We start from the raw sequence: 57,671 nt of genomic DNA, 5'->3' as shown, positions 1-57,671 counted from the left end.
TGTTATTGGCAGAGTTATTGCAAAGATGGACCAAGCTGGTAACCTAATTGTGACAAAACAAGTCGTTGTTAATGATGGAAATGGTCATAATTACACTGCAAGCGCAGATACTATGATTAAGGTATTCTTTAACAATGATGGTACAGTCACTATGCACGTCCAAGCTATTAAGTCTTATGCTGGTCAATCACCTGATGAAGCAGGTAGAAATCGTGCTGCTAAGCTATTACCTGCGGAAAACATGAAGAACAAGGATGCTGAATATGTATCCAGATATATGCAAGCATATAAGCATGAACTAAATAGAAAAGCACCTTCATATGTATACAGTGTGAAAGGACTATATCTACACAGTTCTGCTCACTTCACCATTAAGAATCGTGTTAAGGGATATGCTAAGAAGCCAAGAAGATTGGCGCATGTCTTTAAAGTTAGAGGTGTTGTGTTAGACCACAATAAGTACCCACGTTTGAAGGTTGATGGTGGTTACATCTACTTTAACAAGCACATTAGGGATGCATATTACCGTACAGATCATTCGTTGTTCCGTGTAATCAGAAAGACAGGCGTATTGGTTCACAATAGTAAGAAGTTTAACTATGGTGGACGCCGTCATATCAGATTACGCCAAGGTGCATTGATTCATGTGAAGAAGGTAGTTAAATACTATGGTATTACCCGCTTATACCTAGGAAATGGTCAATATGTCACATCTAATAAGACGTATGTGAAAGTAACTAAAAAGAAGTCACCAAATTATGTATACTGGACTAATAAGCGTGGGGTATATGTAAATACTCATTTCAATCGTAAAAATGTCGTTAAATACTTCGCTAAGAGACCAAGAAATAAAGCGAATGCTTACAAAGTATTAAGGGTAATTAAGACTAAGAACGGTACTAAGTATCGTATTAGAATTGGTTATATTAATGCTAAGAAGACGATAAGTGCATATTATGTACGTCCTACTAAGCAAGTTCGTGTCATTAGAAATAGTGGTATTTTAGTTCATAAAGCAAAGAAATTTACTAAAAATAACGCTATTAAGTATTTACGTAAAAACACATTGATCAGATTGAAGAGTGTGGCTAAATTCTACGGAATTACAAGATTCTATATTGGAAATGGTGAATATATCACATCTAATAAGACTTGGGTGCGTAGAATAAAATAGATACTAAAAAATATCCGTTAGGAATTTTCCTAACGGATATTTTTTATACTTTTTTCTAATATAGAAAAATTTTTAACTTTTATATTGTTCAAATATTAAGGAAATATTTAAATGTTTAATTTTTTTTAAAATCAATGCTTTCCTTAAGCAATCATTGATTTAAAGGGATATTATATTGATTGTATAAAAAACGAATTAAAAAGATTTTTCAGGGAATTTAATGGGGAGGTGCCGTTCCATTGAAATATAATAAGAGAAAAATAAGAAAACTTAATGATAAGAAAATTTTGAAAAAAGTAAAGAAAAATTGGGTTGTTGTATCCGTATCTTCCTTTGCTCTTTTTGGTGCAGCAAGTTTAACTTTGATGACAAATCAAGTTAATGCGCATGCTGACGATACTACAAACGGACAAGCGGCGACAATTGTTAGTCAAAGTACGAATGTGGACAGTCAATCTAATAGTCCGGCAGTAACAAGTGATACTAATTCATTGAATAATTCACAAAGTAGCTTTATATCAAGTAAATCAAGTGTATCTAACAGTGCAATTAGTTCCTCTGTTCAATCTTCCTCAGATACAGTTATTAACAATAGCCAAAGTAGTAATGCTAATAATTCTTTAACAGGTGTTAGTCTTTCAGATGCTGAAGCAATCATTGATCAAATGGCTTCTTCTGCACAAAGTAGTATTGATAGTAACGCCGCAAATTATCGTGCAGCTTTGGCGCAAGGATTAAGTTATCGTGATAGCTTTAGCGCAAATTCCGTCTCTGTATTTTTTTTGGATGCCAATGGAAACGAACCGCTTGGCGGAGGTGCTAAAGATGCATATGTTGTTAATAATACTAATCCAAATAATTTTCAAATTCTTAGATCTGCAACACCAAATGCAAATGGAGTCAACCAATTAAATAATATCAATAATGTTACTAATCCAGGGTCCAATTACGTTTTAAATGCTAGCATAGCACCTGGGAAGAGTTCTATGGGCACTCCACAAGTTATCGTTGAACTTAAGGGAACTAATCCAACTTTCCTAACCCCAGTCTCTTTTGTTGATGCAAACGGAAACGCCATCACGGGAACAAATGGAAGTCCAGCCATTGGGATGGCGATTCTAAATAGTTCCAACAATGTTTTGCAAAAAGTAACAAACTATTACAATATTAACGGTAATAACTACGTAGCAAACATAGGATCACAATTGACGATGGATTCCAATTATAATTATGTTGTTACCTTAGTTCCAGCAGCTAAACCAAAACCATTGAACTTCTACAACACTAATGGCCAATTAGTGGGGACAGGAACCGTTAATATCAATAATGACGGAACTATTAGCAATACTTATACATTGGGGAACTTGCCTACTAAGTATTACTATGTACCCAATGCCACTAACCCAAGTATTTCAGCAGATGCTAATAATAATGGTCAATATGCAGTTACTGTTAACCAACAAACTGCTACACTAAATTTTGTAACACCTAATAACCAAATCTTAACAGATAGTAATAATAACCCTATTTCGGGGTCCGTTTACTTAAATTCAGATGGAACGACTACTTTAGGGGATACTACTAACTTGAATTCTAGCGGATATCATTTAGCATATAATGCAACCGCTCAACTTAACGCGACTGGCGTATATACCGTTAATGTTTTGAAAAATGCTAGAACTTCCACAGTAACATTTACTAATAAAGGTGTAGCTGTCAAAGACACAAGTGGTAATATTGCGATTGGACAAGTTAACGTCAATGGTAATAATGTCGCTCAACTAGTGGATTATGGAAATTTAAGTAATTCTAACTATCATATTAGTCCTAATGGGCAACTGATTAAAAATAGCAATGATGATAACTTCACCATGGAAGTTGTTTTAAATCGATTAAGTAACTTTGCCAATGCCACTTTTGTTGATAGTAAAGGTGCTAATCACGGTCAAGGAACAATTATCTTTGATGCAAATAATAATCCAAAACTAGTTGATAATGGTAATTTGGATATCAATAATTATTATGTAGTTAATGGACAAGTTAATAATATAAATGGCCAATACCAAGTATTAGTCAATCCATATGTAGTAAATAATCAATATCCACTAACTTTCGTTGATGCCAATGGTAATTCGCATGGTACTGGATTGGTTTCATTTGATTCCAATAACAATCCAAAGATTGCAAGTGTTGGGACTTTTGATAGTAATAATTACTATATGGCTAACGGCAGCGTGATAAATAATAATGGTCAATACCAAGTTGTGGTTAACCCATACTCTATTAGTAAAACGTTGCCAGTTTACTTTGTAGATAATAATAATGTGAGTCACGGTCAAGGATCAATTGTAATCGATGCAAATAATAATCCTAGATTAGTTAATAATGGAACATTTGATAGTAATAATTATTATATGACAACCGGTAAGATTATTAATAATAATGGTCAATATCAAATTAACGTAACGCCAACGGTTAACGTGGTTTATTATCCAATTCAATTTTTAGATTCCATATCAGGTAAAAATGTTAGCGGACAAGGACAGGTTGGTGTTTTTAACGGGGATACTAATAATGCCAAGGTTACTTCTATTTCATCTTTAGATAGTAATTATTATTTAAATAATCAGAATTATACAGGACATGTATTGCCACAGATAGTTAATGGTGTTGCTTATGTTTACGTTTTTGCAAAACCAGAATTCGCTGATTCTTTAGCCTCACAATCTAGTGCTTCCGCAGCAGCATATATTGCAAATTCAAAGGCATCATTAGCACAGTCGATTGCTAATGCTATTTCAAGTGCTTCAAGTCAAGCTAACTCAATTGCCAATAGTATTGCAGCTTCAAATTCAGCAATTGCTAGTTCAAATTATCAAAACTCATTAACCAATATACAAAATCAATCGTTGCAAGCATCTCAACAAGCTCAATTAGCATCTCAACAAGCATATACTAATGCCCAATCATTGATTGCTTCTGCCAATAGTGCATTACAAAGTTTAAACAACTCCGCAGCGATTGATAAATCAAACGCAATTAGTCAAGTGTTAACTTCTGTGCAATCGTCTGCACAAGCAGTTCAAGCATCATTAAACACCCAAAATGCTCAACAACTTTCACAATTACAAAGTCAATACAATAATAGTTTAGCAGCTGCATCTAACCAAGCTGTTATTGATAAAAGTAATGCAGTCCAATCAGCAACTGATTCAATGAATGCAGTTAACCGTCAAAAAACAAATGAGATTAATGCATACATTAATAAATTACTAAATTCTTTTGCTCAAAAATCCATCGCTGATTCACAAGCTGCCCAAATGCTTGCTGATTCATTAAGATCAAGCGCAGTCGCAAGTGTTCAACAATCAGCTGCTGATGTAATGACTCAATTAACTAGTCAAAATCAAAGCTTAACTAACAGCTTGAACACCAGCTACCAAACTGCGCTACAAACGTTGAGTGACTCTGCCAACACTGCAATCAACAGTGCCGCTACATCAGCAGCTAACTCAATTAGCGCATCAGCACAGGATGCTTTGACTAGCACAATTGCTTCACTACAAGCTGAATATGCGCAAAGTAGTTCAGCACAACAAGCGCAATACCAAGCAGCTTCAACTGTTGCTTCACAAGCTGCCCAAACTGCTCTAAACAATGCGATTACAAGTATCACCAGCTCAGCTAACGATACTTTTGCTAAGCAAAGTGCGGACAATTCTTCAGAAATTCAACGCTTACTAAACAAGAGTACTGCCGATTCAAAGGCAGCATCACAACAAGCAGCCCAAAATCTAGCCGATGCATTGTCTGCAGCTAGTGAGACCGCAAAACAAAACGCTGATAGTTTGGTAAAATCAATTACTGATTCTAACAACGCAGCAATTGCTGCACTTCAACAAAAGGGTGAATCTGACTCAAAGACAGCAGCTGACAGTGCAACTGCTGCCATCAATAGTGCCGTTCAATCAGCTATTGACGACGCTAACGCTAAATCCACAGCAACATCAATTGCCAATTCACAAGCAGTGGATCAATTGAAGGCAAAGTATAAATCAGACTCAATTCAAGCATCTAATGATGCCCAATCACAAATGAGTAGCGCAGTTAAATCAGCACAAGATTCAGCCAACTCACTTGCCCAATCGAAAGCTCAACAAAACCAAAGAGCAATCGATAGTCTACAATCAAAGGCGACTCAAGATTCAATTAATGCATCTAACAGTGCTGACGCAGCTATTTCTCAAGCTGCTGATAACGCCAAATCATTAGCTGAAAGCAAAGCAGCAGAAGATTCAAAGGCTGTTTCTTTAGCTAATTCCCAAAAGATTAACGACCTTCAAAGTCAATACAACAGCAGTATGCAATCAGCACAAAGTTCTGCTACCGACGCGATGAACAGTGCGGTTAAATCAGCGCAAGACTCAGCCAACTCACTTGCCCAATCAGTTGCCCAACAAAACCAAAGTGTAATTGATAGTTTGCAATCAAAGGCAATCCAAGATTCAATTAATGCATCTAATAGCGCTCAATCAGCAATTGCTCAAGCTGTTCAAAAAGCCCAAATCGATGCTCAATCAAAGGCTGATGCAGATTCAAAGGCCGTTTCTCTAGCTAATTCACAAGCCATTGTTGATCTACAAAGCAAGGCCCAAGACGATTTAAACAATGCATCACAACAAGCAAATAGCGCAATGAGAAGTGCTATCAAGTCAGCTCAAGACTCCGCAAGTAGTGAAGCCGCACAACTATCTTTAGCTAATGCTAAATCAATTGAAGATTTAACAAATAAATCAATTGCTGATTCAAAGTCTGCAGCTCAGAAGGCTCAAGACGAATTAAATTCAGCGGTAGCCTCAGCTATTTCATCAGTTCAAAATGATGCTGATTCAAAGATAGCTTCATTATCAGCTGAAAATAGTAAGGCAATTGATGCTATCAATGCTCAAAAGAGCTACGAATTGAATCAAGCCCAAAGCAGTGCCAATACTGCGATTAGTGACGCTGTTTCAAAAGCATCAAGTAAAGCATCTAGTCAAGCTTCAACAGAATTCTCTGCTCAAAGTAGTGCCAACTCTGTTGCCATCGATGACTTAAACAAGAAGAAAGAACAAGATCTTTCAAATGCAGCCGACAGTGCTCAATCAGCAATTTCCAGTGCTGTTAAGTCAGCTCAAGACATTGCATCACAACAAGCTTCTGAACAAATTCAATCAATTGCGGATGATAATGCAAGGACGATTAGTTCATTGAACCAAAAGGTCATTGATGATTCAAACGCTGCCGTTTCACTAATGAACTCAACCGTGAACGCTGCCGTTTTACAAGCTAAGAGCCAAGCTCAATCAATTGCAGCAGCCCAATCAACTGCAACTTCAATTGCTAACTCGAAAGCCATTGAAGATTTGATTGCAAAGTCACAATCTGAATCTTCTGCCGCGTCAGTTAATGCTGAAAACGACAAGAACAGTGCGGTGTCTTCAGCACAACAAGTTCTAAACGATTCATACCAAGCTCAAATTACTAGTTTAAACACGGACTACGATAAGATTATCAATGAATTGCGCAATGAAATTAGTAAAGCTAACCAATCACTTGCCGACTTGGAATCAAGCGCAAGTGCGCAAAACAGCTTGAATTCATCAGCAATCACTAGTCTATCTTCAGCTAGTTCAGCTGCATCTAGCCAAGCTACCTATGATAGTTCTGTGGCTGCTAGTTCCTATGGATCAGTTGTAGCTTCATACGAAGAAGTCATTAACAGTCTAGAAGCTGATAAGGACAATGCTTCTAATGAAGTAATTAAGTACCAACAACAACTAAGCAGTATGCAAAATAATTTCAATGCGACAATCTCAGCAGCCCAAAGCGCTGCTCAAGAGGCCGCATTGCAATCATCAGCAGCCATTTCACAAGCAGCTTCTAAAGCTTCATCCATTGCTGCCGAACAATCAAAGAACTCATACGAACAAAGTGTTGCTGTTGAAGCAGCCAGAAGTTCAGCAATTGCCGAAAGACAATCAATTGCCAACTCATACAGTGACTACATTAGTAATCTACAAAATGAATCACAAGCTAGTTCAGCCGCAGCGCAAGCTAAGATTGATAGTGCAACTTCACAAATGAACAGTTACTCAAACAAGATTACTAGTTTGATGGCTGATAGTTTGGCCGCCGCACTTAAAAATAGTTTAGCGATTACTGAAGCCAACCATAAGGCAGATAGCATCGCTAGTTCATATGCTAAAGAAGTAATTAATCTAAATAATAAGTACCAACAAGATTCACAAAATGCTGCCAACAGCATCAGCGCACTTCAAAGTTATGCAAGCAGCTTATCTTCAGCTAACGCTAACTTAATTAGTTCATTGAACAGTTCTTATGCAACTAAGCAAAATCAACTTGCTCAATCATATGAAGCAGCGCAAGCAGATGCAGTTAAGGAGGCTGTCGATGCCGCCAATAGTTTGGCAGCGCAACAATCAACAGCTGCTTCAATTGCTAACTCACAAGCTCTAGATGCTGCCAGAAGAAAGGCATCTGCTGATAGTCAAAATGCTTCATCATCAGCACAAGCAGCTATCCAAAAGGCTGTTGACGATGCAATTGCTCAAGCTCAATCAGTCGCTGCTGCACAATCTAGTACAACATCAACTGCTAACTCACAAGCATTATCTGCAGCAATCTCAAAGGCAAATGCTGATAGTTTACAAGCATCATCACTTGCTAAGTCCATCATGGATTCAGCAATCGCTTCAGCCCAAAAATCTGTGCAAGATTCAGCCAACTCAGTCTTTGCTCAACAATCATCTGCAAACTCTCAATCATTGTCTGATGCACAATCGAAGGCTGTAGAGGATAGTATTTCTGCTTCAAAATATGCAAATTCACTAATGAGTCAAGCCATTGCTTCAGCACAATCCGCTGCCAAATTGGTGACTGATGCGCAAATTAAGCAAATCGAAGATTCATACGCTAAGATGCTAAATGAACAGACTGATCAATACCAAGAAAAGCTAAATGAAGCAAGCAAAGCAGCTGTCTTAGAAAGAGATAGTGCGGTATCATCAGCACAATCAGTTGCTAGAAGTATCGCGGAACAACAATCAATTGCGGTTGCAGCTGCGAACTCGCAAGCATTAGTCGATGCCAAAAGTAAAGCTCAACAAGATAGCTTGATGGCTGATAGTCTATACAACATCAAGATAAGTGCCGCTAGCATTGCTGCTCAACAATCAATTACAGCAGCCTTGGATAGTCAATCAGTTGCCAACTCAATAGCATTGAGTTCTGCTCAACAAAAGGCAATCGATGATAGTTCAGCTGCATCAAGTCGTGCCGAATCCGTTAAGAATTCGGCATTGGATTCAGCAAGACAATCAGCGCAAGATTCAGCCAACTCTTTGATTTCTTCACTAAACAGTGCCAACCAAGCTGCAATTTCAGCCGCTCAACAAAAGGCTCAACAAGATAGCTTAGCTGCATTACAAAGTGCACAAAGTGCAATCGATTCTGTTCGTGAAGCACAAGGAAGTTTAGCTGCTTCACAAATTGCTTCACTACAAGCTAAGTATGAAGATGAATTGAGTTCAGCAAGACAACAATCAACAGCTGACAGTATCGCTGCGAAAAAGAAGGCAGAAAGCGATATTGCAGACGCCATTTCAGCTGCCAAGAGTTTAACTTCATCACAAGCTCAAGCAATGATTGATTCAATCAATGCTGAGAACTCACAAGCTAAAAGTGAAGCAAGAGCTAAGTCAGTTGCGGACAGTATTGCAGCATCTAACAGTGCTCAAGATGCCATTTCAGCTGCTAAATCATTGGCAGAAAGTATTGCTAACTCAAACATTGCTTCATTGAATGCTGCCAACTCACAAGCATTGGTCGATGCCCAACAAAAGGCATACAACGACAGCGTTTATGCTTCAAACAATGCTGACTCAATCCGCAGTTCAGCAGTTTCAGCCGCTAAATCAGCTGCAGAAAGCCTAGCAAGTTCACAATCAACTGCAACTTCAATTGTAAACTCACTAGCATTATCAAGTGCTAACTCAAAGGCTAAAGCTGATAGTGAAGCAGCTTCATCAATTGCTCAATCCATAATGAATTCAGCAATTAACTCAGCTTCAAGTCATGCTGCTAGCGTTGCGAAGTCCATCGCAGATTCATACGCTGACTCATATGCAAAACAAGCTAAAGCATTGAATGATCAAACTTCATCTCAATCATTAGCTGCTAGTCAAGCAATTGAAGATGTGAGAAATGCGATGAACAGTTCAGCTCAGGCTCAATTAGATCGTTTGGCTCAATCAAATGCTTCAGCTCAACGAGCTATCAAGAGCAACTACGATAGCTTAGTTGCAAATGAACGTAGTAAGGCTCAATCAGCAATCGACAGCGCTGCATCAAGTGCAGCCAGTGTTGCTAAGAGTATCGCTGACAATGACATGAATGCTCAAAAGGATTCACTAGAAAGTCAATACTATGCTTCATCAAATGCTGCTAACTCAACATTTGCTAGTGAAATGGCATCATTGAGATCACAAGTTGAAAGCGATAAGCAATTTGCAATCGCTCAAGCCAACTCTCAAGCAGACAGTATGATGGCTAAAAAGATGGCTGAATACTCAAGTGCAGTTGCTTCAGTGAACGCCCAAAGAGATGCCGAATTGAGTTCTCAAGCTAAAGCTAACGAGGAAGCAATTAGAAGTGCACAAAGTGTTGCAGCTAGTCAAGCTAACTCACAAGCTCAAGTAATTAGAGATTCACTTACAAACAAGTATGAAAATGCAATTAACATTATCAAGGCGCGACAAGAAGCAATGTCCATTGCTGCCATGAATAATGAAGAATCGAAGCTAAGTAGCCAAGCTGCTTCATTGAACGCCCAATATCAATCTCAATTGGCAGAAGTAATCAGGTCATTAAACGATAAAAATGCTGGTAAAGAGTCGTTGATTAACCAATACAAAGCACAAATTGATCAACTAAATGCTCAATTGAATGATGTGAAGGCAAACAACAGTAAGTACTACTCAACTAACGAACCAACAAATAACTACATTGTTTCTGCTCATAAGGGTGTATGGGTATATAGCGATGCAAACTTCGCTAAACATGCTCGCAAGCATTTCATGCCTTATGGTTCTGAATTCAAGGTAGAAAATGTGGTTGAATACAATGGAATTACTAGACTATATCTAGGTAATGGTGAGTACATTACATCTAACAAGAATTATGTAGCTCTTAGAAATGACTTTGATAATATTCCTAAGTATGTTTATAACTTAAATGCTGATAGACGACGTACATCAGTTCATAAAGTTACGGGTTACAGATATGCAAATGACCACTTGCAATTGAAAATCCGTGGTAAATATGTGGATAATTCTGATTATACAGATGGTTATTATGCTGTAGAAAAACAAAATAATCGTAAGTATTATCGTATAATCAGGAAAAAGGGTGTTGTTGTTTATAACAGTCGTACTTTTACTAAGAAACATGCTGTGGGTAAGATTAAGTCAGGCAGAAGGGTGAAAGTTCAAAAGGTTGTACAATACAAAGGTATTACAAGACTATACATTGGTCATGGTAAGTACATTACTGCTAATAAGACTTGGATCAATAAAGAATAATAAAAAAACCTCTATCTTTGAGATAGAGGTTTTTTATTTGGTTTAAATGGTTTCAAAGAATTGATTCCATTGTTTCATGACATTGTCAGCGCTGAACTTATCAGCTTTTTTGAGTGCATATTCACTTTGTTGTTTATGTTTATCATCGTTTCCTAAGATATCAATAACTTGGCTAGCGAACTTACCTAAATCACCAGATGGGATTAAGTACCCGTTTTTGCCGTTATCGATAATTTCATTAGGACCATAGTTAATGTCATAAGCAACCTCAGGAATACCATAGGAAAGGCCTTCAATCAATGACATACTTAACCCTTCACCTTTTGATGATTGGACTAGGATACGAGTCTTTTCTAGAATGTTTTCCCTGTCCTTTCCGGTCTTATAGTCAACCATAGATACATTATCGGCGATATTTAGTTGCTTGATAATTTCTTCCAATTCATTCTTGAATTCAGCAGACTCAAAGTATCCCATCATTGTTAAGTGGACATCTGGAATGGTTTGCTTAACGGCAGGGATGATGGAAATTAATTCAGCAACATTCTTGTCTCTAAAGACACGACCCATATAAGTGATTTCATGATTAGTGATATCTGAGGATGGTTTGTGCATTTCTAAAATTGCAGAATCTAAAACTGAGAAAAAATTCATCTTTGGATAGCGTTTTTGTAAATCATGTTTTTGTGTTTCAGTTGGGGTAATGACGCCTTCGTATGTTTTTTGATAATGATCAAATAGTGGGTTCAGATTATCATATAATTTTGCCTTTGGATTACCAGCTTGGGCCGGATCCTCTGTATGTTCGTTATGCATGATTTGATATTTATGCTTGGTAGCATTAACTTCACCCACAGCAACAGTTAATGAAGGACGATCGTTGATGATGACAGTATCTTTATCAGAGATTTCGTTTAGGAAAAATGTGAATAGTTCGTCTTCGGTATTGAAACGCAAAGTTTTTCCTTTATAGTTTAGTAGCTTAAACATTGTTGGCATTAGTTGTTCACCAATGTTCATGTGAGTTATTTCTATTACCGGATTGCCTGACCTGTTCAAGACTAGTTCATGTCCGATGTTGCCATCTGGGTGCATGTAGATAGTTTTGGACTTAAAACTACGGTAGTCAAAAACGTCTCTACTGGATATATTACCGAAATTGTCGTAGTAATCAACATTGCCAATTTCACCAACAGTAAGAGGAAAAATGGAAACCTTGGCAATGCGTTGACCTAATTTTTCGATGTATGACTTGTTGTTGTCGACGCCGTTAATTTTGTATTCATGCTTGTCGACAAGGTTGGAATACCTTAGGTATTCATGGTGTTTTTTAGGACCAATTTCACCTTGGAAGTAGTCGTACATGTTAAGGATGTCGTTATCATCGATACCGTATTTTTGAATTTCTTGATGCAACGAAGGGTTGTAATTTCTGGTAACAATCTTGGCATCAATGTTATTTTGTTTAAACAGTTTGATTCGGTTCATGGCTGAAAATTCAGTTCCCGAATTGAATGTAAAAATGTTTTCATTCACGAATAAAAATTTCTTGCTCATGATTAGGCCTCCTCAGTGTGTTCCATATCACTTAGACCCTTTTTGATGTCAAAGTGGTATGTCTTTAATTTATCTTGCCAAGTCTTCTTAGCAGAATTGATTAGTTGTTTCCAATCTGCCCAAACGCTGTCCTCTGAGAAACGATTTGATAGTTCATAAGCTTGATCTGACATCTTTTGTAGTAATTCATCGTCAGTAAATAGTTTGACCATTCTGTCTGATAGGGCCTTGGTGTCGTCATAGTCCACGACGTAGCCATTTTCATTATCGACGATTAATTCGTTTGGACCATAATTAGTATCAAATGTTATACCAACGTCACCTTGAGCTTGAGCTTCCATTAAGGCAAGGTTGAAACCTTCCATGACAGAGGCTAGGGCGTATAGTTGAGCATTTCTTTGCACACCAGTAACGTCATTGGTGTAGCTGTGTAGGGCAACAGTATCTCTTAAATCATATTCGTCTAATGATGCGTTAATGCGCTTCATTGCGATATCGTCGTTGGAGTGGTCAACATATCCGTAGACATCCATGTTGATGTCAGGAACTTCCTTTTTAGCCATTCCCATGGCGTCGATAATTTTGTTGATTTGTTTTTCAGGAGCAACTCTGGCAGTTACTACGATACTGTGTTTCTTACGATTCTTCATTGGGATGCGTTGACCTTGTAAATCTTCGTTTTTAATTACACCAACAGGGATAGTGAACATATCAACATCTGGATTAAAACGACGTTTAACGTCTTTAGTTTGTTTTTCGGTAGCAGAAACAATCGCGTCATATCTGTTAGCGTCGGTTAGTGAGTATTCGTAGTTGTTGTTCATGATTGAAGTATCGGGTTCTTGAGCGTCACCGGCATGTGAGTTATGTAGATGCAAGACGGTGTAGGTAGGAGAACTCAAGTTTTCCAATATTTCTTCGAAGTAATCAGAACGATCCATTACATAAATATTTGGATGGTCTTGATCCATGAATTCTACGTTAATTTGTTCCAAAAATTCTTTGATTAATCCCACAATGTTGTTGTGAGTACGGACTGTTCCATTTTTATCGATGGTTTTAAAACCGGATTTTTCCATTTTACCTTGGGCATTTAGTCTGAAGTAATCCTCAACAGCAGGGCGACCTTCAGGGGTATACCAAGTTTCAGTCGCTATCTTATTATCAGGAGTATACCACTGAGCCAGGGATAAGAAACCACGATAGTCGTAAAAATCAACACGGTAAAGGTTAGCAAATCCATCGAATAATTCAACAGACTTAACGATTTGATCGTTGGTAATATCTTTATCAAATAGGTTGATACGGGCAACAATTTGATTCTTGCTATAGACAATTACGCGATTTTTATCTTTGTCTTCTTCGTATCTCAGATTAGTGACACCGAAGTTAACATCTTTTGGACGGATTGTCTTTTTTTGTACACTAGTAGCTTCTTGAAAATAATCAAAAATATTAAGAATGTATTTATCATTTATTCCATTGTTGTTCAAGTGAAAATGTAGTAGTGGATTCCACTCACGAAAGACGAGGCGATAGTCTTCGCCAAATTTTTCGAAGAGTTTTGCGCGCTTTAATTGGGCATGTTCAATCCCGGAGTTTTTTGCATTAAAGCTAGAATTTAAGAAAAAATTCATAACAGATACTCCCTTTTATGTATTTATAATCATTATAACGCAGTGAGAGTTAAATTTGAGTAAAGAAAATCTTAAGAAAGATTTTTACATGATTTTTTAACAAAAGTCTAAATTAGTTTTACAATAAATAGTGAAGTATTATTGGGAGGATAACTATGACAGAAAGACAATTAATTCAACAAATTCTAAACACAGTGGATGTGGAATACAATTTCGAAAACGTTGACTCAGACAATTCAGCATACGATATTAAAGTATTTCAACAAAAAGAAGATCGACGTCCACTAAAAAATGTGAATGATGAATTAAAGAAATACTTCAATGAAGCTGGCTTTAATTACACCGAACACATTGGTAATGATTTAGACTTAAAGATTAGCAAATAATACTAATGAAGATCTGAAATGAAAAAGACTCAAGAATAATTCTTGAGTCTTTTTTTTAAAGTGTTGGTCCTTGATGATTAATTTCATCTGGGGTCATGTCAGTTAGTTCACAGTCAATGCGATGCTGTTTTAATACATTTTGAGAATCAATATCAATTGGTTTAAATCCTTTATTAACAAGACGCTTGATATACATAGTATTGTAACCTAATCCCCAAATGACAGCTCCTATAAAATAGGTGATGTTTGCTGCATTACTTGGATCAATATTAAGTATTAATTGTAAGAACATGTGAGTAGCCATGTAAATACAAGCATCAACACCTAAAATGCATGCAGTGTTGTAATAATCAGAACGCAGGATTGATGGAATCCAATGTAACAAGAATGATAGAATGGAAAAGCCAAAACGACCAAACTTGATGCGATTATCGCGCTTAATCATGAAGACGAAGTTTTGCTTAAAATCTGGTGGTTTAGGGAAGTTATTCATTTGAATACCTACTTTCTATCGATTATTTTCTAGTAAATTTAACGACCGCTTCACAACGTGGTGTTTGTGGCATCATATCGATTGGTTGAATGAAGTCCACCTTGTACTTACGAGTTAGTTGGACTAAGTCGGCAGCCATTGTTGAAGGGTTACATGATACATATACGAATTTTTCTGGTGCACTCTTTAAAATAGCGTCAATTAATTTATCGTCTAGTCCAGTGCGTGGTGGATCAACGATAATAGCATCCGGTTTAAAACCTTCTTCTAACCATTCTGGTAATAGGTCTTCGGCCTTACCAACTTCGTAGTATGCGTTTCTAATCTTGTTGATGATGGCATTGTGATTAGCATCTTCAACGGCTTCTGGAATAATATCCATTCCTCGAATTTCTTCAGCGTGTTTGGCTAAAGGTAAACCGATGGTACCAACACCAGAGTACGCATCAACGATTTTTTCGTTTCCGGTAAGTTCTAGTGCGGAGATGGCAACTTCATATAGACGAGGAAGCATGATTGAATTCAATTGTAGGAAAGCACGAGCTGATAGTTCGAAGCTTAGTCCCTTAATCTTTTCAATGATGGTATCCTTACCAGCTAAGTGCACTGTTTTGTCACCCCATATAAGAGGGGAGTCACCAGGATTGATGTTTTGCATAACAGAAGTTACTTCTGGTAATTCCATCATGATCTTCTTTAGCATGAATCCTTTTTTAACAAACTTAGGTGTGTTAGTAACAAAGACTACTTGAACATCATCGGTGTTTAATGCAGCACGGACGATGACGGTTTTTAAGATTCCAGAGTTGTTTGATTCATCAAAAACAGGAATTTCTAGTTCTTGGATGAATTCAACAATCTTTCTCATTACTTTCATGGTAGCAGGGTATTGCACTGAACATTCTGGAAGATCAACTAATTCATGAGTTCCTTCTTTGAATAATCCAGCAATTACCTTTCCGTCCTTCATTCTAACAGGGAATTGAGCCTTATTACGGTATTCGTAAGGGTTTTCCATTCCCATGGTAGAACGAATTTTGAAATTCTTGTAACCCTGTGGTTGAAATTTTTCTAGTGCTTGTTTGATTAAATCACGTTTGAAACGAAGTTGTGCGGGATATGATAGTGATTCAAGTTCGAATCCACCAACAGTGCCGGCATAACTATCTCGAGGTTCAACACGATCTGGTGAAACACGATTAATCTTGACGGCTTTTGCTTTGATGTAATTAGGATAGACCTTAGTTACTTCAGCGACGACTTTTTCATCGGTAAAAGCACCGGTAACAAACACAAGCTTATGTTCGTAAAAACCAATTCCTTCACCGTTAATGCCCATTCTTTTGATGGTAATTTTAAATTGTTGGCCAACTTCGACTTCAACGTCGTTATAGTTGGAACGATTATTGCGATTTTGGTATGCCATTAAAAACGTCCTTTTCATTTATACAATATTAATTAACATTATATCATGTTAAAAATGTTTTTAAATTATCAGCGTATTATTTAACAATTATTTTATTGCAAAACAGCGTTTAAAGGGGTTAAATAGAAACAGTGATTAAATTTGAGAGGGGCGATTTTTGACATGAAAAAGCTAAGAAATCTATTCTTACTTTTGACAATCATTGCTACGTTAATTTCGTTACCTTCAATTGACTTTGGAATTAAGGCATTCGCAGATGCCAATAGTAGTTCTAACATCATCGATGATAAGGATGCTGAAGCTATCGATGGGGATGCAAAAAAGCCAAACGAGGGGACACAAAAGACTGGTGATAAGTTCAACGATAACAAGACCATCAGTGATTCTATCAACACGGATGGAATTCCAACTACCACCAGAGACAATGCTTACGTCGATAACAACACTAAATACCATATTGTCGATAGTAAGCTACCTAAGATAACCCCAACATGGGGGAACTACACGCGTGTTCGTAATATGGATGTGCCAAATAATTACACATCCATTGATTCAATTAATACAGGTTCAACAACTTTTAAGACTAAGTGGTTTTTACCTGAAGGATTTCACGTTAGTCCAGGTGAACACGGAAACTACCAAGGTGGAATCATCGCTAACAACAGTATCTATTTTGTAGAATCTGCTGGAACCAATACTAACAAGGGTGCAATTGTAAAAATTGGATTAGACGCATTAGATAAGAAGGGAATTGATACCAGTACCCAGCAAAACATTTTAGCCCAGGTTTTTAACTTCTTTAATAAAAACTCTGCTTACGGCAGTGATCATAGCAAGAAATTGTCTAATTTTATTGTCAATACTGATGCCTACAGAAAAAACAATATCACTATTCAAACAAAGATTGCCAACATGAAAAAGGTAGTTAAGAATGCCAACTTGAAGGTGAAGACCAATCAAAAGACATTTAATAATGCAATAAAGCAGGCCAAGAAAAAGTTAGCAAAGAACATCAAGACTAACCGAAGATCTGTAAAGAAACTAAATAAGAATTTAAAAAATCAAAAAAAGAAGCACGCAAAAGCCAAGATAATTAATAAGATTAAGAAACAAATTACTAAGCTTAACAAGACATATGGAAAGTTAAATGCAAAAAAGAGGGATATGAGTAAGTTAACACCTAAGGCATTTAAGACCTTCAACCGTGTGAAGAAAGCACAAGCTAAGTTAATCAATAAAGATAATAAACAAATTAGTGCTTGGAATGCCAAGGTTAATCATAACAACCGTGAAATCAATCGTATTGGTAAACGCAATGACTTATTCAGTAAGTACTTTGATTTATCAAAATTATTAACAATCAGTCCCGTTACCAACATTGGACACGGTCAAACATTGTCATACAACCCAAGTAACAACCACGTATACTTGGCTCAAGATGATAAGTTAGGTGTTGTGGGAGATGACTTTTATAACCAAGTAACTGAAATGGATGCGGAAAACATGAAACCAGTTCACGTATACCGTTTCAAACTAAACAACAAGGGACATTACTACGCTATCCATACATTAACATTTGATAACGATGGCAATGCATATTTTGGTGTTGGTGGCGGTCCTAAGAAGATGAGTGGTACCTACACATTATTCCACGGAACAATGAATGAAAGTGGTATTCAATTCACCCCAGTAAAAGGACTAATTAAGTGGCCAGGAAGCTTTAACCAGGGCGTCACTTACAATCGTAATAATAATCGTCTCTACTTACTTTCAAACGATTTGATTATTTCAATTCCGGTGGATGAAGTCAGAAATGACAACATTCAACCACAAGATGTTCACTACACTACTTTTGGAACTAATCGTGAATTTGAAAGTCTATCGTTTGATAGTAGCGGTTATGGTTATCTAGTTGTACTTTGGAGATCTGAAGTATTAAAATCAACAGCACCAATTGATTAGAAAAAAGCAACCACATAGTGTGGCTGCTTTTTTAATATGGATTATTAATAAACATATTAAATGCTTAGAAGATGGCGATGTTAATTTATTTTTGGATTTTTTAATCAACAATAAAATAAAAAAATGTTATGATTTGATTAATTGAAATAAATGGGTTTAGACAATTAATTCACTAAGGAAAGGGGGATGTGTGAATGCATTTAGAACCATTAAGTTGGAATGACATTTTCGAGCTAGCAAGTGCAATTGGAACATTTATTACCGCATACATTGCACTATATTTGAATCGCCGCCAGCCCCCAATGATAATTAGAGTTGATCGTTCATCGGTTAATGGTCATGGAGTTTTTATCTATTTTCTGGATGAAAAGTTAAACACCAGTGGATTCATTAAATTAAACCGCATCTATATGACGTTACATGGTGAGGAATTAGCTCACAGTGTGAACTTAGATTTGTTTAGGGAAGGATTAACGCGGTGGCGACCAATTTCAAATGATTATATTGTCACGATTGCCATTAAACGAAGTAGTGATGATGAACAATTGAACCGTATCATTGCTGAAGCATTTTCGATTGCCAAACACGAACATGATGATGTTTCTCATAATGATATTTCTAAAAAGGATTTTCAGTTGGGTTTTGAGTTTGTTGTTAACGATCCTAGAGTACATTTGAATCCGGTTGAGTTTAACTTGAAAAAGTTAGAAGAGTCCAGCGTAATTGATATGAATAAAATTAAGGAATTTATGCACTAAAAAATGCATGTAGATATAAATTATCTGCATGCATTTTTTTATTTGTTTAAAATCATTTTAATGTGTGGAGTTTGGTGGAACTCGTAAACATCCCCGACTGATTTAAAACCAAATTTGGCATAAAATGCCTCTTTATCATCTTGTGAATCAATTTCAACTCTTGGATGATCAAAGTGTTCATCGATTTCCTTTAGTACGCGTTCAATTAATTGCTTACCCAATCCTTTGCCACGTGCGGCAGGAGTGGTAAGCACTCTGCCAAATGATGTGTGGTCTTTTCCATGAAAAATCCTGGCATAGGCTAATAGTTTCCCATCTTCTTCAGCCCAAATATGTAGTGCTTTTTTGTCGACATCGTCGACTTCTTGGTAAGGACGTTTTTGTTCTACCACAAAGGTTTGAACACGGGCAAAGTAGATGGACCATAGTTCGTCACGTGTGATTTCAGCAAATGTTTTTACTTTCCATTCCATGACATAACCTCCTAAATTAATTACTCTCATTCTACTATTTTTTATATTGAAAGTGTAAGATTTTGCAGTTTTAAACTAAAAAAGACGCGATGTTATTTTTGCTCGTTATTGTTATCTTTTTAATCGTTCAAGGGCCCTTGATCAATACGGAAAAAGGATTGGTTGAGATGAATAATTTAGATGTCGGATTTGATTTCTTAATGAAGCAAAACCATGTTGGCATTGTTTATGGAGTGTTAAAGCGATTAAATATTAGGGCGGATAACCCTCAATTTGATGACTTAAAGCAGGAGGGATTTATCCACCTAGCAACTAAGTATAGTCAATACAATGAGGAATTGGATGATGATAGGGTATGTGGATACTTATTTCAGGCCGTTTATTGGTACCTGTTGGATGTTTTGAGAAAACAGCAACGAATCAAGAATCATGTTATTAGTGTTGAATCAGATGTTGATGGTGTTGATTTTTCGCCACATGACGAGATTGACGGCATCGATTTGTTAAACCAATTATGGTTGAACTGCACCACCAACCAAAGAAAGTTTTTATGCTGTGCTTACAATGATTCTATGACTGTTACCGATATTGCTAGAAAGTATCATGTAAGTCGAAAGACCGTTTATCAGTGGAAGAAAGGCGTTCAAGAAGAATTTTACAAATTAGGGTAACACTTTTGAATGTAAACACGTTATTAATAGTGTAAGGGTTGGCGCTAATCACTTATGAAAATTGGAAAAAGAGGTAAATCATAATGGAAAAGCAATGGAACAAGTCAAAGATTACAGTTAATACTTTAGGAAGCGACCAAGTTTTGAGAAAACGTAATATGGCCAATGCAATTCAAGAAGTATCACCTGAACAAATGGCTAAATTAACTGCAATTGTTGGCGAATTAACCGGTTGTGATGCTCAAGGAGCCAAACTAGTACAAGAAATTAAGTACGTAGGCTAATTTTAATTGGAGGACAAATTAATGAAAAAACTAGAATTAACATTTAAGAGCGAAAACGGCAAGAACAAGAACCTTGGTTTTAATTATGTAGAAGGTGACCTAAGTGCTGATAAGGTAATGCCAGCCATGCAACGTCTATCAGAATTAAACCTATTCCGTGACAAGGATGGTAACTTATACCAAGAACCAGTGGCAGCAAAGATTGTTGACACCACTAACCAAGTTTTATTCGACAAACGAATTAAGACCGACAGTTCTGCTAAGTAAAAAAAGACGTGTTGCATATTGCAACACGTCTTTTTTATTTTAAGTATCCATCTGGATAGTTTGATTCGATAAATTCACGAATACATGACACCATTTTTTGAGCGGCTGGAGTCTTCATTTGAACAGAGTTCATTACCATGAAGATTGAACGGTAGAAATCATCATCAAATGGGTACAATGATACATCACCGTTTATTCTTTGAAATGCTAGTTTAGGTAAAATTCCCATACCCAGACCTGATTCAACCATTGCGATGATTGATTGGTCATCAATACTGAATTGAATTGAGTTAGGAGCAACGTTATACTGGTCTAGAACAGCCTTGGTATCACCATCGTAATCGGATTTTTGTAGGATAAAATGTTGATTTTCAACATCTTTTTTAGTGATTGACTTACCATTGGCTGGAACGAAGTCCCTAGGGGTGATGCAGTAAATCTTGTCTTTTACTAATAGGGCCTTTACTAATCTTTCATTGATTGGTTGACAAGTGAAGCCAAGATCGATTTTACCTTGTCGAGCCTGCAGTGTGATGTCATTAAAATCACTTTGAATCAGCTCAACTTTGACGTTTGGAAATTGACTATGAAAGTTATGTATAATTGTTGGCAACCAGTTGATACAGACACTACTAAAAGCACCTAATCTAACTGTTCCAGAAGTTAGTCCTTTAATTTTATTTGCTTCTTGTTGAAGTCGTTCTTCGTTATTTAAGATGTCTTGAATGATTGGAAGAACATCTTTACCATCTTCGGTTAACTTAACCCCTGATCTATCACGGATAAGTAGTGAGAAACCAAGTTGCTTTTCTAGTTTATCGATTGAATGAGAAATTGCAGAAGGTGTTACTTCTAGCTTTTGAGCTGCATGGTGAAAACTTTCTTCACTAACAACGGTTACAAAAGCTTGGTATGAAAAAGAAATCATGTACATCAATCCTCTCGTCTACAATAAAAAACTTATTGTTTTAGATTATATATGTTTTTGTAAAAATATGTAACAATCATTTGAAAATAATTATGCAAACTATCTAAATAAATTCAAAGATAAGGAAAGACGCCATCATTATTGATAGCGTCTTTTTTATTATGGGTACCAAAAACCAAACGCTTCTTGTGACAAACGATGGTATCTACGAGCATCCATGTTATTCACACATTTGATAATATATTCAAGCGGTCGAGGACGTGAACTAGTAATGATTGCTAGCATGTAGTGCATATCATTGGCACAATAGATTTTATCCAGTGCTTTATTGCAGGGGTAATAATGTTTGTCTCCGACATATTCGATAAGCTCATTTTGGATTTTTTGACGTAGCTTGCGACGGAGATGTAGATTGGCTTGCTCAAATTCAGTATCCAATTTAAGCCCTCTATATAACTGACGCAATTAAATCCCTCCCTTCAAATACATAAGTAATAAATGTAGAAGAGTTCGTATCTTGAATGTCGAAGGAGAAGATTTCATTCTCCTTGCATGATATCAATTAATTCATTTAATAGATTTGTTTTATTGCGATATTTGTCGGTTATGATTAGTAGGTAGTTAACAACTTCAAAATTATTTTGTTTATTGAGAAGTTCTTCAAACAGTGGATATTTTTCATCGTCGCCGAAACTCTTAGAGATAATTTGATTTAAATATGCAGCAAAATAGTTTCTTAATCTAAGTTGAGCCAAAAGGTGAGAACTTGGATTGTTTGAACTAAACGTTTCCGTCATTGGCAATACCCCCGCTAATCTTTTTACCTTACTTTAATATTTTTTGAATAAAATGTCTAAAATATGGCACTTTCTTTAAAATTATTTAATAAAACACAACTATTTGTTAATGAAATAGTTAAAAAATTAAAATGTGTTATAATCAAGATTATAAAATTATTGGAGGAATCAAAATGCAATCATTTTTAAAGAAGACAGTCTATGCTGGACTAACTCTTTTTGCATTAGGTTCATTAGCTTCGTTGAACTCAACCGCTGCTAATGCCAAGAAACACGTTACCACTAAGCGTGTTGTCAAAAAGGTAAAAAAAGGTAAGTACACTAAAAAACAAAATAAAGTAACTGCCACATACTACAAAGTTCATTTTGCAGCAAATGCTGCATATGCTAAATCTAATGGGGTAGTTAGTATCATGAACAAACCAGGTAAACTAGGTAATGCTAAGGTGGTTGCCAATAAGGCAACTATGCGCCGTTTAGCTAAATCAAAGTTACCTGAAAACGTCTTCCATGTATATGGAATGGCAAAGACTAACACAGGCCTATACTACGCTCACGTTGTTACTTTAGGTGGTAAATACCGTGGTTGGATCTATGCTGGTAAAAATGATTTTCAATACAACCTAGGTAACATTACTAAGAACACTGGAATTTCAGCAACTAGAACTTTAAAATATGGACCTAATCCAAGTGATGTAAACGTTAAAATTTTAGATAGGCTATGGACTTATCCGAAATTCAGTCGTTTTAACGCTCGTGTTATTAGCCACAAGAAGGCTTCATACATCAACGATGATTTTATTGTTGAATCAGCCGTTTACAACACTCGTGGTTGGTTATACTACTATGTTCAAGACACCAAGAAGAAAAATGTTAACGGTTGGATTTACAGCGGTAGTACTTCTGCTCGTAACGTTAAAAAACATACTAAGAAGACTTCTACTAAGAATGATCCAGCTAAAACATCAACTGATAACAAGCAAAATCCAACTACCACAACCACTTCAACACCAAAACCAAGTACCTACAATCTAGTGTTCAAGTACAATGGTAATTTTGTAAGTACAAAGATTGTTAACTTATCGGATTTATCAATAAACGGTACACCAGTTGTAAATCCAGACACAATCGCTAAGTTTATTCCAAATAATTACCAAATCACTACTGATGCTAATGCCATCAATACTGATGGACCAATCGTTAACGGAGGAACAGCTATTATCAATTTAAATGCGGTTCCGGCAACTCGTTTAACAATTGCAATTAGACAAAAAGATACTGGGGCACTTTTGACCCCTTCATCCGATTTAGTAACTACTCTAAATGAAGCTGGTCAAGACTTATTGAACCAAAAAGTAGTGTTAAATGGTCAAAGTATCAATGCTAATGCTGTTAAGTCAATCTTAACTAATCGTAATTTACTAAGTATTGATCAATCTAAACTATCAACTACTGGTGCTGGTTCACTTCAATTTGTAGGTGTTGACAACACAGCAATTGACGCAAATAACCCAACAGTTACTCTTTACTACAAATAAGAATCAAAAAATGAGCTTCCCAAAATGGGGAGCTTTTTTACTTTTCTTTAATTTTCAGTGAATATTATACTAATATGTATTATTATTAATGTATAAGATTAAAACGGAGTGATACAATTTGAAAAAGTTCTTAGTTTTCTTGTCATTGATAACTGTACTTTTAATGTGTTTTTCAGTTTCTGGACAGGCAGTAAATGCACAAACCTACGTATATATTACGAGAACTGGTAAGCGATATTACTATAATCGAAATGATCGGGGGTTAAAGAGGGCACGACAAGTTTATAGGGTTACCTTAGGTCAGGCGCAATCACGCGGCCTTACTTTGGCTAAAGACGAGAGTACCCACCGTACTGTCGTTACTAAGGTAACAGCCAGAAAGGCCAAAAAAATACATAAAAAAGCAGTCATTCATAGTGGTAAGACTAAGATTGCTAATAATCAAATTGTAATTATACATGGTAATAATCCGGCATTTAGTAAGTCCGAAATGTCACTAAAACATGGTGCTTGGGCAAGATATGGAAGTCTGGATAAGCTTAACCGTTCGACCACCGCGAATGCAATGTTAAACTATTCATTGATGCCAAAGGTGAAAAGAGAACCTTTATATGTTGATCCAACGGGTTGGCATAACAAGAAGGATGGCGGCACATGGTTGTATAATAGAAGTCATCTAATCGGCTATCAGTTTACTGGTCAAAACAATAACTTGCGTAATCTGATGACGGGTACGCGTTCCTTAAATGATCCTGCAATGAGTACGTTTGAAAATAAGGTTGCGTACTACTTACGCAGCAATCACCACCATTACGTTAGATATCAAGTCAAGCCAGTTTTTAAGAAGAGTAATCTTCTAGCATCTGGTGTGATTATGAGAGCTAAGTCAGTTGGTAGTAATGCAATATCATTTAATATTTACATTAAGAATATTCAAGAAGGATTTAAGCTTAACTACGCCAATGGAACTAGCGTAGCTAAATAATGAGGAGAATTAATGATGGAAAAAATAAAACAGTTTTTAAAATGGTTAATACCATTTATTATATTTTTAGTTCTAGCGTTGATAGTTGTATCGATTCCACTAATTAAAAAACAGACATTTTTGGGGTCAGATTCACTGTTTCACTTCAACCGTTTCTATGATGCTGCAATGCAATTAAAAACCCACAAAATTAGTTATTTTCAAACTAACTACGGCTTTTTAGGAACTGGAAGAATGCTAAGTACTTTGTATGGACCAGTTGCAGCCTATGTTGGTGGTTTGATATTATTATTAGCTGGCACCTGGTTTAAGTTCGAAATTATAACCGACCTAATTGTGCTAATTGTTTCAGCTCTTGGAATGTACAAGTTATGCCGTGTTAACAACGTTGACAAGTACCCAGCAATCTTTATGGGATTCATTTACATGTACTCATCATTGGTAATGCAATGGGTTACTGCTCAACAGTTTACCGGTGTAGGGGCAATGATTGTACCATTCGTCATGATTTATGCTACCCAAATGGTTAGAAAAAATGACGTTTCATTTATCGGATTTGCTTTTGTAATGAGTCTATTAGTACAAACTCACTTGATGAGTGCCATGATTACTGCAATTGGAATTATTCCATTCTTTGTTGTTGGAATGATCAATGCGGTTGATAAGAAGCAACGTGTCCGTATGCTATTACATACCATTTACGCTGCATTGATTACGCTGGCTTTAACCATTAACGTTTGGTATAACTTAATCTATATTTCTGCTACTAATCACTTACTACCTGTATATCCAGTTCCACAGGTTCGTACCTACGGTTACAACTTTAATGTTCAATCTTTAGTGAACATAATGAAACCGACCGAGTTTATTTTATTTATTTTTGTATTATACTTTGTTATTAGAAGGTTCAAGCAGGTTGATATCTTAACTAAGACAACAGCATTAACTGGATTTTTCTTCTTAGTTATTTCTTGGAGTCATTTTCCATGGGGCGTCCTTCAATACATTATTCCGCAGTTATCATATACACTCCAATTTCCAAAACGTTTCTTGGTAATTGCGTTTGTATGTCTATTGGTAACTTTTGGTAGAATTTTAACTTATGAAATTAAAAACAATACTCATAAGAGTAATTATGCCGTGGTAGTAACTATCTTATTGTTAATCGTTGGTAGTGCCGGATTGGATTTTTATGCCATTCACCAACGCAGCGTGAACTACGTGGCCTTAAATACTAAGCGTCATAAAAACAATAAGAACGATAATTCTATTTATTACTACATGAGAAAGCACCATAGAACAATTCAAAAGGACACTCAAAGCCACAAACTCTCTAACTTATTAGAAGATATTATTAAGGCGACTCCTGACTATGTTCCATCTTATAAACAAATTAAGGGACACGATGAATACGAAAAATTTAACCCATACAAATTGTATTACAGGGAATACATTGAAAAAAATCATGATAAGAAGGTTCATTTCAAACACATTGTAAGAAAAGATGGTTCTTTAAGTATTAAGTTCAAACTTAAGAAGGCACAGAAAATTCAAGTTCCACTGGTTAAGTATGCTCAAACCCAAGTAACAGTTAATGGAACTGTTAAGAATGTGAAGACAACTAAACTAGGTGCTGTTATTGTATCAGCAAAGAAGGGTAACAACCGAGTAAACGTTAAGTATGTAACCTCATTTGCTACTCGTTTGATGATGGTATTAACATGGATTAGTTGGATTTTGTTCGGTATTTTTGCAATAACAAAAATTAGACGTAACAAGTAGGCTATATAAGTCCTTGTTCGTTTTACAAGGAAATGAATAATTTCCAATTACTGGAGGGATAGTTTTGGAACAACTGAGAAATGCGGCTAAAAAGTTACATGAAAGCCGCTTTTTCCCGCTTCTCGTATTTGTTTTGTTGGGGCTGATGGCGCTTAGCGGTTTGATTTTAAATAATACGTTAATTTTCAGTTATGATACGATTTTTCACTTTAATCGCTTTTATGACACAGCTGAGCAAATCAGAAATGGAAGTTATAATTATTTCCAAATGAACTACGGTTTCTTACAAACTGGAAGAATTGTTAATGCTTTGTATGGACCGGTAGTTGCTTACATCGCTGGCTTTATCCTATTGTTAAGTTACAATTGGATTGTCTTTGAAATTGTTATCTCACTGATAGTGATGTTAGTAGCTGCATTTTCAATGTATTGGTTATGTAAGGTTAACGGAGTTAGTCGTGATTACTCCATTTTAATGGGTGCGCTGTACATGATTGGATCATCTGTATTTGTATGGGTGATTAACCAACAATTCACTGGTGTCGGTGCCGCTGTAATGCCAGTATTCTTCATTGGGATTACTTTGATGCTACAAAGACTAAGAATCCCGGTACTAGGTGTATCCGTTGGAATGGCAATATTGATTCAAACACATGTGGTTTCAAGTTTGATTGCTTTTGGGGCATCACTTCCAATCATTATTGTTTCTTTGGTGTTAACCAAAGAAAAGTGGAAGATGATTAAAGATGGTTTAATTGCAATTGTATTAACCCTTGCTTTGACCTTTAATGTATGGGGAGTAATGCTTTCAATTTTTAAACATAATTTCTTGATTCCCACATTCCCAGAAACTAGCATGCAATTATTCACAGTTTCACTTCACGGTGAATCAATTCAAAGTGTTGTTAAGCCAATGGAATTATTGATTTTCTTGTATGTGATTTACTACGTAATTACTAGATGGAAGAAGTTAAATTATGTTGTAAGGACATTGGGATCTGTTGCATTTGTTTTTTTGGTTTTATCAACTAACATTGTTCCGTGGACCCGTTTGCAAGTTGAATTTCCTAAACTGACTACATTGGTTCAATTTCCGAAACGTTTTTCAGTGATTCCGTTTATCTTATTTTTCTTATTGCTAGGGATGATTTTGACTAACGATAAGCATGCCTTAACGTTAAAACCACTTCATTACCCAAGCAGAGTATTCACTTATGCAATGCTATTCTTTGTTTTTGCATTAAACATGGAGGCAAACTTCCAGGCGATTAACCTGGGCGTGTCTCAGACCATTGCAATGAAGCAAAATAATGATTCTGTAATTCCGGTTAGCCATGCGTTTAGCTATAATAAGAAATACAATCGAACTTACTTAGATGACTTAGAAAATCCTAACAAGTCCTATCTTATCAACGATATCCTAAAGACTACTCCAGATTACTTGCCAACTACTGAAGCAGTTAACGAGGATAATTATGCTAGTGTGCATCCATACTTAAATAACCATCGTCAGTTGATTAAACATAATTTTAAAATCAAGGGTGGTTATACCAAAAAGGTCAATAAAGACGGATCATTGACCGTTACATGGTACAACCATCACGCAAAGACAAGACGTTTCAGAGTGACCGTTGTTAAATACTCAGCCACTAAGTTAGTCTTAAACGGTAAGAAAATTAAGCCAGCTCGCATTAGTCAGGTTGGTGCAGTGACTGTTAAGGCCAAACCAGGTAAGAATGTGCTAACAGTATCTTATCGTACTGGACTAGGAATGGATATAATTTTCCTAGTTACCACACTTAGTTGGGTTGGTGTCGTTGGATATGTCATTGTCAGAAGATTTAAAAACAAAAAGAGTAACCAATAGTGGTTACTCTTTTTTATTTGCTAAATAATCTTCATACATGTATTTAGCAGTCTTTAAATATATGTTGTGGTATATTTGGTCGTCGAATAATATCGAATTATTACAGGATAAATTGGGGTTATTAAAGCGACTCTGTTTGACGAAATTGATGCAGTTAAGACTTCTTTGGGTATAGTAGATAATGAAGTTTTGAATCATCATTAGATCTTTGAACTTGTTTTGTAGATAATATCCACTTGCGTTAACTTTTATATGGGTTTCTCTTCCATGCATGTATAAGTAAGAGAATTTATCAGTAGAATAGGGGATGCAATAGCTTAAAAGGTTAGCATTAAACCAGGAATAAGACCGAGTACGATGGTTAGAAGGCAACGGAATCAGAGAGGCCTCAGTGGTTAGAATTGGAAATTTATTTTTGATATGCAGTTCCTCACAGATGCTTCTATTAAAATGCTTATGCAACAAGCATTCCATTTGTAATTTTCGATTAATTAGAGCCGTGGTTGATGACTTTAGTAAGTAAAAGTTAAAACCATTTTCAATCACCATGGTTGCGTAACGTTTACTTCGATCAGCGATATCTACCAACATTAAAAGGTCATGCCAGTTGATTTGTTTATAATTAAAACGGTGTTTAACCAGACTAATCGGCAGCTTGTCAATGTCGACAAAAGTAGTACCATCATTATTTTTTAGCGCTTCATCTTTTAAATTTGTTTCATTCATAAAAAAATCCTCTCGTGTGTTTTGCGTTTAACAAGCTAGCACGAGAGGATTTTTTAGGCGAATTATTTTGGCTAATTTAAGAAAATCTTAATCATTTTTGATGAAATCACCTATATAAAAGGCAAGTTTACGATAAGTATAAGCATTAGGGTGAACGTGTTGATCTTGGTACATGTCTTTATAATTAAAGTCGGTGATGAACTCTGAGTGATATTCACGCCAATCAATAAATGGTATCTGAAATGCTGAATAGACTTGAGTTAGACCATCAAGTAGTTGATTGAATGTGTAGTCGGAATATCTAATTACCTCAGCTGCGTTTTTATCTTCGTCAAACCTAGATAACGGTAGCACAGCGTATATTTTTGCTTCGTGATGGTCGCTAATAAGTTGGCGCATCAATTTAGTTAGCTTTGATATAATACGAACTAAGGGAACGTCCAGGTGACCGTAGTCATTAGTTCCAATCATCAAGATTATAATATCGTATTTTTTATCTTTAATTTTTTCAATTTCTTTTTCTAGTGTTTCATAGATGGTAGCTCCGTTAATCCCATTGTTGTAAACGCGGCAATTATAGTATTTGTCTAAGTATCTTGGATAGTTGTATCGTAGGTTTACGGTTCCGTCGAATCCACGGGTGACTGAGTCACCTAGGGTAACGACTGTTTTGTTTGTAAGATCCAATTTAATCAACTCCGATTAATATGTATATATTAACTATTATAATATCAAAAAATTAGCAAAAACTTAATTTTATATACTCGAAAATTTTTTTGGTATAATGAAGTTCCTTGGCAGGGGCATATAAGCCGAAAAAGGCGCGGATATCCGCGCCTTTTTTTATTGACACAATTGCCATTTATGATATACTCATTTGTTAATAAATAAAATTAGGAGGGCACACAATGACACACAAAAGAATGATTGTTTTGGATATTGCTTCACTTGGTTTAGGTGAAGCTCCCGATGCTAATCGCTTTGATTCTATTGGTGCCGACACATTAGGCCATATCGCTGATAAGGGGCTAAATGTTTCTAATTTAATTAACCTAGGTCTTGGCAATGTTCGCTGGGACAACGAGATTAAATCAATTCCACAAGTTGACGCTCCTCGTGGCTTCTTTGGTAAGATGGTTACTACTGTTGACAGCAACAGGGGTAGTGCCTCATTTCGTGAGATGTTTGATTACACTGCCGGTGTCCGTACAGTTTCTGTAATGGACTTGTTGGCAGAAAAACAACATAGTGTTTCAATTATTTCAAGCTTTGCTTATTATTGGGAAAAACAGGACGATATTTCGATGGTCCAAGTCCCTGATGATGGCAAAGCTTTTATTGAATTATCAGCTAAGATGAGGACTCAAAAAAGCGGGTTAATTTACTGTCAGTTACCAGAATTAAGACACTTCGCTAGGATGAATGACAGTGATGGGTACGCAGAACAACTAAATGTGCTGGATAAAACAATTGGTAAGGTCTTAGAAAGACTAAGGGATAATGATTTACTATTACTCACATCTTCATATGCCATTGATCCAACCATGGACAATCGAATTACGCGTGAATACTTACCATTAATCGTATTCAATCCAAATAAAGATGAAGGTAAGTCATTGGGGATTAAGCGTTCACTTGGCGCGGTTGCTAACGCAATCGTGGCATTCTTTGATTTAGATGATGGGGAAGTTACTAAACCAAATTTTATTAATGAAGTTAAGTAATTAATCGATATTGAAAGGGGTGTTGCGCAACTAAAATAAGCTATTTGTCACTATATTTTTTTGTCGCAGAGAAAGGATTAGAAATTTTATGTATTTGTTAGTTAATATTTTAGGAATTATTGTTTTCCTAGGGATTGCATTTATTTTTTCAAAGAACAAGAAAGAAATTAAATGGCGTTCAGTAATTACTGTTTTAGTGTTAAACCTAGTAATCGCTTACTGTTTAACACAATTTTCATGGGGTCGTGCTGCTGTTGAAGCCGCTGCCAATGGTTTCTCAGCATTAGTTGAAGTAGCCTACCAAGGAATTGCGTTTGCATTACCTAGTTGGGTTCACGTTAAGTCAATGGACTTTGTAACTTCAGCACTTCTACCAATTTTATTAATTGTTCCAGTGTTTGATATCTTAACTTACATTGGAATCCTACCTTGGATTATTAAGTGGGTAGGTAAAGGTTTGGCATACATAACTGGCCAACCTAAGTTTGAATCATTCTTCGCTGTTGAAATGATGTTTTTAGGTAACACTGAAGCACTTGCTGTTTCAACTCTACAATTAAAGCAAATCTCAGCAGTAAGAAATGTTGTCATTGCCATGATGTCAATGTCATGTGTGACTGCCTCAATTCTTGGTGCTTACACTCAAATGGTTCCAGGCCAATACGTATTGACTGCCGTTCCATTGAACATCTTAAATGCTGTTATTGTAACTAGTATTTTAATGCCAACTTCAGTTAGCCCAGAAGAAGACACTATCGCTAAGCTAGGTAGTTCTTCACAAACTGCTGAAGTTGCTGTTGGTGAACATCCTGAAAATGCTGAAGAAGCTAAGAAAGAACCATTCTTCTCATTCTTGGGTGACTCAATCCTAGGTGCTGGTAAATTAATCTTAATCATTACTGCAAATGTTATTGCATTCGTTGCTTTAGCTGCATTAATCGATAAGATTTTAGGTGCAATCAATCCTAGTTTATCCCTAGAACATATCTTAGGAATCATCATGTTCCCATTTGCTTGGTTAATGGGTTCAGATGTGCATACTGCTTTTGAATTTGCACAAAACATGGGTACTAAGCTGGTAACTAACGAATTCGTTGTTATGGGTAGAGTATCATCACACATCGGTTCATATGCTCCCCACTACCGTGCACAATTAACTGTCTTCCTAACTTCATTTGCTAACCTTTCTACAGTAGGAATGATCATCGGTGCATTCAAGGGTATCGTTAACCGTGAAGTAAACAACGCTATTTCAAAGAGTGTAGGTTACATGATTCTATCAGGAATTTTGGTTTCTCTACTATCTGCAGGAATCGTTGGTCTATTTGTATGGTAAAATAGAAACATATTATATATAGATTAAGGATTTTGTTTAATGAGTAATAAGTTGAACAAAACGTTAAAAAAAGAGACAGCCTCGCTGTCTCTTTTAGACGTTTTAAGGGATAAAGAAATTTTTAAGACAGAGGTCTTGGGTGGAATTACCGGATTCTTTGCTATCTCATATATCTTGGTGGTTAATCCGATGATATTGGCGGATGCGGGGATGGATGTTCACCAGACAGTCTTTGCGACAATTATTAGTTCTGTAATCGGTTGTTTCATTATGGGATTCTATGCTAACTCCCCAGTAGTGATTACTCCCGGGATGGGTGTTAATGCGTTTTTTACCTACACGATGGTGTTAAACATGGGATTGTCATATCAAGAAGCATTGACGGTTTCATTGGTATCAACAATTGCGTTTGCATTAATCGCATTTAGTCGATTTACGGACATCTTACAGGGTGGAATTCCAGATTCATTGAAGTCAGCGATTACCGCTGGTATTGGTTTATTTTTAGTTGAGATTGGTTTACAAAAGGCCGGTTTGATTCAACAAGGTAAGAATTCGTTATTAACGATTGGATCATTTAGGAATCCATCATTGATACTAGCAATTTTTGGTTTGATTCTAACCATTGTCCTATACATTAAAGGTGTAAAGGGAAACTTCTTCATTGGAATTGTAATAACAACAATTGTAGGAGTAATCTTTCATATTCATGATAGTGGGGTTAAGACCACTCATCTGATTGATATTTTGCAATATCATAAATCATTGTTTGACTTTAGTTTTTCCAATGTCTGGACAACACCTTTTATCATGGCATCTTTTTCAATGACGATGATTTTGGTATTTGAATCGATGGGATTGAATGCTGGAATCTTACCGGACATGAAAAAGTTTAAGAAGACATTTAGAAGTGTTTCAATTACCGGAATTGTTTCCAGTATATTAGGAACTAGTCCAACTGTTTCAGCTGCTGAAAGTGTTGCTGGTTTTCAATTAGGTGCTAGGACCGGTATCATGTCGATTACTGCTGGTATTATGTTCTTACTTTCAACATTTTTTATTAGTTTTTTAGATTTGGTACCTCAAGCAGCAATTGCACCGGTTATCATTATTACGGGTGCATTAATGTTATCCAATTTGAAGACCATTGAGATGGATGACTTTGCCGAATGGTTCCCAGCATTTTTAATCGTGGTATTGATTCCGTTGACTGGGAGTATCTCAATTGGATTGGCATTCGGATTTGTTGCATATCCATTAGTGAAAATCTTCAATGGACAAATTAAATCAATCAGTACAATCAACTATATTTTAAGTGCATTATTTTTAATCAATCTGATAATGACAGCAATGCTATAAAAAGGCGATCGAACGATCGCCTTTTTATATTCATTTTTTTGATAATCTAGTGACGAACTAGCTTAATTTTGGTTATAATGGAGAAGTATATGTTTCATGATTGTAAAAAAGATTAATATCAGTTAAAGTATAGATAGATGTGAAACAATTATGTTTCACAATAGGAGGATTTGCATGAATCCAGAAGAATTTAAGAGTCAATTAGCAAAACACAATATTGAATTGACTGACCATCAAATGAAGCAATTTGCTGATTACTATGAATTGTTAGTTTCCACTAACGAACACGTTAATCTGACAACCATTGTTGATAGGGATGAAGTATATTTAAAGCATTTCTTTGATTCAATTACTCCTGCATTTTATGCAGAGGACTTGAGGACTGAAGAATTAACACTATGTGATGTTGGAGCTGGTGCTGGTTTTCCATCCATTCCGTTAAAGATTGCTTTTCCTAATTTAAAGGTCACCATTATTGATTCATTGAACAAACGAATCAACTTTTTGGATGAATTAGTTGCTAAATTAGGACTAACTAACGTTGAATTACACCATGCCCGTGCAGAAGAATTTGGTGGAAAAAAATCTAAATACCGTGAATCATTTGATATCTCCACTGCACGTGCAGTTGCTCGAATGAGTGTGCTTGCAGAATTTTGTTTGCCATTAGTTAAGGTTGGTGGACGAATGATCGCATTAAAAGCATCGAAAGCAAAAGATGAATTATCTGATGGAAAAAGCGCGATTGCTACCTTGGGTGGTAAGATGATTTCAGACGATGAGTTTAATCTGCCAGTCTCAAATGATCCGCGTAATATGGTTGTGTTAGAAAAAGTGAAAAGCACACCAAAACAATACCCAAGAAAAGCGGGGACACCAAACAAGAAACCAATTGGTTCAAGTAATAAGTAGACTAGAGGAGGGGTTTTAATGGGACACGTTATATCATTAGCTAATCAAAAGGGTGGAGTAGGTAAGACTACCACTTCCGTTAACCTAGGTGCAGACCTTGCAACAATGGGTAAAAAGGTATTACTAATCGATGCTGATGCCCAAGGAAATGCAACTTCAGGAGTAGGTATCCAAAAATCTGATATTCAAAAAGATATTTACGATATATTGGTTAATGAAGAACCAATCTCAGAAGCCATTATTCCTTCAAAACACGAAGGATTAGACATTGTACCAGCAACCATTCAACTATCAGGGGCAGACATTGAATTAACTCCTCAAATGGCGAGAGAAACACGTTTATTAAATGCCCTAAAATCAGTCTCAGATCAATACGATTATGTACTAGTTGACTGTCCACCTTCGTTAGGATTAATCACTGTAAATGCATTTACTGCTAGTGATTCAATTTTAATTCCAGTTCAAACTGAATACTATGCACTAGAAGGTTTAAGCCAACTATTAAATACTGTTCAATTAGTTAAGAAGCATTTTAACCCAGATCTAGATGTCGAAGGAGTTCTACTTACAATGTATGACTCGCGTACTAAGCTAGGTCAACAAGTTAACGATGAGGTTCGTAAGTATTTTGGTGACAAGGTTTACGACACAATCATCACTAGAAATGTACGATTATCTGAAGCCCCAAGTTACGGATTACCAATCATTGATTATGATCCAAATTCCAAGGGTTCAGAATTATACATGCAATTTGCAAAGGAAGTGTTAGCTGCTCATGGTGAATAACAAAGGACTAGGTCGAGGCATTCAAGCATTATTTGCTGATAATGATATCGACGCCAACTCAGAAGATGTATTGGAATTAGAGCTAACCAAGTTATCTCCAAATCCTTTCCAACCAAGAACGCATTTCGATACAAATGCACTTAAAGATTTAACCCGTTCGATTGAAAAATCTGGGGTATTTCAACCAATCATTGTAAGAAAGACTAGCGGTAGCAAGGATGAATATGAAATTCTTGCTGGGGAAAGACGTTATCGTGCTTCACGTATGGCAGGTAAGGAAAAGATTCCAGCAATTGTTCGTGATGCTTCTGATGAACAAATGATGGAAATTGCCGTGATGGAAAACCTTCAAAGAGAGGACTTAAATCCAATCGAAGAGGCTGAAGCTTACAACACTTTGATGACCAAGTTAGATATTACTCAAGCTGAAGTATCAAAACGTTTAGGTAAATCACGTCCATACATTGCTAACTACCTACGTTTACTAGGTTTACCAACTGAAGTAAAGGATATGCTAACCAAAAATCAACTTTCAATGGGACAAGCAAGAACATTATTATCAGTTAAGAAGAAGGATGAACTAATTAAGTTGGCTAAGAAAGCATATGAACAAACTATGACTGTTCGTCAACTTGAAAAGGAAATTGAAAACCTAAGTTCATCACCTAAGAAGAAAAAGAAGCCACGTCGTTCAACCAAGAAATCACCATTCTTACGTGCTTCTGAAAATGAACTACAAGATAAATTTCAAACTTCTGTTTCAATCTCAAATAATCGTTCTAAGAAGGGAACTGGAAAGATTGAAATTAGTTACGCATCAGATGATGATTTAAACCGCATTTTGCAAATTTTAGATATTAACTTAGACTAAAAGGAGTGCCCAATATGTATTCATTAAATGATGTTGTCATGATGAAAAAGGCCCACCCATGTGGAGAGAATAGTTGGAAGATTATTCGAATGGGTGCAGACATTAAGATTGAATGTCAAAAGTGCGGCCATGTGGTTATGCTTCCACGTCGTGAATTTGAAAAGAAAATGAAAAAAGTAATTCAAAGTACACATGAAGACTAAATCTAAAGAAAAGAGTGAATTATTAATATGTCATTAACAGCAGGAATTGTCGGTTTACCAAACGTCGGTAAATCAACATTATTTAATGCGATTACTAAGGCTGGTGCGGAAATGGCTAACTATCCATTTGCCACAATTGACCCAAACGTAGGGATGGTGGAAGTTCCAGATGACAGACTTGATCGAATTCAAGAACTAATTCCAGCTAAAAAGATTGTTCCAACTACCTTCGAATTTACAGATATTGCAGGTATTGTTAAAGGTGCTAGTAAGGGTGAAGGTCTAGGTAATAAGTTCCTAGAAAACATCAGACAAGTGGATGCGATTGTGCACGTTGTTCGTTCTTTTGATGATGACAACATTACCCACGTTACTGGTAAAGTTGATCCAATTGCTGATATCGAAACAATTAACTTAGAACTAGGTATTTCTGATTTAGATGCAGTTACTAAGCGTTTAGGTCGTGTTCAAAAAGCAGCTAAAGGTAAGGATGAAGATGCACTTGCCGAATTAGCTGTTCTAGAAAAGATTAAGCCAGTTCTAGAAGCTGGTAAACCTGTTCGTTCAATCGACTTCGATGAAGATGAACAAAAGATTGTTAAGGGATTATTCTTATTAACATCAAAGCCAGTTTTATACGTTGCTAATATTTCTGAAGATAATATGGCGGACCCAGAAGGTTCAAAGTACTTCCAACAAGTTAAAGAGTACGCAGCTAATGAAAATGCTCAAGCAATCGGTATCGCTGCTGAAACTGAAGAAGAAATTGCTGAATTAGATGATGAAGACAAAGCTACTTTCTTAGAAGCTGAAGGAGTTACTGAACCCGGTCTAAACAAGTTAATTCGTGCTTCATACAATCTATTAGGTTTAGAAACATTTTTCACTGCTGGTGGTAAGGAAACAAAGGCTTGGACTTACTTAAAGGGCACTAAAGCTCCTCAAGCTGCTGGAATTATACACTCAGACTTTGAACGTGGATTCATTAGAGCTGAAGTAATGGCTTTCGATGATCTAGATAAGCTAGGTAGCGAACAAGCCGTTAAAGAAGCTGGTAAGCTACGTGTTGAAGGTAAAGATTATGTTATGCAAGATGGCGACATTGTAAACTTCAGATTCAACGTTTAATCAGAAAGGACGACATCAATGACTGAAAAGAGAAATGCCCATGTACAACAAAATAGACATGAAGCAGAACAAAAGACTCGTCAACAATTTGATGGGATTGGTTTGACTAAACGTAATTCGGATTACATGTTTAGGTTTAACAAAGAGTTAAAAAAGACTAAGCTATCGGATGAACGTAAGGTCGAAATTGTTAACCAAATGAAAGATGAATTACTAGTTGAACAAAAACATGGGGCAACTGCGCGTAATTTATATGGAACTGTTGAAGAACGTATCAATTTCATTATGAATCCGCCAAAGAAAAAGATTTCTATGATGGATAATTTTGCACCTAATGCAATCTTTAATGCATTGTTCTTCTTTGTAATTTTTAACTTGTTATATGGAATTACATTGATGATTCAAACTAACGCAAAGGATAAACAATCAGTCGGAATCCTGTCACTTGTATTAATTTCATTAGTATTTGGTATCTTTATGCCAATCATGACTAGATTGTTGGATGGAAATGTTAAACACAAATACAGTGGACTAGTGCGCTTTGGATTGCTAATCTTATCAGTAATTGTGTGGATTGGTGCGTTCATGTTAATTGTTTCAATTCCACAAGCAGGAATTAACGTTGCAGTATCACCAATTGTTAACTTTATTTTAGCTGCAATTTCAGCATTCGCAGCATTTTGGATTCACAAAAACTATGAAATTACAGTGAATGTGATGACACCTAGAACACCAAATAGAAGATAAAATAGAATGTCGGAGAAAATTAAATTTGATTTTCTCCGACATTTTTTGTATATTAGACATTAAAAAATAAATAGATAGGGGTTTTATGATTATGGATAATTGGAACACAAAGTTTGCCAAAAAGGGATTAACATTTGATGACGTATTGCTTATTCCAGCAGAAAGTCACGTTTTACCTAATGATGTGGATACTTCAGTTCGTTTATCAGATGACGTTAAGCTAAATGTACCATTTTTAAGTGCAAGTATGGATACAGTTACAACCTCAGATATGGCAATTGCTATGGCTGAAGTTGGTGGATTAGGTGTAATTCACAAGAACATGATTATCGATGATCAAGCTGCAGAGGTAAAAAAGGTTAAAGCAGTAGAAAAGACCGACAAAACCCCTAATGCAGCAGTTGATGCTAATAACCATTTATTATGTGCAGCTGCTGTCGGTGTTACATCAGATACATTCAAGCGTGTGGAAGCTTTGTTTGCAGCTGGTGCTGACGCCATTATTATTGATACTGCTCACGGTCACTCAGCAGGAGTTATTAGAAAAGTAAAAGAAATTAAAGCTAAGTATGCTGATAAGACTATCATCGCCGGTAACGTTGCTACAGGAGAAGCAACTAACGATTTATTTGAAGCTGGTGTTGACGTAGTTAAAGTTGGTATTGGTCCCGGTTCAATTTGTACCACTAGAATTATCGCTGGTGTTGGAGTTCCTCAACTAACTGCTGTATACGATGCAGCTGAAGTTGCAAGAAAATGGGGCAAGCCAATCATCGCTGATGGTGGTATCAAGTACTCTGGTGATGCTGCTAAGGCCATTGCAGCTGGTGGTAACGCGGTAATGCTAGGTAGTATGTTATCAGGAACTGATGAAGCTCCTGGTGAAGTTTTCGAAGAAAATGGAATTAAGTATAAAGCTTACCGTGGGATGGGCAGTGTTGGAGCTATGCAACATGGTTCAGCTGACCGCTACTTCCAAGGTGAAGTAAACGAAGCTAACAAGCTAGTTCCTGAAGGTATTGAAGCTCGAGTTGAATACAAAGGCTCAGCTAAAGATGTTGTCTTTCAAATGGTTGGTGGCCTAAGAGCAGCTATGGGATACACTGGATCAAAGGACATTCAAGCAATGAACGACGATGCACAATTCGTTCAAATCACTAGTGCAGGTCTAATTGAATCACATCCTCATGATGTTCAAATCACAAAGGATGCACCAAATTACAAATAAAATATTAAAAATATTAAAGAATGTTAAAAACATTAAAGGACGCTAAAAAAATAGCGTCTTTTTTATTTACATTTATATAACAAATGCTTATATTGTGTTAATATAAAAATATATAAACGAAAAGAAAGAAGGCGTCTCGATGAAAGTTTTAGTAGTAGACGATGATCAAGAAATTGCTGAATTATTAAAGATTTACATACGAAACGAAGGATACGAAACAGTCATTGTAAATGACGGTGAAGCCGCCCTAACCGAATTAAGAAAGAATAGTGATATTGGACTTATGATTTTGGACATTATGATGCCTAAAATGTCTGGTTTCGAAGTATTGAAACGAGTAAGAAGAGATATTAGTTTACCAATCATGATTCTATCTGCTAAGACAGAGGATATTGATAAGATTGAAGGGCTTGTTGGTGGTGCTGATGACTACATAACAAAACCATTTAATCCACTTGAAGTAATGGCCCGTATGCACTCAATTTTAAGAAGATATACGGATAAGGTAGTAGTTGGAGAACCTGAAGTATTAAACGTGGCGACTTTGACTATTAACCGTGAATCACATGAAGTTAAGACTAGTGATGGTAAGTCCATTCAATTAACGGCAATTGAATTTGGAATCTTATATTTACTAGCAAGTCACCCTGGTCGCGTATATTCTGCTAATGAAATTTTTGAACGAGTATGGCGTCAAGAAAGTATTATTTCCGCTAAGACTGTTATGGTCCACGTAAGTCATTTGCGTGATAAGCTTGAAGAAGCTACAGATGGTAAAAAAATTATTGAAACTGTCTGGGGAGTAGGATACAGAATCAATGAAGAATAATAGTAAATCAATTAAGTTAACACATAAAGAACGAATTGGATTAGTAACTGATGCTATTCTAACGAGTTTATTTATATTGATAGTTAATTTCTTGGTTTTCTTTGCAACAGAAGTGTATTACACAACCCATCCGGATTGGCGTAACCAGTTAATTCGTTTCGGAAATTCACTAATTGCAGGGAATCATATCCAACTATGGAGTTGGAGCAACGGATTTGTAGTTATGATTGCTGCACTGGATATGTTTGTGTTGTATATTCGTTTGTTTATGCATTATAAACGTATTCAAGAACAACATATTATTAATGATTTGCACTATATTGCTGATGGTAATTTCGATTACACAATTCCATATAAGCTTATTGGTGATGATCAACGAATTGTTGAGAGTATAAATGTATTAGTTAATAATGTTATCCACTCAATGTCTGAAGAATTAAAGACTGAAAAATCAAAAGACGAATTAATATCAAACGTTTCACACGATATTAGAACACCATTAACTTCAATTATTGGGTATTTGGGTTTGATTGAAAACAAACAATACACAAACGAAGATGATTTGGCTAAGTATGTTCATATTGCCTATTCAAAGGCTAGACAGATGAAAACTTTAGCTGACGATTTGTTTGAATATACAAAAATTACTGATAAAGATTATAGTAAGTTAAATACCAGAAAAATTGAAATGAAGGCAATGATAGATCAAATTTCTGCCGGGTTTGATTTAGAAATGGCGGAAAAAGATATGCAAATGCATAGCAAGACCAACTTTGATAAATTAGTTATTGATGGTAGTCCATCCGATTTGGCTCGAGCTATTAATAATCTAATTAATAACGCTTTGAAGTATGGTCATGATGGCCACAACATTTATGTAGAAGGCTTTCGTGTCAACGAAAAGGAGCTAGAAATCAAAGTCTCTAATGATGGTGAAAAGATTCCAGAAGAATCAATTAAACACGTTTTTGATCGTTTCTATCGTGTCGAAAGCTCACGTAATAAGTCAACTGGAGGGACCGGACTTGGATTAGCAATCGTATATGAAGTTGTTAATATCCATGGTGGTTATTGTTCAGTGGCATCTAATGATGAATTAACAACGTTTACACTCCATCTACCAATTAAACATGGTGATAAGTTAACACCAACTAAACATGAAGAAGGGCAACAGGAGGTTATCGATAATGCAAAGTAAGCTTGCCCAAAAGCTTAGTATTGCTTTAATTGCATTAGTTATATTCATCACAATGCCTTTAACAGCAAGCGCTCAAGAAACACAATCCACTACTGCCGATTCTAACACTTCAAAAAAAGTTGCAATTATGCGTAGTAAGGAATTAGGCCAAGAAGTCGATAAGTTATTAAGTACAAACCAACCACTAACACTTACCGCAAAGTCTGCGATTGCGATTGATTATCAAACGGGACAAGTCTTATACGCTAAAAATATCAATGAATCATTACCTACAGCTTCAATGAGTAAGCTATTAACTTTATATGTTACTTTGAAGTATATTAAAGAAGGTAAAATTCATTGGGATGACAAAGTAAAAATTAATAAGGCGCTCCATAATTTAAGTGTCAATCATAATTATGCCAATGTAAAACTACGTTTAGGTCACTCATACACAATCAGACAACTTTACCAAACCGCCATCTATTCTGAAAATGCTGCGACAATGGCACTAGGATACGGTGTTGCGGGCAGTACACAAAAATTTGCACTACTAATGCGTAAGGAAGCAAAAAAGATCGGCATTACCGATGCTAAAATTTATACTGCCTGTGGTTTAACCAATGGTGAGGTTGGCTCACTTGGGTTCAAAGGTGTGTCTTCTGATGCTGAAAATAAACTATCGGCTCGTGATATGGCACTATTATCAATGAAGATTTTGAAATACTATCCGGATGTTTTAAAGACGACTTCTGCCAATACCACCAAGTTTGACGGACAGACAATGTTAAACTGGAACTGGATGATTAAGGGTAGAAGTCAGGAATTACCTGACATTAAAGTTGATGGGCTAAAGACGGGAACTTCCGATACTGCTAAGGCCTGCTTTACGGGAACAGCTGTTAAGAATGGTCACCGTATCATCACTGTTGTAATGGGAGTTCCTAATTCTGGGCAATATGATCCAGCTAGATTCATTCAAACCAGGAAGCTTATGAAATATGTATATGCTAAGTATCATTACGTTAAGCTATCTCATGGTCAAACTGTTAAGAGTGCAACTGATGGTAGAAATACCGGTAAGATTAAAGTTGAAAATGGTAGAGATGATTCGGTCGATTTAGCTGTCGCAACAACCCAGGGGGTATGGTTAACCAAGAAACAAAAATTAGATATTAAAGATATCAAGTCAACTGGTGAATATGCAGATGAATCAAGTGTTGATGCTGGATTCGATAAAGGTGATAAAATTGCCACTGCTAAAGTTTCTAATGTAAAATATATGAAAGGTGTATCCAATCGAATAGATTTAATTGCTAATCATGACGGTGATAAACCTAATATTTTCGTTAGATCGTGGAGATGGATTGCTAGTTTATTCTAAAAAAGAGTTATTAAAATGATAACTCTTTTTTTATTGCAAACATTGAACAAACAGTATATTCACTGTGTTTATGATAATAAAATGATGATGTTTTATTAAAATTATGTAAATAAGTTAGATAAAATAAACTATTTTGCGTTATAATAGGATATAAAGTTTGATTTTTATCTGACTGTTTATAAATCGTTGAAAATTAAGACCTATTGTTTTTAAACGGGGGAATATTATTTGACAAAGCAAGTACCAAATCCAAATGAACCGCGTTGGCTAACCAACTTGAAGACGGCAATGCCTTTGAATATTAGCTACGTTCCCATTGGAATTGCATGTGGTATCTTACTTCATGCAGCTGGATTTAATACTTTATTGACAGCTTTAGTATCATTAATGGTTTTCTCTGGTGGTGCGCAATTCTTGATTGCATCCATGTTGACCATTAATTCACCATTATTATCAATCGTGATTATGATGTTTTTCCTAGAGTTAAGATATGCATTATTAGGATCCAGTATTTCTAAATATTTACAAGGTAAGTCATTTTGGTTTACTGTGTTATTTGCCGTTTCATTGAATGATGAAACATACGCCGTAAATTATTTGAAACTATCAACTGATAAGAAGTTTACTGCTCAGGATGCATTGCAAATTGAACATTATGCTTTGGTTGTATGGACAATTAGTACTATTATTGGTAGTTTAGTTGGTTCCTCACTTTCAATTAACCTAACGGTTGTTCATTTTGCGCTAACCGCATTATTTATCTATATGATCGTTATGCAAATGAAGTCATTACTAAAGGTGTTAATCATTCTATTAACAATTGTATTGGCAATTGCATTCATGTTATTGATGAAATCCACTTTAGGATTAGTCGTTTCAACTCTGTTAGCTTCATTCGTTGGATTCTTCGTTGAATCTTGGATTAGAAGCCGCTATGAAAAGTACAAGAAGAATCGCTTGCTTCGCTTATTTAAGAACCCTGCGGGTACCCCTGAAGATAAGTTTGATGAAGAAGAAGAGACTGAATAACTTTAAAAACGGATTAGGAGATATTCTATGGAATGGAATTCAACTCAACATTTTTGGTTGATTATATTATGTTTTGTGGTTGCTTTTATCCCTAGATTCGTCCCACTAGCTTTCTTTAGAACAAGAAAGATTCCTAAGTGGTTTAACGAATGGATGGGTTACATACCTATTGCCTTATTTACCTCATTGGTTGTTAAGGACTTATGTATCACATCATCATATACCTTATCGGTATCAGGAAAAGCACCAGAATTAGTAGCTGCCTTAATCGTGTTTATTATTGCTTATTGGACAAGATCAATGGCGCTATCAGTTATTTTGGGATTAGCTGCGGTATTAATATTAGCAGTATTTATTTAAATTAAGAATAAATAAAAGCACTGGTCGTTTGACCGGTGCTTTTTTAGTTTTTTATACAATATGCATCTTCATATCATCTTCTTTTACTTTATGACATGCCTTTAATATCTTTAGCATTGTTATAGAAATAATAGAAGGCATTATTATACCTAATATTATATAGACGGTTAGTTTAGATAGACTTTGACTAGCGAAATTGAGTGGAACTATTAATGAGTTAGTTCCAAGTCCTGCAAGTTTGTACGTCGTAGAAAAATGGAATAACATTGTTCCAATTGGTGCGACAATAGCTGATGATACCATACCAGGAATCAAAATATATGGATTTTTTGTGATATTACCAAATTGAACTTTTGGAGTGATTAAACCTTGGGCAATATTTGCACCAGGACGGTTAACTCTAAAAGACATTACTGTGTATGAAACGTATTGGGCGGTAGTCCCGAGTAGTGCTGCTCCAGAAGATAGTGGATCTAACATGATGGCAATCGCCAATGCCGCAGACGAAGCTGGTGTCATTAAGAAGATTGACCATACTAATGCAACGGAGATGGATCCGACGAATGGGTTTACAATCATACTTTTTGCAATTATCTTTGATATCCATACTAAAGCAGGAGTTGTGATTGCTGCCAATCCTAATGCAATTATTGAACCAAACATTGTAGCGCAAAAGGGTACTAAAAACATATCTAGTGGAGTTTTTCCTGATAATTTTTTACCGATTAGTGTTGCGATAATCGCTCCTCCCAATGCACTGATAGGTTGTCCAATCATAAATACAGATGAACCAATGGGCTGGGATAGCAAATGACCAGTCACAGTAACTGCATTGACTGTTTTTTCACTGAAAAAAACATTATTGGCACCGACTGTTGCAGTAATCATCGAGCTAAACATAACCAATGTGTTTGTTTTTAACTGATGTGCAACAGCAGCTCCAATAGCTGGGGCCATTAGAACCTGAGTAATTAAGCCAATCTGATTTAGTGCAGACCAGTGTATTAAGTTGGCGATTGCAACTATCAACATTCCAATACCCAGCGTAACAAAAATCGCGTTGGAGACTCCACTCACAATTAAAAAGATATTTTCTTTGGCTGAAGATAAAGAATTTACTTTATTGATTTGTGGGTCATCTTTTTTTGCTACATCAATCATTTGAATCCACTCCTTTATTTAGATAAACGAAGTCCCATTGGCTCCAAATATACAAAAAAGCACTAGCGATAATCGCCAGTACTTTTTGATGATTAGACAATATCAATTTTCATATCGTCATTCTTGATTTTATGAGCAGCCTTTAGAACTCGAACAAGTACCAGTGAAATTATAGCTGGTACAACAATACCTAATACTATATAAATAGCTAGTTTTGACATACTTTGAGAAGCAAGGGTAATTGGAGCGATTAGTGAGTTCAGACCTAATCCAGCAATCTTGTATGATACTGAGAAATGAAATACTAATGTTCCAACTGGTCCAATAATTGCAGCAGAGACGATACCTGGAACTGCGATGTATGGGTTCTTGGTAATATTACCAAATTGAACTTTTGGAGTGATTAAACCTTGAGCGATATTTGCACCAGGTTTGTTTACTCGATATGACATCACTGTGTATGATACGAATTGTGCTGTTGTTCCTAATAATGCAGCTCCTGAAGATAATGGATCTAACATAACAGCAATGGCTAGTGCTGCCGATGAGGCAGGGGTCATTAGAAAAATTGCCCATACGACTGAGATTACTAATCCCCCAATAAATGGGTTGATAACCATCGTCTTTGCAATTACACCTGAAACCCATACAAGAGCAGGAGTAGTTACCGTTGCAAAACCTAAGGCGGCAATACAACCCACAAATGTAGCTGCAAATGGTACTAAGAACATATCCAAAGGTGTTTTTCCGGTTAAGTATTTACCAATGACGGTGGCGACAACAGCACCACCTAATGCACTAACAGGTTGGCCAATCATGAAGACAGCAGAACCTGCCGGTTGAGGTAAAACGTGACCGGTTGCTGTGACTGCATTCGTCACAGCAGATGTGAAGAATACATTGTTTGCACCAACCGTAGCGGCAATCATCGAACTAAATAATACTAAAGTATTAGTCTTTAATTGTGATGCAACTGCAGCACCGATGGCGGGGGCCATTAAGTATTGGCAAATTAATCCAATTTCAGCTAATGCAGTCCAATGGACAAAGTTAGCAATAGCACCTAATAATAAACCAACACCTAGTGTGACTAAAATCGCATTAGACACCCCATTGAACACTAAATATACACTATCCTTAAACCCAGATTTAGCTTCAACGTGCGCAAGATTAGCAGCGTTCATCTGAGGTGAATCATCTTTTGTTGCATTTATCATATTGAATCAACTCCCTTACTTAAAAGTACTTTATTTTAAAAATTAAAATTAGATTAGAAAATAATTAAAATTTTTATAATTAAACCATAAGTAAGAAATAAATGTCAAGATAATCGAAAGAAAAAAACATCGGTGAAATTTTTTCACCGATGTTTTTGATAGTTATTTTAATTATTTATACATGTAATCTCTAGTAATTGGTAGTTCTTGTCCTGAAGGACCCTTTGAGATTAAGTATTGCATAACGTCAATGTTACCAGCCTTGAATGAACCAGCACATGTCTTTAGGTATAAGTCCCACATTCTTAAGAAGCGTTCATCATCACCCATGACTTCTTTAACTTCATCAATATGATCGTTAAAGTTCTTGTCCCAGTGTTCCAATGTATATTGGTAGTGTCTTCTTAATGATTCTAAGTCATAGATTTGAAGACCATTGTTAATGATGTGATCTAGGTTTTCAGTCATACCTGGAACGTATCCACCAGGGAAGATGTACTTGTTAATCCAACCATTGTAGGCTCCACCTTGTTGTCTTGTAATTCCGTGAATCAAAGCAACACCATGGTCCTTTAGGTATTTGTTAATGCATGAGAAGTATTCGTTTAGGTTTTCTTTACCAACGTGCTCAAACATACCAACTGAAGTGATGTAGTCAAAGTGTTCATCACCTAGTTGACGGTAATCTTGTAAGCGAACTTCAGCTTGATCTTGTAAACCGAATTTTTCAATTTGAGCGTTTACGTAATCGCATTGTTCTTGACTTAACGTAACACCGACTACTTTCAGTCCGTATTCTTTAGCAGCAGTTAGCATTAATGTACCCCAACCACAACCAATGTCTAGTAGGGTACGACCTGGCTTAGGATTTAGTTTCTTGATAATGTGGTGTACTTTTTGCATTTGAGCATCGTACAAGTCATCGTCAGGATTTTCAAAGTAAGCACATGAATAGGTCATTGTCTTATCTAACCAAATCTTATAGAAGTCATTACCGATATCGTAGTGACTTTGAATGTCCTTCTTACTAGTGGACTCGTTATGATTTTGCTTAGGTAGGAAATTAATGTATTTATGGTCACGAATAAAACTAGTTGACTTTTGGTATGCAGAAACGATTAAGTCTTCGATACTTCCGTCAACATCGATTTTTCCGTCCATGTAAGCTTCTCCCAATGCGATAGAAGCATTCTTTCTAATATCCTTGATCGGAATTGGTTCTTTCATAGTGATGGTAGCCTTAGGCTCACCTTCACCATATTTTTCAGATTTGCCGTCCCAATAATTTACTTGGATTGGTTCATTAAATCCGTGTTTAAAAAATGTTTTAAAAAAAGTTTTTTCAAACATGAGAACAGTCCTTTCTTTATTAATAAAACCACGAACCCATTATACTCTTATGAGGGGACTTTATGTAAGTAAAGACTCCGACTAATTTCATTATTTTTTATAGTGTAAAATGTTATAATTAAAACATAACTAAATAGCGGGGTGAATTATGAAACTGTGGGATAAATTTTTAGCCAACGTTAAATTAAGGCGTTGGTGTGTATTAATTTTTATAATCTTTGTTTTATATCTAATGCGCTCAATGATGAGTATGTTACTACTAACCTTTATCTTCTCGTTATTAGTCACCAAATGGGTTGGCTTTGTTAGAAGATATATTAAAATTCCAGCGCCTATCTTAGTCATTTTGACTTATCTACTATTCATTGCTGGGGTAGTCAGTGCGGTTGCGATTTACTCACCGGTAATTTACGACCAAGCTGTTACAGCATCAAAGCACATTATTGATTTTTATGAAGATCCAAATAATCTTCACGGTACTAGCCAAATTAAAGACATGATTGTTCAGTTCATTCACCGTTCTAACTTCTTAAGTGAAGTGAAGGGGAGCTTCTCAATTATTCTTCAATATGTATCTAGCATAGGTCAAATGGGAGTGACATTCTTCTTATCTCTAATTTTGAGTTTCTTCTTTACACTAGAAGAAAAATCAATGGGTGAGTTTAGCAAACGTTTCTTGAATGCAGAATTTTCATGGTTCTTCCAAGACGTCTACTACTTTGCTAAGACATTTACCAAGACATTTGGTGTAGTGCTAGAAGCACAATTTTTGATTGCGTTATTTAATACCGTTTTTACTACCTTAATCATGGCATTTATGGGAATTCCACAATTGGTAATTCTATCAATTATGATCTTTTTCCTAAGCTTAGTGCCTGTTGCTGGGGTAATTATTTCATTGGTACCTTTATCAATTGTGGGTTACTCTGTAGGTGGATTTAAGTACATCATTTATCTAATTATCATGATTGCAGTTGTCCACTTCCTAGAAGCATATATTTTAAATCCAAAACTAATGTCTTCTAGAACAGAATTACCAATTTTCTATACATTTTGTGCTTTACTTATTGGTGAAGAAATTTTTGGAACATGGGGATTAATCGTCTCTGTACCAATTTTGGCTTTCTTCCTAGAAATTTTGGGAGTGAAAGGCGAAAATAAAAAATCAATAAATATAAAGAGAATTGTTAAATAGGATGTAAATTTTTTACTTTTGATGTAAAATAGTATTGTTGATTTAAGAAATAGAAAGGGGTTTTCGACCTATGTCAAAACTTGTATTAATCCGTCACGGACAAAGTCAATGGAACCTTTCAAACCAATTCACTGGTTGGGAAGATGTTGACCTAAGCGATAAGGGTGTAGAAGAAGCTAAAGAAGCTGGTAAATTAGTTAAGAAGGCAGGACTAGAATTTGATTACGCATATACTTCAGTTCTAACTCGTGCTATCAAGACATTACATTACGCCTTAGAAGAATCAGACCAACTATGGGTACCTGAAACTAAGACTTGGAGACTAAACGAACGTCACTACGGTCGTTTACAAGGTCTAAACAAGAAAGAAACTGCTGAAAAGTACGGAGACGAACAAGTTCACATTTGGCGTCGTTCATACGACACACTACCTCCACTATTGAGTGCAGATGACGAAGGTTCAGCTGTAAACGACCGTCGTTACAAGGACCTAGATCCTAACTTGATTCCTGGTGGTGAAAACCTAAAGGTTACTTTAGAACGTGTTATGCCTCTATGGGCTGACGAAATTGCTCCTAAGCTATTAGATGGCAAAAACGTTATCATCGCTGCGCACGGTAACTCACTACGTGCATTAAGCAAGTACATTGAAAGAATCTCTGATGACGACATCATGGATCTTGAAATGAAGACGGGTGAACCTGTAGTTTACGAATTTAACGATAAACTAGAAGTTCAAAACAAGACAAAATTAGACAAATAATAAACAAAAAGAAGTCCTCGTCTGAGGGCTTCTTTATTTGCGCAAAAAAGGATACTAAAAAAGCCATACGATTAAGTCGTATGGCTTTTTTTAATTAACTTTTCTTTGAGAACCATTCTCTGATACTTGGCCAACTATTTGTATTAATAATCATTCTTGGTGTGTAGATTGGATCAGTATGATTACCGTTACCATTGTTGTAAACAGTACCGGAATCTAGTGTTCCAACCCATCCTAGATGAGGTTGTCTTGCCAAGAATTGTGAGATTCTAGGAGTACCACCACCATAAGGATAGGCAAATGAATCAGCATAAATACCAGTATGTGCCTTTAGCACTTTTCTAGACTTAACAAAGTCCTTTGTAAATCGATCGTAGTTCTTAGGTAGGTTAAACACTGGAATTAAGTTTGAAGTAAGATAATGCATATTATTGGTGTGAACACCAATTGTCATCAGGTTACCAGCTTCTTTTCTAGCTTCGTGAATTTGTGACCATGTAGCTAGTTGAGTACCTTCACGATATCTACCAGTGTTACCAGTGATAATAAAAGTAGTGAAAGGATAGTTGTACTTTTTCATAATTGGAATAGCGTTATCAATAGTAGTTCTATCAATATCATCAAATGTTAGTACAGCATATTTACCTTTGATTGGTTTCTTTGAATTGGTCATCTTGACCATTTCAGCACCAGAGATAACCTTGATGTTGTGCTTGTGTAAGAATTCCATTTGTTCTTTGAATTCGTTAGCGGGCACATCGAAATCGTGAAGTTGTGAATTGGTTGATAGGGTTCTTGAAACGTTAACCCCTAGGTTGTTCTTTAAGATACGGTGGTAACAAAATACCAAGATACCGTTTTTTGCTTTTGCTTCTTGCTTAGTTAATCCATAGTATTCACTACTACCTTTATCGTAAGCAACAGATCTGTGAATAGTAAATGACATAAGTACAAATAAAATGATTGCTAGAATAATAACAATAATCTTACGTTGCTTTCTTGTCATTTTTTGCTTCTTATTTGACATCTTTGTTTAACCTCCGTAAATAAACTAATCTAAACGTTGAGTATATTGCAGTGACAATAATTAATCCAGCAATTGAAATTAATAGTTTAATGTATAAATCATAGTTTAGATTTAATAATAGGTAGAAACTAACGAAATCGTCACTGTAGAAACCAAATAGAAAAGCGAAGTTTACGACTAAAACAAAGGCAACATAAATCCATAAAGCAGTAAATAAAATAAAGTGAACTAAACGTCTTAACGGACTAATGCTCTTTCTAATTACGAATCTTTCGTAATCTTTTCTCAAATCTTTCTTCATAATTATTTTACCCCCCGGTCTGGACTACTCCAGGTACCCACATTTTCAGGATCTAGGAAGAATGAAACTAAAGCCAAGATACATGAAATTAAGTTAACCATCCAGTAGTAAACAATGTAAGCAGGAATCAATAATAAGTCGACGAAGCTTAGTAGGGCAGTTTCGTGTGAACCATAGAAACCAATAAAGAATTGTAAGATACTGACGATAATAAGTACTAATAAGACGTCACCATCTAATTGAACTTCATGAATTAATAATAGGTTGAAGAAATAAGAGATAGTACTTAATGCAGTTAAAACAGCCCAAGTACTACTGATGATTGTTTCGTACATTAAAGCTTTTTGAGTAATTGAACCATGTAGTAGAAGATCCTTGTTCTTAGCAATAACTTCCATACCACCACGAGCCCAACGACGACGTTGTTTAATTAAGTTTCTAGTGTTTTCTGGAACTAGAATCCAACAGATTGCTGTAGGTTGGTAACTAACGCTCCAACCCTTACGATACATTCTCCAAGTAATATCAATATCTTCAGTAATAACATCAGTATGCCATCCACCTACGTCTTCTAGTGCTTCACGTCTAAAACCAACAATAACACCAGAAACGGTATTGATACGTCCATATAGGTATGATTGAGCTTTTTTGATAATATCGATAACACCGATATATTCAAGAAGTTGTAAACGACCTAAAACCGTAGTTCTATTTCTAACAACTGGTTTACCAGCAACAGCACCTAGTTTTGGATTAGTCTTAAGTGTCTTAACTAGTTCAGTTACTGAGTTAGCTGCTAGTAGGGAATCTGAATCGATACCAATAACATATTGGCCTTTAGCAATTTTAAATCCTTCGTTCATTGCATTTGCCTTACCTTGGTTAACATCGATTGCAACGACTTTGATTTTGAATTGACTAGCATATTGCTTTTGTAACTTGTACATAATATCTAATGTATCGTCATCACTTTTATCATCAATTAAAACAACCTCAAAATTCTTATAGTCAATGTTTGAAATTGCAGAAATCGCTTCATTTAACGTATCACTTTCGTTATGAGCGGGAACTAGAATTGAAACTAGTTCAGATCCATCCACTTTGGCGAATCTTTCAGAACGGCGGTAGATGTTACTGTATAGCGCCCCGACAATCCAAATTGCTGACACAACAATTGGATACCCGATAATGAAATCGTTAATAATATCTAAAAACCACATTATAAATGAATTCCTCCTTTAAGGACCACTAAAAAAGATATTAGAATACAATAAGATATTTTAGCGTGTTGTTCATATGTATGACTTAAAAAACCATATATTTATCATACTTTAATTATAAATTAAAATTCCTAATATATCAAAGCTATGAACCTCAATTATTTCAATATTATTACAAATAAAAAATGAATTCCATACTTGGAATTCATTTTTATTTTTTCTTAATAATTTGAGCCTCTAAGCTGCCGTCATAGTCGACAAAGTAGATATGTTTTTTTGGATCATCTTTCAGAGGACCCATATCAATTGCGGGACGTTCATCAATCACATCAATGCAGTTAAAACGCTGTTTAGCGATTCTATGAAGGAGGCTCCCAGTTTTATCAAAAACTTCTGCTTTTTCAGCTGCCTTAGCAAGTGTGTATCCGGAGTTCAAAAAAGATTTAATTAATTCTACCTTAATGATTGATGAATATGGATAACGATGGCTTGTATTTTTATTACCCTTCTGACAGTGAATATATCCTTTTTGTTCCCAATATCTAATCTTACTTTGAGACACGTTACAGGTTCTAGACAATCCGCCAATACCAATTGATAGGTCAAGATCTTGCATTAAATTATGAATGCGGTTGGAGTAGTCTTGGATATCTTCCTTACTATATTTTTCTTCCACAATCTCACATCCTTTTTTTCTTAAATTTCTTAATTTTTTCTGAATGGTGTCACATAATCAATAATTATTATATATTTTTTAATATCTTTGTCAAATTTGTTGACAATAAAAAATGTCAGTTGTATATTAGTTATTGTCGAAATTTATAGAGAAAATAAAAATATTAATGAAAAGGGGTTTAGATTATGAATGTAGATGCAAACGGTAAATCATACAACAAGATTATGCTTGTTGTGATTTTATTGGTTGGTACTTTTTGTACCATTTTAAATCAAACAATTTTAGCAACTGCTTTTCCTACATTAATGAAAGACTTTGACATTAGCACTTCAACTGTTCAATGGTTAACTTCTGGATTTATGTTGGTAAACGGGATTGCTATCCCAGTTAGTGCATGGTTGTCAAATCGTGTTAACACTAAGTGGTTATATTTAGGAGCTATGTCAATTTTTGAAGCGGGAACTGTGTTAGCTTTCTTCGCTCCTAACTTTGGGACTTTGTTAGCAGCTCGTTTAATTCAAGCACTTGGTGTTGGTGTAACAATGCCATTGCTACAAACTATCATGCTAAGAATCTTCCCTCCTGAAAAACGTGGGGCAGCAATGGGATTATCCGGTGTTGTTATCGGTTTAGCTCCTGCAATTGGACCAACTCTATCAGGCTGGATTTTAATTAACTACTCATGGCGTGATCTATTTGGAATTATTATTCCAATCGTCGCCATTGTGATTTTATTAGGTCTATACTACATGCGTCCAATTCTACCTACTAATAAGGAAAAGATTGACGTGTTATCATTAATTCTTTCAACCATTGGTTTTGGTAGTGCACTTTACGGTTTCTCAGAAGTTGGAACTGATGGATGGGGTAGCGCAACTGTTATCTCTACATTAATTATTGGTGCAATTTTTATTGTATTGTTTGTATGGCGTCAATTAGTGATGGAAAAACCATTCTTAGACGTCAAGGTATTCAAGTCAGCTAAGTTCTCAATTGCAACTATCCTATCATCAATTACGATGATGGCTTTAGTTGGTTTTGAAATGGTATTACCTTTATACCTACAAATTGTTCGTGGTATGAATGCTTTCCATTCAGGACTAAGTCTATTACTTGGTGCTTTAATGATGGGGGTTGTATCTCCATTTGCCGGTGCAATTTTTGATAAGCATGGTGCTAAGAAACTAATTACTACAGGTTTAATTCTATTATTCTTTGGAACATTACCATTCGCATACATTACTTCAGACACAGGAATTGCTTACATTATTATCTTGTATGCTGTAAGAACATTTGGTATGGCTCTTGTAATGATGCCTTCAACTACTTATGGTATGAATGCATTACCTGACGACAAGATTAACCATGGTACTGCAGTTAACAATACTGTAAGACAAGTAGGTGCTGCCATTGCCACTGCTGTATTGGTTTCAATTCTTTCAAACGTAACTACAAGCAACATGCCTGCTAAGTCACTATTAAAACTAGATCCATTGGCTTACAAGGATTCAGCAATTAACGCTACTTTAAGTGGTTACCATGCTGCATTTTGGGTAGCTGCATTCTTTATCGTAGTTGGATTCATTGCTAGCTTCTGGCTACATGACAATAAAAAGGGGGTAAATAAATAATGATTTTATTTGTATTATGCATTTCAGCATTTCTATTCTTTATTTGTTTTAACCTATTAACTAGCAACAAGGTATTGCACGCTATTACTTCAATCGTGTTCGCAGGACTATTTATCCTTTCAACTTTCTTCATTACTATTAACTTCCATGATCACTATGGTATGCATAAAGTTAGTCACGAAACTTCATTCAAATTAGTTTCTAGTTCTGACAAAGGTATGGATATTCTACTTTATCAACCAATTGGTACTTCTGGTAAAGATAAGGTAGTTATTTACCGTACTGATGAAAAGGTAACTAAACCATCACACACTGGTACTGATAAGGTCGAAAACAAGATTATTACTATTAATAATACTAAGGCTAAGCTAGTAACTAAGACTGTTAAGTATGAATACAACTCAAGTGCTAATCGCCTATGGTTTGGTTTAGCACAAAAACCAACTAGAGTAAAAACAATCAATTACTTCTACGTTCCAAAGAGCTGGATGACTTTAACAGTTAACCAAGCAAAACAATTACCTGCAATCATCAAAGAAATTAGTGGTTCAAACACTGATGCTCAAGCCAAAATGAAGATGGCGGCTGAACAATACGTTCAAGCTCAAGTGAAGGCAGCAATGATGAAGAACCCTAAGATGACAGGTGCACAAAAAAAGGCACTAGTTAAGAAGGCAACTGCCGAATTTACTCAAAAAGCTCAAGCTGAAGCTCTTCAAAAGATGATGCCTGAAATCAAGCAAAAGCTAAGCCAAATTAAATAGTGTTGACTTTTATTTCTTTGCTGATTATTATGATAGTATCTATTAAATATAAAGCTAAGAAGTAGTTACCAGTATTTAATGCGATTTGTGTATTCAGAAACCTAGTGGAGATGCGAACTAGGCAAACGCGTTGAAGAATTACACCTACAGAGCTTTCCGTTATTGGACGAGTCATTTCGTTATAAATGATTGAAAGAGATTGCATATTTATGCGATAACTTGGGTGGTAACGCGGATTAACAAAAAATTTCGTCCCTGACAATTTATTTGTCAGGGACTTTTTTATTAGGAGGAAGAAACATGGACATTATTGATGATTTACAATGGCGTGGTGCTATTAATCAACAAACTGATGCTGAAGGCCTAAAGAAAGAAGTAAATGAAAAGAAAATTGGCCTATATGCAGGAATTGACCCAACTGGTGATAGTATGCATGTTGGACATTTAATTCCCTTCATGATTTTAAAGAGATTCCAATTGGCTGGATACAAACCTGTAATCCTAATTGGTGGTGCTACTGGTTCAATCGGTGACCCATCAGGTAAGAAAGCTGAAAGAAAGTTACAAAGTATGGAACAAGTTAAGCACAATGAAGAATGCTTAACTAACCAAATGAAGAGTTTGTTTGGTGAAGATGGTAAGTTCCAAATTGTTAACAACTACGACTGGACTTCAAAACTATCATTATTAGACTTCCTTCGTATTTACGGTAAACGTTTCAACGTTAACACTATGTTAAACAAGGAAATTGTTTCAAGTCGTCTAGAAACAGGTATCTCATACACTGAATTTACCTATCAAATTCTACAGGCAATGGACTTTGAACACCTATACAAGAATAATGGTGTTGAATTACAAATCGGTGGTGCCGATCAATGGGGGAACATTACTGGGGGTATCGAGTTAATTCATAAGACTCAAGGTGCAGATGCTAAAGCATTCGGTTTAACGATTCCATTAATGCTTAAGGCAGATGGAACTAAGTTTGGTAAAACTGAAGGTGGAGCTGTATGGCTTGATCCTGAAAAGACAACTCCTTATGAATTCTACCAATTCTGGATTAACACAGATGACAGGGATGTTATCAAGTACTTGAAGTACTTTACTTTCTTAAATAAAGAAGAAATTGAAGAACTGGAAGAACAAGTTAAGAACGAACCATGGAAGAGAGCAGCTCAACGTCGTTTAGCCGAAGAAGTAACTGAATTCGTTCATGGTAAGGATGCTGTAGTTGAAGCACAAAACATTACCGAGGCATTATTCTCAGGAAACGTTCAAGATTTAACTACTGCTGAAGTAGAAACTGGATTCAAGAACATGCCTTCTGTTGAAGTTAGTGCAGACAAGAAGAACATTGTTGAATGGTTAGCAGACGGTACTTCAATCGAACCATCAAGAAGACAGGCTAGAGAAGATGTAAGCAACGGTGCTATCCGTATTAATGGAGAAAAAATTGACGATGTTGATTTTGAAATTGATCCAAGTGCATCATTTGACGGTAAGTTCGTAGTTGTTAGAAGAGGTAAAAAGAAGTACTTCTTAGCTAGAATTAAATAACGAAATAGTCATTTAAAGGTAGGTTGATTAATTCAACCTACCTTTTTTATTTTATTTGCATAGAAGTGTTGACTTTATAAGGGTTACCTGGCATAATATTATTTGTTGTTGAGAGAGGTAATCAAATATGATTACTAACCAGCAACAATTAATTTTTCAAAACATGTTGACACGATGTCATTGATTTGATATTATAAATGAGTTGCGTTGTTGATACTACGCAATAGCCATTAAAAAAAGTCGTTGACATGCCTTTGATATAATGGTATGATTAATAAGTTGTCAATTGAGACAGCAAGTTATGAAATGGTAGATCTTTGAAAACTGAACAAGATTGATAATCGATGATGTGTAAGGAACTTACAACTTGGTTGTAAGAATTAA

49 protein-coding genes (1 of these 49 running past the window's edge) are annotated in these 57,671 nt (G+C 35.8%); 32 read left to right on the top strand and 17 right to left on the bottom strand.

All coding sequences use genetic code 11. The features are described 5' to 3' along the window. A protein-coding gene (locus FD688_RS04300) for a DUF5776 domain-containing protein (RefSeq protein WP_138741931.1) crosses the window boundary here: on the top strand, positions 1–1,174 show its 3' portion. 15,728 nt of this gene lie to the left of the window's left edge; 1,174 of the gene's 16,902 nt are visible here — the last part of the coding sequence; its start codon lies off the left edge, out of view; its stop codon occupies positions 1,172–1,174. Positions 1,175–1,413: 239 nt separating this feature from the next. Continuing rightward, on the top strand, positions 1,414–10,815 hold the full coding sequence (locus tag FD688_RS04295; RefSeq protein WP_138741930.1) for a DUF5776 domain-containing protein: 9,402 nt from the start codon (positions 1,414–1,416) through the stop codon (positions 10,813–10,815). Between the two features lie 42 nt (positions 10,816–10,857). Here the strand turns inward: FD688_RS04295 and FD688_RS04290 are convergent, their stop codons facing one another. Together FD688_RS04290 and FD688_RS04285 are read right to left on the bottom strand one after the other, a co-directional pair. Beyond that, positions 10,858–12,372, bottom strand: coding sequence for a glycosyltransferase (locus FD688_RS04290; RefSeq protein ID WP_138741929.1), 1,515 nt, complete (start codon positions 12,370–12,372; stop codon positions 10,858–10,860). 2 nt (positions 12,373–12,374) lie between these two features. Beyond that, positions 12,375–14,009, bottom strand: a complete 1,635-nt coding sequence (locus FD688_RS04285) for a glycosyltransferase (protein WP_138741928.1) — start codon at positions 14,007–14,009, stop codon at positions 12,375–12,377. 155 nt (positions 14,010–14,164) lie between these two features. Here FD688_RS04285 and FD688_RS04280 point away from each other — a divergent pair, with 155 nt between their 5' ends. Further along, entirely contained in the window at positions 14,165–14,395 is a 231-nt protein-coding gene (locus FD688_RS04280) for a hypothetical protein (RefSeq protein ID WP_138741927.1), read from the top strand. A 55-nt stretch (positions 14,396–14,450) separates the two neighbouring features. Here the strand turns inward: FD688_RS04280 and FD688_RS04275 are convergent, their stop codons facing one another. After that, positions 14,451–14,888, bottom strand: coding sequence for a hypothetical protein (locus FD688_RS04275; protein ID WP_138741926.1), 438 nt, complete (start codon positions 14,886–14,888; stop codon positions 14,451–14,453). A gap of 22 nt (positions 14,889–14,910) precedes the next feature. Further along, on the bottom strand, positions 14,911–16,314 hold the full coding sequence (rlmD, locus tag FD688_RS04270; protein ID WP_138741925.1) for a 23S rRNA (uracil(1939)-C(5))-methyltransferase RlmD: 1,404 nt from the start codon (positions 16,312–16,314) through the stop codon (positions 14,911–14,913). Between the two features lie 162 nt (positions 16,315–16,476). Between rlmD and FD688_RS04265 the strand changes: the two genes are divergently transcribed. Both FD688_RS04265 and FD688_RS04260 read left to right on the top strand, forming a co-directional pair. Then, a complete protein-coding gene (locus FD688_RS04265; RefSeq protein WP_138741924.1) occupies positions 16,477–18,276 on the top strand; it encodes a hypothetical protein in 1,800 nt (599 codons plus the stop codon). A gap of 194 nt (positions 18,277–18,470) precedes the next feature. Beyond that, a complete protein-coding gene (locus tag FD688_RS04260) occupies positions 18,471–19,034 on the top strand; it encodes a hypothetical protein (RefSeq protein ID WP_138741923.1) in 564 nt (187 codons plus the stop codon). 38 nt (positions 19,035–19,072) lie between these two features. Here the strand turns inward: FD688_RS04260 and FD688_RS04255 are convergent, their stop codons facing one another. Beyond that, the gene (locus FD688_RS04255; protein WP_138741922.1) at positions 19,073–19,507 is read right to left on the bottom strand and encodes a GNAT family N-acetyltransferase; all 435 of its coding nucleotides are present in this window, start codon (positions 19,505–19,507) and stop codon (positions 19,073–19,075) included. Between the two features lie 167 nt (positions 19,508–19,674). Between FD688_RS04255 and FD688_RS04250 the strand changes: the two genes are divergently transcribed. From FD688_RS04250 to FD688_RS04240, 3 genes are all read left to right on the top strand, one after another. Beyond that, positions 19,675–20,178: a sigma-70 family RNA polymerase sigma factor gene (locus FD688_RS04250; RefSeq protein WP_190242906.1), complete on the top strand. Its 504-nt coding sequence runs from the start codon at positions 19,675–19,677 to the stop codon at positions 20,176–20,178. A gap of 83 nt (positions 20,179–20,261) precedes the next feature. Continuing rightward, positions 20,262–20,462: a hypothetical protein gene (locus FD688_RS04245; RefSeq protein ID WP_138741920.1), complete on the top strand. Its 201-nt coding sequence runs from the start codon at positions 20,262–20,264 to the stop codon at positions 20,460–20,462. Between the two features lie 21 nt (positions 20,463–20,483). Next, entirely contained in the window at positions 20,484–20,729 is a 246-nt protein-coding gene (locus tag FD688_RS04240; protein WP_138741919.1) for a DUF2922 domain-containing protein, read from the top strand. 34 nt (positions 20,730–20,763) lie between these two features. Here the strand turns inward: FD688_RS04240 and FD688_RS04235 are convergent, their stop codons facing one another. The 3 genes from FD688_RS04235 to FD688_RS04230 form a co-directional block, all read right to left on the bottom strand. Further along, on the bottom strand, positions 20,764–21,657 hold the full coding sequence (locus FD688_RS04235) for a LysR family transcriptional regulator (RefSeq protein ID WP_138741918.1): 894 nt from the start codon (positions 21,655–21,657) through the stop codon (positions 20,764–20,766). Positions 21,658–21,816: 159 nt separating this feature from the next. Then, positions 21,817–21,951, bottom strand: coding sequence for a hypothetical protein (locus FD688_RS07440; RefSeq protein ID WP_263853921.1), 135 nt, complete (start codon positions 21,949–21,951; stop codon positions 21,817–21,819). A gap of 245 nt (positions 21,952–22,196) precedes the next feature. Further along, the gene (locus tag FD688_RS04230; RefSeq protein WP_138741917.1) at positions 22,197–22,454 is read right to left on the bottom strand and encodes a hypothetical protein; all 258 of its coding nucleotides are present in this window, start codon (positions 22,452–22,454) and stop codon (positions 22,197–22,199) included. Between the two features lie 173 nt (positions 22,455–22,627). On the opposite strand from FD688_RS04230, the gene FD688_RS04225 reads away from it, so the two are divergent. The 4 genes from FD688_RS04225 (at position 22,628) to FD688_RS04210 (ending at position 28,626) form a co-directional block, all read left to right on the top strand. Continuing rightward, entirely contained in the window at positions 22,628–23,992 is a 1,365-nt protein-coding gene (locus FD688_RS04225) for a hypothetical protein (protein WP_138741916.1), read from the top strand. Between the two features lie 163 nt (positions 23,993–24,155). Beyond that, positions 24,156–24,977 (top strand): DNA/RNA non-specific endonuclease, encoded by an 822-nt coding sequence (locus FD688_RS04220; RefSeq protein ID WP_138741953.1) that lies wholly within the window; start codon positions 24,156–24,158, stop codon positions 24,975–24,977. A 15-nt stretch (positions 24,978–24,992) separates the two neighbouring features. Next, entirely contained in the window at positions 24,993–26,759 is a 1,767-nt protein-coding gene (locus FD688_RS04215; protein WP_138741915.1) for a hypothetical protein, read from the top strand. Between the two features lie 268 nt (positions 26,760–27,027). After that, complete coding sequence (locus FD688_RS04210) at positions 27,028–28,626, top strand: hypothetical protein (protein ID WP_190242905.1); 1,599 nt, start codon at positions 27,028–27,030, stop codon at positions 28,624–28,626. Positions 28,627–28,629: 3 nt separating this feature from the next. On the opposite strand, the gene FD688_RS04205 is transcribed toward FD688_RS04210, so the two are convergent. Both FD688_RS04205 and FD688_RS04200 read right to left on the bottom strand, forming a co-directional pair. Next, the gene (locus FD688_RS04205; protein WP_138741913.1) at positions 28,630–29,352 is read right to left on the bottom strand and encodes a hypothetical protein; all 723 of its coding nucleotides are present in this window, start codon (positions 29,350–29,352) and stop codon (positions 28,630–28,632) included. Between the two features lie 87 nt (positions 29,353–29,439). Beyond that, a complete protein-coding gene (locus FD688_RS04200; RefSeq protein ID WP_190242904.1) occupies positions 29,440–30,039 on the bottom strand; it encodes an SGNH/GDSL hydrolase family protein in 600 nt (199 codons plus the stop codon). 221 nt (positions 30,040–30,260) lie between these two features. On the opposite strand from FD688_RS04200, the gene FD688_RS04195 reads away from it, so the two are divergent. The 15 genes from FD688_RS04195 (at position 30,261) to FD688_RS04125 (ending at position 44,425) form a co-directional block, all read left to right on the top strand. Continuing rightward, positions 30,261–31,076: a phosphopentomutase gene (locus FD688_RS04195; protein ID WP_138741911.1), complete on the top strand. Its 816-nt coding sequence runs from the start codon at positions 30,261–30,263 to the stop codon at positions 31,074–31,076. 88 nt (positions 31,077–31,164) lie between these two features. Next, positions 31,165–32,412 carry a NupC/NupG family nucleoside CNT transporter gene (locus FD688_RS04190; RefSeq protein ID WP_138741910.1) on the top strand — a complete coding sequence of 416 codons (1,248 nt, stop codon included), beginning with the start codon at positions 31,165–31,167 and terminating at the stop codon, positions 32,410–32,412. 39 nt (positions 32,413–32,451) lie between these two features. Beyond that, positions 32,452–33,771, top strand: coding sequence for an NCS2 family permease (locus FD688_RS04185; protein WP_138741909.1), 1,320 nt, complete (start codon positions 32,452–32,454; stop codon positions 33,769–33,771). Between the two features lie 174 nt (positions 33,772–33,945). Beyond that, entirely contained in the window at positions 33,946–34,683 is a 738-nt protein-coding gene (gene rsmG, locus FD688_RS04180) for a 16S rRNA (guanine(527)-N(7))-methyltransferase RsmG (RefSeq protein ID WP_138741908.1), read from the top strand. Positions 34,684–34,701: 18 nt separating this feature from the next. Further along, complete coding sequence (locus tag FD688_RS04175) at positions 34,702–35,469, top strand: ParA family protein (protein ID WP_034535006.1); 768 nt, start codon at positions 34,702–34,704, stop codon at positions 35,467–35,469. After that, positions 35,459–36,340, top strand: a complete 882-nt coding sequence (locus FD688_RS04170; RefSeq protein ID WP_034532676.1) for a ParB/RepB/Spo0J family partition protein — start codon at positions 35,459–35,461, stop codon at positions 36,338–36,340. The genes FD688_RS04175 and FD688_RS04170 overlap by 11 nt, the downstream gene beginning before the upstream one ends. Before the next feature lie 14 nt (positions 36,341–36,354). Beyond that, on the top strand, positions 36,355–36,543 hold the full coding sequence (locus tag FD688_RS04165; RefSeq protein ID WP_138741907.1) for a DUF951 domain-containing protein: 189 nt from the start codon (positions 36,355–36,357) through the stop codon (positions 36,541–36,543). Between the two features lie 27 nt (positions 36,544–36,570). Then, a complete protein-coding gene (gene ychF / locus FD688_RS04160) occupies positions 36,571–37,671 on the top strand; it encodes a redox-regulated ATPase YchF (RefSeq protein ID WP_138741906.1) in 1,101 nt (366 codons plus the stop codon). 18 nt (positions 37,672–37,689) lie between these two features. Further along, positions 37,690–38,418, top strand: coding sequence for a DUF1129 family protein (locus FD688_RS04155; protein ID WP_138741905.1), 729 nt, complete (start codon positions 37,690–37,692; stop codon positions 38,416–38,418). Between the two features lie 91 nt (positions 38,419–38,509). Beyond that, positions 38,510–39,646 (top strand): IMP dehydrogenase, encoded by a 1,137-nt coding sequence (gene guaB / locus FD688_RS04150; RefSeq protein WP_138741904.1) that lies wholly within the window; start codon positions 38,510–38,512, stop codon positions 39,644–39,646. A gap of 139 nt (positions 39,647–39,785) precedes the next feature. Further along, positions 39,786–40,475, top strand: coding sequence for a response regulator transcription factor (locus FD688_RS04145; RefSeq protein WP_138741903.1), 690 nt, complete (start codon positions 39,786–39,788; stop codon positions 40,473–40,475). Then, entirely contained in the window at positions 40,465–41,673 is a 1,209-nt protein-coding gene (locus FD688_RS04140; RefSeq protein ID WP_138741902.1) for a sensor histidine kinase, read from the top strand. Before FD688_RS04145 ends, FD688_RS04140 begins: the two co-directional genes overlap by 11 nt. Further along, positions 41,663–43,036 (top strand): D-alanyl-D-alanine carboxypeptidase family protein, encoded by a 1,374-nt coding sequence (locus FD688_RS04135; RefSeq protein ID WP_190242903.1) that lies wholly within the window; start codon positions 41,663–41,665, stop codon positions 43,034–43,036. Before FD688_RS04140 ends, FD688_RS04135 begins: the two co-directional genes overlap by 11 nt. A gap of 288 nt (positions 43,037–43,324) precedes the next feature. Next, a complete protein-coding gene (locus FD688_RS04130) occupies positions 43,325–44,065 on the top strand; it encodes an AzlC family ABC transporter permease (protein WP_138741952.1) in 741 nt (246 codons plus the stop codon). 27 nt (positions 44,066–44,092) lie between these two features. Further along, complete coding sequence (locus FD688_RS04125) at positions 44,093–44,425, top strand: AzlD domain-containing protein (RefSeq protein ID WP_138741900.1); 333 nt, start codon at positions 44,093–44,095, stop codon at positions 44,423–44,425. A 51-nt stretch (positions 44,426–44,476) separates the two neighbouring features. Here the strand turns inward: FD688_RS04125 and FD688_RS04120 are convergent, their stop codons facing one another. The 3 genes from FD688_RS04120 to FD688_RS04110 all read right to left on the bottom strand — a co-directional run bounded on the left by FD688_RS04120 (position 44,477) and on the right by FD688_RS04110 (position 48,153). Continuing rightward, the gene (locus tag FD688_RS04120) at positions 44,477–45,586 is read right to left on the bottom strand and encodes a PTS transporter subunit IIC (RefSeq protein WP_138741899.1); all 1,110 of its coding nucleotides are present in this window, start codon (positions 45,584–45,586) and stop codon (positions 44,477–44,479) included. 92 nt (positions 45,587–45,678) lie between these two features. Continuing rightward, a complete protein-coding gene (locus tag FD688_RS04115; RefSeq protein WP_138741951.1) occupies positions 45,679–46,770 on the bottom strand; it encodes a PTS transporter subunit IIC in 1,092 nt (363 codons plus the stop codon). Positions 46,771–46,974: 204 nt separating this feature from the next. Further along, positions 46,975–48,153 carry an SAM-dependent methyltransferase gene (locus tag FD688_RS04110; RefSeq protein ID WP_138741898.1) on the bottom strand — a complete coding sequence of 393 codons (1,179 nt, stop codon included), beginning with the start codon at positions 48,151–48,153 and terminating at the stop codon, positions 46,975–46,977. A gap of 148 nt (positions 48,154–48,301) precedes the next feature. Between FD688_RS04110 and FD688_RS04105 the strand changes: the two genes are divergently transcribed. After that, positions 48,302–49,348, top strand: a complete 1,047-nt coding sequence (locus FD688_RS04105) for an AI-2E family transporter (RefSeq protein ID WP_138741897.1) — start codon at positions 48,302–48,304, stop codon at positions 49,346–49,348. Between the two features lie 70 nt (positions 49,349–49,418). Further along, entirely contained in the window at positions 49,419–50,111 is a 693-nt protein-coding gene (locus tag FD688_RS04100; RefSeq protein WP_034532690.1) for a 2,3-diphosphoglycerate-dependent phosphoglycerate mutase, read from the top strand. A 94-nt stretch (positions 50,112–50,205) separates the two neighbouring features. Here FD688_RS04100 and FD688_RS04095 read toward each other — a convergent pair whose 3' ends face one another. The 4 genes from FD688_RS04095 to FD688_RS04080 form a co-directional block, all read right to left on the bottom strand. Next, positions 50,206–51,138, bottom strand: coding sequence for a polysaccharide deacetylase family protein (locus FD688_RS04095; RefSeq protein WP_225426103.1), 933 nt, complete (start codon positions 51,136–51,138; stop codon positions 50,206–50,208). After that, complete coding sequence (locus tag FD688_RS04090) at positions 51,128–51,439, bottom strand: hypothetical protein (RefSeq protein WP_138741896.1); 312 nt, start codon at positions 51,437–51,439, stop codon at positions 51,128–51,130. Before FD688_RS04090 ends, FD688_RS04095 begins: the two co-directional genes overlap by 11 nt. A gap of 2 nt (positions 51,440–51,441) precedes the next feature. Beyond that, positions 51,442–52,659, bottom strand: coding sequence for a glycosyltransferase (locus FD688_RS04085; protein ID WP_138741895.1), 1,218 nt, complete (start codon positions 52,657–52,659; stop codon positions 51,442–51,444). Between the two features lie 211 nt (positions 52,660–52,870). Continuing rightward, positions 52,871–53,335 (bottom strand): MerR family transcriptional regulator, encoded by a 465-nt coding sequence (locus FD688_RS04080; RefSeq protein WP_138741894.1) that lies wholly within the window; start codon positions 53,333–53,335, stop codon positions 52,871–52,873. A 185-nt stretch (positions 53,336–53,520) separates the two neighbouring features. Here FD688_RS04080 and FD688_RS04075 point away from each other — a divergent pair, with 185 nt between their 5' ends. The 3 genes from FD688_RS04075 (at position 53,521) to tyrS (ending at position 57,287) form a co-directional block, all read left to right on the top strand. After that, positions 53,521–54,966, top strand: coding sequence for an MDR family MFS transporter (locus tag FD688_RS04075; protein ID WP_138741893.1), 1,446 nt, complete (start codon positions 53,521–53,523; stop codon positions 54,964–54,966). After that, positions 54,966–55,730, top strand: coding sequence for a DUF4811 domain-containing protein (locus FD688_RS04070; RefSeq protein WP_138741892.1), 765 nt, complete (start codon positions 54,966–54,968; stop codon positions 55,728–55,730). The genes FD688_RS04075 and FD688_RS04070 overlap by 1 nt, the downstream gene beginning before the upstream one ends. Positions 55,731–56,030: 300 nt before the next feature. After that, entirely contained in the window at positions 56,031–57,287 is a 1,257-nt protein-coding gene (gene tyrS, locus FD688_RS04065) for a tyrosine--tRNA ligase (RefSeq protein ID WP_138741891.1), read from the top strand. Positions 57,288–57,671 lie beyond the last annotated feature (384 nt).

It is taken from the genome of Apilactobacillus kunkeei (assembly GCF_005930975.1).
Taxonomy (GTDB): Bacteria; Bacillota; Bacilli; order Lactobacillales; family Lactobacillaceae; genus Apilactobacillus; species Apilactobacillus kunkeei_E.
This window is presented reverse-complemented; position numbering and strand designations above follow the sequence as displayed.

Bases quoted from the DNA above. Each gene is read 5' to 3' on its own strand.
- FD688_RS04290 (WP_138741929.1), bottom strand. From the start codon at position 12,372: ATGAGCAAGAAATTTTTATTCGTGAATGAAAACATTTTTACATTCAAT.
- FD688_RS04285 (WP_138741928.1), bottom strand. From the start codon at position 14,009: ATGAATTTTTTCTTAAATTCTAGCTTTAATGCAAAAAACTCCGGGATT.
- FD688_RS04280 (WP_138741927.1), top strand. From the start codon at position 14,165: ATGACAGAAAGACAATTAATTCAACAAATTCTAAACACAGTGGATGTG.
- FD688_RS04275 (WP_138741926.1), bottom strand. From the start codon at position 14,888: ATGAATAACTTCCCTAAACCACCAGATTTTAAGCAAAACTTCGTCTTC.
- rlmD (WP_138741925.1), bottom strand. From the start codon at position 16,314: ATGGCATACCAAAATCGCAATAATCGTTCCAACTATAACGACGTTGAA.
- FD688_RS04265 (WP_138741924.1), top strand. From the start codon at position 16,477: ATGAAAAAGCTAAGAAATCTATTCTTACTTTTGACAATCATTGCTACG.
- FD688_RS04260 (WP_138741923.1), top strand. From the start codon at position 18,471: ATGCATTTAGAACCATTAAGTTGGAATGACATTTTCGAGCTAGCAAGT.
- FD688_RS04255 (WP_138741922.1), bottom strand. From the start codon at position 19,507: ATGGAATGGAAAGTAAAAACATTTGCTGAAATCACACGTGACGAACTA.
- FD688_RS04250 (WP_190242906.1), top strand. From the start codon at position 19,675: ATGAATAATTTAGATGTCGGATTTGATTTCTTAATGAAGCAAAACCAT.
- FD688_RS04245 (WP_138741920.1), top strand. From the start codon at position 20,262: ATGGAAAAGCAATGGAACAAGTCAAAGATTACAGTTAATACTTTAGGA.
- FD688_RS04240 (WP_138741919.1), top strand. From the start codon at position 20,484: ATGAAAAAACTAGAATTAACATTTAAGAGCGAAAACGGCAAGAACAAG.
- FD688_RS04235 (WP_138741918.1), bottom strand. From the start codon at position 21,657: ATGATTTCTTTTTCATACCAAGCTTTTGTAACCGTTGTTAGTGAAGAA.
- FD688_RS07440 (WP_263853921.1), bottom strand. From the start codon at position 21,951: ATGCACTACATGCTAGCAATCATTACTAGTTCACGTCCTCGACCGCTT.
- FD688_RS04230 (WP_138741917.1), bottom strand. From the start codon at position 22,454: ATGACGGAAACGTTTAGTTCAAACAATCCAAGTTCTCACCTTTTGGCT.
- FD688_RS04225 (WP_138741916.1), top strand. From the start codon at position 22,628: ATGCAATCATTTTTAAAGAAGACAGTCTATGCTGGACTAACTCTTTTT.
- FD688_RS04220 (WP_138741953.1), top strand. From the start codon at position 24,156: ATGTGTTTTTCAGTTTCTGGACAGGCAGTAAATGCACAAACCTACGTA.
- FD688_RS04215 (WP_138741915.1), top strand. From the start codon at position 24,993: ATGGAAAAAATAAAACAGTTTTTAAAATGGTTAATACCATTTATTATA.
- FD688_RS04210 (WP_190242905.1), top strand. From the start codon at position 27,028: ATGAACTACGGTTTCTTACAAACTGGAAGAATTGTTAATGCTTTGTAT.
- FD688_RS04205 (WP_138741913.1), bottom strand. From the start codon at position 29,352: ATGAATGAAACAAATTTAAAAGATGAAGCGCTAAAAAATAATGATGGT.
- FD688_RS04195 (WP_138741911.1), top strand. From the start codon at position 30,261: ATGACACACAAAAGAATGATTGTTTTGGATATTGCTTCACTTGGTTTA.
- FD688_RS04190 (WP_138741910.1), top strand. From the start codon at position 31,165: ATGTATTTGTTAGTTAATATTTTAGGAATTATTGTTTTCCTAGGGATT.
- FD688_RS04185 (WP_138741909.1), top strand. From the start codon at position 32,452: ATGAGTAATAAGTTGAACAAAACGTTAAAAAAAGAGACAGCCTCGCTG.
- rsmG (WP_138741908.1), top strand. From the start codon at position 33,946: ATGAATCCAGAAGAATTTAAGAGTCAATTAGCAAAACACAATATTGAA.
- FD688_RS04175 (WP_034535006.1), top strand. From the start codon at position 34,702: ATGGGACACGTTATATCATTAGCTAATCAAAAGGGTGGAGTAGGTAAG.
- FD688_RS04170 (WP_034532676.1), top strand. From the start codon at position 35,459: ATGGTGAATAACAAAGGACTAGGTCGAGGCATTCAAGCATTATTTGCT.
- FD688_RS04165 (WP_138741907.1), top strand. From the start codon at position 36,355: ATGTATTCATTAAATGATGTTGTCATGATGAAAAAGGCCCACCCATGT.
- ychF (WP_138741906.1), top strand. From the start codon at position 36,571: ATGTCATTAACAGCAGGAATTGTCGGTTTACCAAACGTCGGTAAATCA.
- FD688_RS04155 (WP_138741905.1), top strand. From the start codon at position 37,690: ATGACTGAAAAGAGAAATGCCCATGTACAACAAAATAGACATGAAGCA.
- guaB (WP_138741904.1), top strand. From the start codon at position 38,510: ATGGATAATTGGAACACAAAGTTTGCCAAAAAGGGATTAACATTTGAT.
- FD688_RS04145 (WP_138741903.1), top strand. From the start codon at position 39,786: ATGAAAGTTTTAGTAGTAGACGATGATCAAGAAATTGCTGAATTATTA.
- FD688_RS04140 (WP_138741902.1), top strand. From the start codon at position 40,465: ATGAAGAATAATAGTAAATCAATTAAGTTAACACATAAAGAACGAATT.
- FD688_RS04135 (WP_190242903.1), top strand. From the start codon at position 41,663: ATGCAAAGTAAGCTTGCCCAAAAGCTTAGTATTGCTTTAATTGCATTA.
- FD688_RS04130 (WP_138741952.1), top strand. From the start codon at position 43,325: ATGCCTTTGAATATTAGCTACGTTCCCATTGGAATTGCATGTGGTATC.
- FD688_RS04125 (WP_138741900.1), top strand. From the start codon at position 44,093: ATGGAATGGAATTCAACTCAACATTTTTGGTTGATTATATTATGTTTT.
- FD688_RS04120 (WP_138741899.1), bottom strand. From the start codon at position 45,586: ATGATTGATGTAGCAAAAAAAGATGACCCACAAATCAATAAAGTAAAT.
- FD688_RS04115 (WP_138741951.1), bottom strand. From the start codon at position 46,770: ATGAACGCTGCTAATCTTGCGCACGTTGAAGCTAAATCTGGGTTTAAG.
- FD688_RS04110 (WP_138741898.1), bottom strand. From the start codon at position 48,153: ATGTTTGAAAAAACTTTTTTTAAAACATTTTTTAAACACGGATTTAAT.
- FD688_RS04105 (WP_138741897.1), top strand. From the start codon at position 48,302: ATGAAACTGTGGGATAAATTTTTAGCCAACGTTAAATTAAGGCGTTGG.
- FD688_RS04100 (WP_034532690.1), top strand. From the start codon at position 49,419: ATGTCAAAACTTGTATTAATCCGTCACGGACAAAGTCAATGGAACCTT.
- FD688_RS04095 (WP_225426103.1), bottom strand. From the start codon at position 51,138: ATGTCAAATAAGAAGCAAAAAATGACAAGAAAGCAACGTAAGATTATT.
- FD688_RS04090 (WP_138741896.1), bottom strand. From the start codon at position 51,439: ATGAAGAAAGATTTGAGAAAAGATTACGAAAGATTCGTAATTAGAAAG.
- FD688_RS04085 (WP_138741895.1), bottom strand. From the start codon at position 52,659: ATGTGGTTTTTAGATATTATTAACGATTTCATTATCGGGTATCCAATT.
- FD688_RS04075 (WP_138741893.1), top strand. From the start codon at position 53,521: ATGAATGTAGATGCAAACGGTAAATCATACAACAAGATTATGCTTGTT.
- FD688_RS04070 (WP_138741892.1), top strand. From the start codon at position 54,966: ATGATTTTATTTGTATTATGCATTTCAGCATTTCTATTCTTTATTTGT.
- tyrS (WP_138741891.1), top strand. From the start codon at position 56,031: ATGGACATTATTGATGATTTACAATGGCGTGGTGCTATTAATCAACAA.